This is a genomic window from Streptomyces sp. x-19 (assembly GCF_046549115.1).
GTDB classification, from domain to species: Bacteria; Actinomycetota; Actinomycetes; order Streptomycetales; family Streptomycetaceae; genus Streptomyces; species Streptomyces albulus_C.
Genome location: NZ_JAJPWK010000005.1, coordinates 1 through 56783, shown reverse-complemented (window position 1 = coordinate 56783; position 56783 = coordinate 1). Strand labels below are relative to the sequence as shown.

Genomic DNA, 56783 nt, shown 5'->3' with positions numbered 1-56783 from the left:
TCGACATCGGCGGCCTGCGCGAGCTCGACCACCTCACGACCGGTCCCGAAGGCGCCCTGCACATCGGTGCCCTGACGACCCATCACACCGTGGAGACCGCTCCCGACGCGCTGCTGGGGCCGGGGTTCGCGGTGCTGCGCCGGGCCATGGGCTGGATCGGCCACCTGCCGATCCGGACCCGCGGCACGGTCGGCGGCAGCCTGGCGCACGCCGACGCGACGGCCGAGTGGTGTCTGCTCGCGGTCACCCTCGGCGCCGAGATCGTCATCAGCGGGCCCGACGGGCAACGACGCGTACCGGCCGGGGAGTTCTTCCTGGGCCCGTACACCAGCGCCCTGGAACCCGACGAACTGCTGACCGAAGTCGTCTTCCCGCGGCCCGCGCCGCACGCCGCGCTCACCGAGTTCGCGGCGCGCAAGGGGGACTTCGCGCTGGTGTCGGCGGTGGTGGACCTCCACGTCGAGGGGGCCCGGGTGCGCGGCGGTCGGGTGGGGCTGGGCGGGGTGGCGCCGGTGCCGGTGCGGGTGCCGGAGGCCGAGGCGGTACTGGCCGACGGCGGGTCGTTCGCCGACTGCGCCGCCGCGGCCGCCGCGGCCGCCGATCCCCCGGACGACACCGGCGGCAGTGCGGCCTACCGCCGGCAGCTCGTCCGGGCCCTGGTCGAACGGGCCTGCGTCCAGGCGAGCGGAGCGACGGAGCCGAAGGGGGCGAGGACGCGATGAGGCGGGTCGAGGACGGTGCACACGAGAGCGAGGGAAGGCTGATCGGCCGGTCCGTGCCACGCCGGGAGGACCCCCGACTGCTGACCGGACGCGGTCGGTTCGTCGACGACGTCACCCTGCCGGGCACGCTGCACGCGCAGTTCGTGCGCAGCACGGTCGCGCACGGCGAGGTCACCGCGATCGACCTGGACGGGGTGCGCGCGGTGCCGGGCGTGGTCGCCGCGTACACCGCCGACGACCTCGGATTGGGCGACATCACCGCCCAACTGGCCCGCCCACCCGAGGAGTTCGTGCCGACGGCGATGCCGGTACTGGCCCGCGACCGGGTGCGCTACGTCGGCGAACCGGTGGCGATCGTGGTGGCACGGGACGCCTACGCCGCCGAGGACGGGGTCGAGGCGGCCCGGGTCGGCTACGCCGTCCGCCCGCCGGTGACGGACGAGGCGGCGGCGCTGGCCGACGACGCTCCGCTGCTGCACGCCGAGGCCGCCCGGAACACGCTGGTCGACGTCCAGTCGTTCGCCACCGAAGGCATCGACGAGATCTTCGCCGCCGCCCACCGCGTCGTCCGGGTCGAGGCCCGCACCGGCCGGCAGAACGCCCTGCCGCTGGAGACCCGGGGCGCCCTGGCGCACTGGGACGACCGGGAGGAGCAGCTCGTCCTGCACACCTGCAGCCAAGTCCCGCACCAGGTGCGGACGGTGGCCTCGCGGTGCCTGGGCCTGGCCGAGCGGGCGGTGCGGGTGGTGGTGCCCGACATGGGCGGCGGCTTCGGGCTGAAGTGCGTGGTGGGGCGGGAGGAGATCGCCGCGGCGGCGGCCGCGCTCCGGCTGCGCCGCCCGGTGAAGTGGATCGAGGACCGCAAGGACGCGCTCTCGGCGTCCTTCCTCGCCCGCGAGCAGCACTACGACGTGCGGGCCGCCTTCGACGCGGCCGGCCGGATCCTGGCGCTCGACGCGGACGTGGTGTGCGACATGGGCGCCTACTCCTGCTATCCGTTCACGGCCGGCATCGAACCGCTGATGGCCGCGGCGGAGATGCCGGGCGTCTACAAGGTGCCCGCCTACCGGGTGCGCGGCCGGGCGATCGCCACCAACAAGGCGCCGACCGCGCCGTACCGCGGGGTCAGCCGGCCGCAGTACGTGATGGTCGTGGAGCGGCTCTTCGAGCGCGCGGCCCGGGAGCTGGACCTCGACCCGGTGGAGATCCGGCGCCGCAACCTGATCACCGACTTCCCCTACACCGGCGTCAACGGCATCACCTACGACCCGGGCTCCTACCGGGAGTCGCTGGACCTCTGCGAGCGCACGCTGCGCGACGAGGGCTGGTACGAGCGGCAGCGCGCGGCCCGGGCCGAGGGCCGGCACCTGGGCATCGGCTACTCCTGCTTCAGCGAGCGCACCGGCTACGGCTCGGCCGCGTTCGCGCAGCGGAAGATGGCGGTCGTGCCCGGCTTCGACCTGTCCGAGGTGCGGATGGACCCCAGCGGGGCGGTGACCGTCACCACGGGGACGATGAGCCACGGACAGAGCCACGAGACGACCATGGCGCAGATCGTCGCCGAGCGGCTGGGCCTGGAGCTGGACCGGGTGCGGCTCCACCAGGGCGACACCGACCGGGTCGCCTACGGATGGGGCACCTTCGCCAGCCGGTCGATCGCGGTCGGCGGCAGTGCCGTCCGGCTGGCCGCCGGGCGGCTCGGCGAGAAGCTGCGGGCGATCGCGGCGGCCCGCTGGGAGGTCCCCGTGGAGGAGACCGTCCTCGGCCGCGGCGAGGTGGTGCGTCGGGGCGCGCCCGGCACCGCGCTCGGTTACCGCGAGCTGGCCGAGATCGCCTACCTACGGGTCGACCTGCTGCCCAAGGACATCGAGCCGGGGCTCTCCGCCACCGCCGCCTTCGACGTCTTCAACGACGGGACGTTCTCCAACGCCACCCACGGCGTCGTCGTCGAACTCCACGCGGACACCGGCCGGGTGGAGATCCTGCGGTACGTCTGCGTGGAGGACTGCGGGGTGGCGATCAACCCGCAGGTGGTGGAGGGCCAGTGCCGGGGCGGGATCGCCCAGGGCATCGCGGGGGCGCTGTTCGAGCAGGTGACGTACGACGCCCAGGGCGAGCCGTCGGCCACCAGCTTCATGGACTACCGGGTGCCCACCGCGCACGAGATCCCCGACGTGGCGATCCACCACCTCCAGACGCCGTGCGCGTTCACCGAGACCGGCGCCAAGGGCGCGGGCGAGGGCGGCACCATCGGCGCCCCCGCGGCCGTGCTCAACGCCGTCAACGACGCGCTGCGCCCCACCGGCGTGGAACTGGACGACATCCCGATCACCCCCGAGACGGTGCACCGCGCCCTGCACCGCCGGCACTACCAGGAGAGCGCCCGATGACGACCCGCCCCCAGCCGCCCGCCGCCACCCCGGACGCCGCCACTGCCGCGCAGGCCCCGCCGCCGGCGGAGCGGGAGGTGCAGTTGATGGTCCTGGACGTGAACGGCGAACGGCACGAGGTGATCACCGAACCGCGCCGCACGTTGGTGGACGTGCTCCGCCACGAACTGCGGCTGACCGGCGCCCACGTCGGCTGCGAGCACGGCATCTGCGGAGCCTGCACGGTGCTGCTCGACGACCGGCCGGTGCGGGCCTGCCTGATGTTCGCCGCGCAGGCGGAGGGCGCGCGGATCCGCACCGTCGAATCGCTGTCGGCGGGACCGCCGGACGCGGCGGACGGCGGACTGAGCGACCTGCAACGTGCGTTCCGCGCGCACCACGCCCTGCAATGCGGCTTCTGCACCCCCGGGTTCCTGATGCTCGCCGAGGGGTTCCTCGCCGAGCGGCCGGACGCCGACAAGGAGGAGATCCGCGAGGTGGTGGCCGCCAACCTGTGCCGGTGCACCGGCTACCAACCCATCGTCGAGGCCATCGAGGACTGCGCCGCGGCCCGGCGCGCCGAACGGGCCGCGGCGTCGGCCCCCCGGAAGGAGAAGTGATGCAGCTCAGCAACACGGTGCCGGTGCCGGCCCCGCCGGACGCGGTGTTCGCGCTGGTCAACGACGTGGAACGGGTGGCGTCCTGCATGCCGGGCGCGGTGCTCGACGGCCGCGACGGCGACGCCTGGCAGGGCCGGGTCCGGGTCAAGGTCGGCCCGATCACCGCCGCCTACGCGGGCACCGTGCGTTTCCTGGAGGCCGACGCCGACCGGCGGCGGCTGCGGGTGCAGGCCCGCGGGGCGGACGCGCACGGGAACGGCGACGCGGAGGCGGAGGTGACGCTGACCGTCACCGAGGCGCCGGAGGGGGCGCGGTTGGAGTTGGTCACGGACCTGGTGATCCGCGGCAAGCTGGCGCAGTTCGGCAAGGGCGCGATCGGGACCGTCTCGACGCGGATCCTGGAGCAGTTCGCCCGGAACCTGGGCGGACTGCTGGCGGCCGAACGCGACGGCACCACCGCAGCGGCGCCCTCACCCACGCCCTCACCCGCGCCGTCGACGACACCGGCGTCCGCTCCGGTCGCGTCGCCCCGGCCGCAGGGGGCCGCCGCGGCGCAGGACCTCGACGGGTTGTCGGTCCTCGTCGGGCCGGCGGTCGGGCCGGTGCTGGCCAAGTACGGTCCGTTGGCCGCCGCGTTCGCGGTCGGGGCGTGCCAGGGCTGGCTGTTGGGGCGGTTGGCCGGAATGCGGCGGGAGCTCAAGACGCTGCGGCGGGGGCGCGCATGAGCCACTACGGGGCGGCCACCGACCGCACCTACGAGCGGGCCGGGTTCGGCGCCGCGGTGCGCCGCGGGCGGCGGCCCGCACTCGTCGTCGTCGACCTGACCCGGGGGTTCACCGAGGACCGCTTCCCCACCGGCGCGGATCTGAGCGACGTCGTCGGGGCCACCGGGCGGCTGATCGAGGCGGCCCGGCCGGCGGGCGTCCCGGTGGTGTTCACCGCGATCGCCTACACCCCGGCCGAGGTGTCCGGCGGCCACGTCACCTGGCTGCGCAAGGCGCCGGGGTTGGGCGCGCTGCTGGAGGGCAGCGAGGCGGTCGCGGTCGATCCGCGGTTGCCCCGGCGGGAGTCCGATGCGCTGGTCCTCAAGAAGGGCGCGTCGGCCTTCTTCGGCACCTCGCTGGCCGCCACCCTGACCGGGTTGGGCTGCGACACCGCGGTGGTGTGCGGCGCGACCACCAGTGGCTGCGTGCGGGCCACGGCGGTCGACGCGGTGCAGTCCGGCTTCCCGGTGCTGGTCCCGCGGGAGTGCGTCGGGGACCGGGCGGCGGGCCCGCACGCCGCGGCCCTCTTCGACATCCAGGCCAAGTACGGCGACGTGGTCACGCTGGCCGACGCCGTCGGTTATCTGGCGGAATCGGTGCGCGATTGAGCCAATCCGGCCCCCGGCCGCCCGGGCCCACCGCTCCGGGCCCGCCCTCCGCTCCCCGTCCGGCCCTCGTGACCTCTTGCCCCTGTGCCCCGTGCCCCCGTGCCCCGTCAGGAAGGTGTCACCATGTCGCAGTCCTCCCCGTCCGCCGCGCCCGTCCGGTGCGTGCGGCAATCCGCCCTCGCGGACCTGGCCGACGTGCCGGCCACCAGTCGGTGGGTCCGCTCGGGGGCCACCCGGCTGCACGTGCTGGACTACGGCGGCGACGGACCCGCGCTGGTCGTCCTGCCCGGGATCACCAGTCCGGCCGTCACCATGGACTTCGTCGCCCGCGAACTCACCGATCTCGTGCGGCCGTTGGTGGTCGACGTGCGCGGGCGCGGGCTGTCGGACGGCTGCGGCAGGGAGCCGGCGGACGGCGGTGACGACGGCCGCGGCTACGGGTTGGAGTCGTACGCCGAGGACACCGAGGCGGTGATCGACGGGCTCGGGCTGACCCGGCCGTTGCTCTTCGGGCACTCCATGGGGGCGCGGATCGCGGCGGTGGTCGCGGCGCGCGGCACGGTGGCGCTCGGCGGCAGCGTACTGGCCGATCCGCCGATGAGCGGGCCGGGCCGCGGCCCGTACCCGACGACGCTGGCGGCGTTCCTGGGGCAGTTGGCGGAGGCCGAACGCGGCACCGACGCCGACGAGGTGGCCCGGTCGTGGCCGCGCTGGCCGCGCCGCGAGCAGGAGTTGCGGGCGCGCTGGCTGTCCAGTTGCGACCGGCGGGCGGTCGCCGCCACCCACCGCGGTTTCGAGTCCGAGGACTTCTTCGCCTGGTGGCCCGCGGTCACCGGTCCGACGGCGCTGCTGTACGGCGCGCAGAGTCCGGTGGTCACGGCGGCGGGGGCGGCCCAGGCGCGGGCGGTGCTGCCGTCGGCGACGGTGACCGCGGTCCCGGACGCCGGCCACATGCTCTTCTGGGACAACCCGCCGGCGGCACTGGACGCGCTGCGTGCGGCACTGCGCCCCATGCTGGCGTGAACATGCTGACCATCCACGGGACCGGCGCGGCGCACCGTGATTGAGTTGCCCCCATGGCTGACGAGACCACACCCACCGCGCCCGGCTCCCCCGCGGCTCCCCGCACCACCGAGTGCGGGGTGACGATTCCGCCCGCCCTGATGGCGGCCCCCGGCTATCAGGTGCGCCGGCTCTACCAGGCGTACCTGGCCGTGTGGGTGCGCGCGGTCGATCCGACGCTCACCGGGCCGCAGTTCGCGGTGCTGACCGCGGTGGACGCGACGCCGGGACGGGACCAGCGGTCGATGGCCTCGGCGGTGGCGCTGGACACCTCGACGATGGCGGACGTGGCCCGACGGCTGGAGAGCCGGGGCCTGATAGTGCGCCGCACCGACACCGCCGACGGCCGGCGCAAACTGCTGTACCTCACCGAGGAGGGCGAGCGGACGCTGCGCGGCGCCCACGACCGGGCCCGGCAGCTGGACGCCCGCCTGTTGACCCCGTACGACGACGGCCAACGTGCCGACGTGATGGACCTGCTGACGTCCCTGGCCGACCACTGGGAGGGCCTGGCCGGGGGTTCCTGACGCGCGCCGGCCCGGCGTGCGTCCAGATGCCGTCGCTCGCCGCGATCCAACCGGTCGAGTACCCGGCCGGGTAGCGGCTCGCGGGGCCGGGCGCCGCACCCCCGGCGCCGCGCCCCGCGCGCGTCGTCAGGCGGCCGGCTTGCGGGCCAGCAGGTACGCCTGCGGGCCGTTCTCCCGGCCCTCGGGCTCCCGCAGCACCCGCGTGCCCACCACGAACCCGGCCCCGACCGCCAGGTCGGCGACCCGCTCCGGGGTCAGCCAGTAGACGTCCAACGCGAGGTCATGGCCGTAGGCGTGGTCCAGGTGCCGGAGTGCGTCGCCGGCCTTGAAGGCGAGCAGGAGGTGGCCGCCCGGGGCGAGGACACGGTGGAACTCGTCGAAGACGGCCGGCAGCAGCTCCGGCGGCGTGTGGATGATCGAGTACCACGCGACGACGCCGGCGAGCCCTCCGTCGGCCAGCTCCAGGCCCGTCATCGACCCTTCCTCGAACCGGATTTCCGGGTGCGTCGCGCGGGCCACCGTCACCATCCCGGGCGACAGGTCGACCCCGAAGACGTCCAACCCGAGGGCGTGCAGGTGACCGGTGATCCGACCGGGACCGCACCCGAGGTCGGCGACCCGGCCGGCGCCGTCCGCCCGCACCAGGTCGGCGAAGGCGCCGAGCATGGCCCGGTCCATCGGCATCCCGGCGAGCGCCGTCCGCAACAGCCGTTCGTAGTCGACGGCGACGGTGTCGTAGGCGGCGCGGGTGCTGCGCAGGAAGTCCGGTTCGGTCGGGGCGTGCGGTTCGGGAGCGGTCATGGGGCAGGACGGTAGCGGACGGGACGGCAGCGGGAGACCCGGCGGGGAGTGCGGGAGCGAATGCGCCTGACCGTCACACAATGCCCACATGACACAATGTGTCAACCACCGCGTACGGTAGGCCCGTCCACCGGCCCTCGGCGCCGCCCGCCTCCACGGGGACGCCGCCACGCGTCCGGTGGACTGGTCCACGCTCCGCAACGCAGGTATGAGGTGACAGCAGCAGTGCGTCGACGGGTCTTTCTCTCGCGTACGGCCGGCATGACGGGCGCGGCGGCGCTCGGGCTCGCCGGGTGCGGGTCCGGTACGGCGTCCGGCGAGCCCGGCCGGATCAAGGTGATGGCGGCGAGCTACGGCACGACCGTGGGCTCCCCGATCGTGGACCGGTGGCACGAGTTCATCGGCACGTTCCAGAAGGAACACCCCGACATCCGGATCGATCTGGAACTCGTCCCCATCGACAAGATCGACCGGACGCTCGCCGCACGGGCCGCGGCGGGCCGGGAACCGGACATCGCGCAGTCCTACGTCTTCGCCGACTACGCCGAGGCCGGGCGGCTCTACAGCGCCGACGACCTGTTCGACCTCTCGGCGCAGGCGGACTTCCTCACGTCCTTCGCCCGGGCCGGCGAGATCAACTTCACCGAGTACGGCATTCCGTTCCTCGCCAGCACCCCGCGGCTCTTCTACCACACCGGCCACTTCGCCCGGGCGGGCCTGAGCGGACCGCCGACGTCCTGGGCCGAACTGCGCTCCGCCGCGCAGGCGCTCAAGGCGGTGGGCGTCACCGTCCCCTACGGCCTCCAGTTCGGCCCCGAGTCGGCGGAGGACGAGGCGCTGGCCTGGATGTTGGGGACCGGCGGCGGCTACGGCGGACAGGCCGGCTACGACTTCACCAAGGAGGCCAACGCCGAGGCGCTCCTCTGGGTCAAGGAGCAGTTGGTCGCCCCCGGGCTGGCCGGCGACGACCCGGCCACGTTCAGCCGCACCCCCGCCTACGCCGCCTTCCTGAAGGGCGAGGTCGGGATGATGCTGGCCCATCCGGTCCTCCTCGGCGCGGCCGACCGGGCCAAGGTGCCCTACGCCAACGCCGACTTCCCGATGAAGGACGGCGGTGCGGCACCACCGGTCGGGCTCAGCGACTGGTTGATGGCGTTCAAGCGGAACGGCCACCGCCGGGAGTGCGCGGCGTTCCTCGACTTCCTCTACAGCGAGCGGGCGACCACGCAGTTCGCGCGCGGGCAGGGAACGCTGCCGGTCACCGTCTCGGGCTCCGAGGCGCTGCGGGCGCAACCCTCCGAGCGGGCGCTGCGGCCGTTCATCGACCAGACGCCCCGGGCCGAGTTCCATCCCGTCGGGCGGAGCACCTGGCCGAAGGTCCGCGACACCCTCCGGCAGGGGATCGGAGCGGCGGTCAAACCGGGCGGCAACCCGCGGGCGTTGCTCAAGACGCTCCAGACGACCGCGGAAGCGGCGGAGGCCGCGCGGCCGCAGGACACCGCCCAGTAGGGGCGTCGATGCCCCGTCGTGCACCTCTTGCGCCCCTCCCGGTCCCGTTCCGGGGGCGAGGTGCGACGATGGGGCCTGTCATGGATGCGGGGCACGTTCTCAGGGGGCTGCGCGCCGCGGTGTTCGCGGTGGTCTGCGTGCTCCTGGCTGCGCTCGGGCACGCGGTGATGTCGGACGCCGTGGTGCCCGGCTGGATGCTGCTCGCCGCCGGTGCGGCGACGGCGGCCGGTGCCTGGTGCCTGGCCGGACGCGAACGCGGCCCCGTCGTGGTGGGTCTGCTGACCGTCGGCGCCCAAGCCGCCCTGCACAGCGCGTTCTCCCTGGGACAGGCGGTGGCCGGCCCCGACCGGGCGTCCCTGACCCGTGCGTGGGCGAACACCTGGCTGTGCGGTGCCCAGGGGCTGTCGCCCGCCGACCTCGACGCGGCGCGGGCGCTGTCGCCCATGGGTCCCCCCGGCACGTCCGGGTCCACCGGTTCGATGGACTCCATGACCGGTATGGGAGCCGGCGGTGCGATGGGGTCGATGGATCCCACGGCGTCGATGGACATGTCCCACGCCGGCATGGCGCACATGGGCATGCACGGCAGCGCCGGCGGCATGCTCGCCGCGCACCTGTTGGTGGCGCTGCTCAGCGCGTGGTGGCTGTGGGGCGGCGAACGGGCCGCGTTCCGGCTCGTGCGGAGCGTGTCCGCCCGGCTGTTCGCGCCGCTGCTGCTGGTGCTGCGGGCGGTGCTGCCCACCGGCCGCCCGGTCCCGCGTCCCGCCCGGCAGGAGCCGCGGTGCGCGGTGCGCCAGCTGCTGCTGGCCCATGCGATGTCCTTGCGGGGTCCCCCGCGTGAGCCGGCTGTCGTCTGACAGCACGGTCGAACTCCCCAGCCGGAAGGACGGCGGGCGGGCCACGGTCCCGTGCCCGGCGCCCCGGCTGTGACGTCACCGGTCGTCCGCGCCGTCGCGCGACGACCGGATCACGCGAAGGACTCCAGAGGACTCCAGATGACGAATCCTGTCCGGATGCCGGTGGCACCGCCGCCCGCGTCCGTTCCCAGTCAACGGGCGGGCCGCGGCGGGCGCCCGGCGCGCCCCGGCGGCTCAGCCCGCCCGTCGTCCCGGCCGCAGGCGGGCGAGCAGTGCCTCGACGGCCGCCGGGTCGCCGTCGGACGCGCCCCGCGCGGATGCGGTGGCGTCGCCCAGGACGGCGGTCAGCGCCCGCGCGCGGGCGTCCCATCGGCGGCAGTCCCGACAGCCCGCGAGGTGGTCGTCGAGCCGGCGGGCGGTGACCCCCGCGGGCAGCGCCTCCCCGTCGAGGCGGGCGGAGAGTGCCGTACGGATGCGCGAGCAGAGCATGCCCCCATCCTCCCCGAATTGGTCCGTACCGGCGAGGGGCGGTTCCGGCATGCGTGACGACGAGACGGTGACCGGCTGGGCGTTGGCCGCCCGGGACGGCGACGAACGGGCCGTCGAGCAGTTCGTACGGGCCACCCAGCTCGACGTCCGGCGGTACGTGACGCACCTCAGTGGCGACGCGCAGGCCGCCGACGACCTGGTGCAGGACACCTACGTGCGGGCGCTGCGCGGGCTGCCGCGGTTCGAGGGCCGGTCGTCGGCGCGGACCTGGCTGCTGACGATCGCCCGCCGGGTGGTGGCGGACCGGATCCGCACCCATGCGGTGCGGCCGCGGCTGTCGGCGACCGACGACTGGCAGTCCGCCGCCGAGCGGGTCCAGCCGCGCGGGGTGCCGGGCTTCGACGAGGGCATCGCGCTGGCCGAGTTGTTGGCGGCGTTGAGCGCGCAGCGGCGCGAGGCGTTCGTGCTGACGCAGTTGCTGGGGCTGCCGTACGCGGCGGCGGCCGGGGTGATGGGCTGTCCGGTGGGGACGGTGCGTTCGCGGGTGGCTCGTGCCCGGGAGACCCTGATCGCCCTGCTGGCCGAGGCGGAGGCCGGCGCCGGGTCCGGTGCGGCGGGTGCGGGCACGGGCGCGGGCGCGGTGCCCGCCGACAAGGTCGGTCGGCAGCGGGCGGCCGGCGCGGCTCCGTGCGACGCGGCGCAGCGCAGGCCGGGGCCGGTTGACCGGCCGCCGCGTCGGCTCGCCGCCGCCCTGGCCTGACCGGCCGGGCGCGACGGGCCGCCGGGGCCCCGGGCGGGTCGATGACCTGCCCGGGGCCCCGGCCGCGGAGCGGGGTGCGCCGGCCCCTACTGGCCGGGACGAACCGCGCGGGCCTCGACGGTCAACGGCGGGCTGTCGCGGAAGTGGAGGGTGAAGGTGAGGCGGTCGCCGGGGGCGAGCCGGGGCGGCGGCGCGACCATGACGTCGAGGGTGGTCGGCGACATGGTCAGCGTGGCACGGGCCGGGACGGTGGCGCCCTCGACCATGGCCATGGAGTGGGCGTTGCGGCCGACCTCGACGTCGCGGCTGAGCATCGTGCGGTGCCCTGGCGGTCCGGTGACGCCGGTGAGGACGTCGTCGGCCGTGCCGGTGTTGCGGAGGGTGAAGAAGGCGGCGGTGGCGTCGTGGCCGGCGGGGATCAGGATCCGTCCGTCGGTGGCGCTGATCCGGGCGGGGGTGCCCGCGTTGCCGGTGGCGGTCCAGGCCGTGAGCGTGCCGAGGGTCGCCAGGCAGGTGAGGAGCGGCACCGCAGCGGCGGCGAGACGTGCGCGCGTCATGCGGACTCCCAGGTTCCGTTGGTGCGGTGGCGGGATGCGGCGGTGGACCGGCGGGTGCCGCGGGTGGCGGACGGCGGCTGCCAGGCGCGCAGCCGCAGGCTGTTGCCGACGACGAGGAGGGAACTGGCGGACATGGCGGCCGCCGCCAGCATCGGATTGAGCAGGCCGACCGCGGCGAGCGGCACGGTGACGAGGTTGTAGCCGAAGGCCCAGAACAGGTTGGCGCGGATGGTGCCGAGCGTGCGACGGGCCAGCCGCACCGCGTCGGCGATGGCCTGGAGGTCCTCGCGGACGAGAGTGACGTCGGCGGCGCCGATCGCCGCGTCGGTGCCGCCGCCCATGGCGATACCGAGGTCGGCGAGGGCCAGTGCCGCGGCGTCGTTGACCCCGTCGCCGACCACCGCGACCCGGCCGCCCTGTTCCTGAAGGGTCGTGACCAGCGCGGCCTTGTCGTGCGGGCGGGCCTGCGCATGGACCTCGGTGATCGCGAGCTGTCGGGCGACGACCCGTGCGGTGGCCGCGCGGTCGCCGGTGGCCAGCACCGGTCGTACGCCCAGGCGGCGCAGGTGGTCGACGGCGCGGTAGCCGTCGGGGCGGAGCGCGTCGCCGAGGGCGAGGACGGCTTCCGGTGTGCCGTCGACGGTGACCAGCACCGCGGTGCGGCCGGCGGCCCCGGCGGCGCGGACCGCCTCCGGCAGCGGCGCCGGGAGTCCGGTGGGGTCGTCGGGCGGCCGGACCACGGTCACCGTGCGCCCGTCGAGCGCCCCGCGCACCCCGAAGCCGGGGGTGGCGGTGAAGTCCCGGACCGCGGCGGCCGGTTCGAGCCGGACGGCGGGCCGGTGGTCCCGGACGTGGCCGAGGACGGCGCGGGCCACCGGGTGCTCGGAGCACTGCTCCACGGTGGCGGCGAGCCGCAGCACCTCGTCCGGGTCGCGCCCGTCCGTCCGGTGCGTGACGTCGCGGACGGTCATCCGCCCGGTGGTGAGGGTGCCGGTCTTGTCGAGGACGACGGTGTCGATGCGGCGCAGGCGTTCCAGTGCCTGCGGGCCGCTGACCAGGATGCCGAGCTGGGCGCCGCGGCCGGTGGCGGCCAGCAGCGCGGTCGGGGTCGCCAGTCCCAGGGCGCACGGGCAGGCCACCACGAGCACGGCGACCGCGGCGGTGACCGCGGCCTGCGGATCCGCGCCGGCGCCGAGCCAGAACCCCAGGACGGTCACCGCGATGGTCAGCACCGCCGGCACGAAGACCGCGGCCACCGCGTCCGCGAGCCGCTGGGCCCGGGTCTTGCCGGTCTGGGCGTCCTCGACGAGCCGGGTGATCCTGGCGAGTTGGGTGTCGCCGCCCACCGCGTCGGCCCGGACCTCCAGCAGTCCGCCGGAGTTGACCGCGCCGCCGACCACCGTCGCGCCCGGTCCGACCTCGACGGGATGGCTCTCACCGGTGATCAGGGAGAGGTCCAGGGCCGAACTGCCGGTGCGGACGGTGCCGTCGGTGGCGACCCGTTCGCCGGGCCGGACCAGGAACCGGTCGCCGACCCCCAACCGGGCGATGGGGATGCGGCGTTCGGTGCCGTCCGGCCCGGGCACCGACACCTCCTTGGCGGCGAGCTCCGCGAGCGAGCGGAGCGCGGCGCCGGTGCCGCGCCGGGCCCGGGCCTCCATCCGGCGTCCGGCCAGGACGAACAGCGGGACCCCGACGGCGGCTTCGAGGTAGAGGTGGGCGGTGCCGTCGCCGGCCGCGGGCAGCAGGCTGAACGGCATCGTCATGCCGGGCGTGCCGGCGCCGCCCAGGAACAGCGCGTAGGTGGACCAGCCGAACGACGCGGCGACCCCGAGGGACACCAGGGTGTCCATGGTCGCGGCGCCGTGCCGCAGACCGCGCAGCGCACGGACGTGGAAGGGCGCCGCGCCCCATACGGCGACGGGGGCGGCCAGCACGAAGCAGAGCCACTGCCAGTTGCGGAACTGCCAGCCGGGCACCATCGACAGGGCCAGTACGGGCAGGGCGAGCGCGGCGGTCAGCAGCAGCCGGCGGCGCTCGGCACCGGCGCCGTCCCCGTCTTCCGGGCGGGCGTCGGGCCGGTCGTCGGCGGGCTCTTCGGCGGCGGCGGAGGGCCCGGCGGCGGGGGCCGCGGCGGGCGGGCCGGCCTCGTCCGGTTGGGGTGCGGCCGGGGCCGCTTCGGGGAGGTGCGCGGTGAAGCCGGCGGCCTCCACGGTGGCGACGAGGTCGGTCACGGAGACCGCCGCGGGGTGGTCGATCCGGGCCCGCGCGGTGGCCAGGTTCACCGAGGCGCTCACGCCGGTCAGCCGGCCGAGTGTGCGCTCGACCCGGCCCACGCAGGCACCGCAGGTCATGCCGCCGATGGCGAGCGTGGTGGTGCGGTCGGCGGGCGGCACGGCGGTGGGTGCGGCGGCTCGGGGCGCCGGCTCGGGCTGCGTCATCGCCGTGCCCCCCGCGTCGCCACGACGGTCTCCGGGCCAGCGGCGGCGGAGGTGACCGCGGTCGCCGGCACCGCCGGTGGCGCGCCCTGCGCGCTCATCCCCGCCATGCCGGGCATCCCGCCGGAACCACCGCCGGGCGCGTCGGGGGTCCCGCCGCGCGGGCGGTCGGCGGGATGCAGGCCGGGGGCGACCGGCCCGACGGCGCCGCCGACGGCGTACGACAGGGCGAAGAGCAGCGCCAGGAGCGCGACGAAGCCCAGGACCGAACGCGCCGGCAGCAGGCGCCGGATCGGATGGAGCCGGGCCGCCGCGGCCCCGGGGTGCCGGACGCGGTCGGGTGGCGGAGCGGAGATCACGGGGGTGGTCATCGCGTCATCGTGGCAGGTGGACGCGGGGGTGGACGGGCGATCAGGGGCCGTTCGGCGCGTGAGGTTTGTCCCGCCCGGACGTCGGAACTCGGTGGGCGTCCGGCCCGACTAACTGGGTTTGACCGGCGTCCACTTCGCCCCGCCGCGGCCTGGGTGCGCGGGTGCCGGACGCCACCCTCGACGCCTACGGGGACGCGCTGCGGACGCTGGTCCATGACGAGGGGCTCGCGGCCCGGCTGGGCGGCTTCGACCTGCGCGCGGCGTACGGGGACCTGTCGTACGACGAGAAGCGGGCCCGGGTCGAGGCCGAGCACGCGCCGACGCTCCAAGACGTTGTGGGCCGAGACGCGGGCCGACGAGGCGGCCCGGCGGCTGTACCGGGGGATCACCCGGTCGGGCGGGCACCGCATCCGGTTCCCGGGATGTCCGCAGGTCGTCCCGGGAACCGGCCGGACGCCGCTCAGGGCCCGGCGCCGCTGCCTTGGGGGCCGTAGAGGTCGAGCAGGCGGGTGCGGGTGCCGTGCAGGCGTTCGGCGACGGTTTCGGCGACGTACCGGTAGACGGCGCGGCCCAGGATGGGGTCGTGCTCGCACAGGGCGCGGACGAGGGTGGCGTCGAATTCGTGGGCCTCCACGGGGCCGACGGTCTCCGCGCCGAAGTGCCAGAGGTAGGGCGGGAACAGCCAGGACCAGCCGAGGACTTCGTCCCGGCCGAGGGTTTCGACGACCGCCGCCCGGCGGCCGGGGACCCGCTGGTCGAGCGTGACCCGGCCGGTGCGGATGATCCAGAACCGGTCGGCCCGGCGGCCCTCCTCGAACAGCCGGGTGGCGCGGGGCAGCGACACCTCGTGGGCGAGTTCGGTCAGTCGTCGGCGCCGGTCCGGAGGCATCGCATCGAACAGGTGCTTGACCGTGGGCATCTCGTCTCCATCCGCCGCTCTCCAGTGCCTCGCACGATATGCGGCGGATCGAGGGATTTCGACCATGGCCGGTCCGGCTGCCGGCGAGCGGGACCCGGTCAGGCCATCTGACGGCGGACCAGGTCGTGCAGCCGGCCGCCGGTGTCGGCGAGGAGGGCGGCCGGGGCGCCCTGTTCGACGATCCGGCCCTCGTCCATGACGAGGACCCGGTCGGCGTCCAGCACCGTGGTGAGGCGGTGCGCGATGACCACCCGGCTGGCGCTGAGCGCGCGGGTGCTGTCGATGACGATCCGCTGGGTCTCGTTGTCGAGGGCGCTGGTGGCCTCGTCGAAGAAGAGGATGCGGGGGCGCCGGACCAGCGCCTGGGCGATCATCAGCCGCTGCCGCTGGCCCCCGGAGATGGCACCACCGCCGGCGATCATGGTGTGCAGGCCCATCGGCATCCGCTTGACGTCCTCGGCCAACCCGGCCATCTCGGCCGCCGCCCACACCTCTTCCTGGGTGAACGCCTCGGCGCCGCAGATGCAGTCGAGGATCGAGCCGGTGAGCGGCTGGGCGTTCTGCAGGACCACGCCGCACTGCCGGCGGACGGCGGCCTGGTCGAGCGCGGCGAGGTCCTGACCGTCGTACAGGACGCTGCCGGCGGTCGGCCGGTCGAAGCCGATGAGCAGGCGCAGCAGGGTCGACTTGCCGCAGCCGCTCGGTCCCACGATCGCCACGAACTCGCCGGGCCGCACCTGGAGCGAGACGTCGTCGAGGACCAGCGGGCCGTCCTCGCCGTAGCGGAAGGAGAGCTTGCGGGCCTCGATGGCGCCGGCCAGCGCACCGGGTTGGGAACTGCCGCCGCGGACCTCGGGCGCCTCGTCCAGCACCGGCTTGATCTGCTCGAACATCGGCAGCGCCGCGGCGGCCGAGACGAACGCGCCGGTGAGCTGGGTGACCGAGGTGAGCAGCATGGTCACCGAGGTGTTGAAGGTCAGGAAGGCGCCGGCGGACAGGGTGCCGCGGGCCGGGCCGGCCAGCAGCACGAACAGCGCGAGGGAGCAGAGCGGGAGGTAGACGGCGTTGAGGACGGTGGTGAGGTTCTTGATCCGGCCGGCCTGCTGCTGAAGCTCCCGGGAGCGGGCGAACTCCCGGGCCCAGGCCGCGTACGCGAAGGACTCCGCCGCCGCGACCCTCAGCTTGGGCAGCCCGCGCAGGGTCTGGAACGCCTGGTTGTTGAGCTTGTTGCCGAGCGTGATCAGCCGGCGCTGCCAGCGCAGCTCCCACAGGCCCAGGACGAGGAAGACCGCGCCGATGACGAGCAGCACGGCGAACGCGGCGAGCGCCAGCGGGACGCTGTAGACGAGCAGCAGCGCGAGGTTGACCGCGCCGACCGTGCCGGCCTGCACGGCGACCGGCCCGACCCCGGCCAGCACCCGGCGGATGGCGCTGATGCCCATCGCGGCGCTGGCCAGTTCACCGGTGGAGCGGGCGGCGAAGAACGAGGTGGGCAGGCGCAACAGCCGGTCCCAGACGGCGGGCTGCAGCACGCTCTCGATGCGGCCTTCGATGCGCAGCACGGTGAGGTTCTGCAACAGGGTGAAGGCGGCCGCGACGATGCCGGCGATCATCACGGCGAGCGCGACCTGGACGATCGGGCCGCGGGCGGCGGCCGGCACGAAGACGCCGAGCACCTTGCCGGTGGCGATCGGGACGAGGGCGCCGAGGGCGACCGTCACCAGCCCGCTGAGGGCGAGGTTGCGCAGGTCCGTGCGGTTCCCGCGGAGGCTGAAGCGCATCAGCCGCCACAGCGTCAGCCGGCGGTCCGGCAGCGGCCGGTAGAACATCACCGCGCGCGGTTCGAACTCCTCGGCGTTGTCCTTGCCGATCCGGATCCGCAGCCCGGACGTCGGGTTGACCGCTTCGTACCGGCCGCGCCGCCACAGCAGGGCCACCGGCGCGCCGGACTTGGCGCGGTGCCCCACCAGGGGCCCGACGTCGGTGCGCCACCAGGGGCCGTCGAGGCGGACCGCTCGGGTGCGGATCCGGGAGGCCAGGGCGATGCGTTCGACCGGGCTGATCCGGTCGCCGGTCGCGGCGCCCTTGGGCGGCTCGGTGAGCGGGATGCCGGCGGCCTGGGCGACCTGCCGGCAGACCGCGAAGGTGAGGTCGTCGCCGGCCCGGTCGCGGCCCGCGCCGGCACGTCCGGAGCGGTCCTTGCCGATCGAGGCCAGCAGCGCCCGGTCGGCGCGTTCCCGGACGGCCTCGCCGGCCTTGATGCCGGCCGCCGCGCGGTCCTCGTGGGCGCGTTCGAGCTCTTCGATCCAGCGGTCGACGGCGGACAGCAGCCGGTACTGCTGGTTGACCATCCCCTGCCACAGGGCGCCGTCGACGAGCAGGTCGGCGGCGGCCTCGGCGCTGTAGGAGGCGCCGTACTGGACGCTGCCGGGCGGGACCGGCATCCACAGCACGTCGTCGTCGGCGACCGCCTCGTCGGTGGGCCGGCCCGCGAGCGGCGCCTCGAACAGCACGCCCAGTCCGCGGGCGGTGCCGAGCGCGAAGGCGTGCTCCAGGGGGCTGGCGGCCGGCGCCCCGTGGGCGTCGGCGTAGTCGTACGCCCCGGGATGCGCGCCGGGGTCGGCGTGGCCGCCGTGCTCCGGGCGGGGCAGTTCCCGCAGCGCGATCCGGCGCAGTCCGCAGTGCTGGGAGGGGCGGCCGACGAGGGTGTGCTGGGCGCCCTCGACGGGGCCGAGCAGCAGGGTGCCGGTTTCGAGCCGGCCGAGGAAGTGCCAGGGGCCCTCGTGGGTGGCGTCGACCGCGAAGAGGTCGAGGGTACCGCCGGTGACCAGCCACAGGACGTGCGGGCCTTCGAGGGGGACGTTGCGCAGGCCCGTGTGGTCCACGGGGGTGCCGAGGCCGCCCAGGGCGTGGGTGACCGCGTCGGCGGCCGGAGCCGTGGCGGGTGCCGCGTCCGGCGACGGGGGTACGGATGCCACGTCAGTGCTCCTTGACCAGCTCGGCGTAGGCGCCCCCGGCGGCGACCAGTTCCGCGTGCCGGCCGCGTTCGACGACCGCGCCGTGGTCGAGGACCACGATCTCGTCGCTGTCGCGGACGGTGCTCAGCCGGTGGGCGATGATGACGCAGGCACACCCCCGGCGCCGCAGGTTGTCCATGATGACCGCCTCGGTGCCGGCGTCCAGGGCGCTGGTGACCTCGTCGAGGACGAGGATGCTGGGGCGCCGGACCAGCGCCCGGGCGATCTCCAGGCGCTGCCGCTGACCGCCGGAGAAGTTGCGGCCGTCCTGCTCGACGCGGCTGTGGATGCCGTCGGGGCGGCGGGCTATGACGTCGTCGTAGAGGGCGGCGTCCTGGAGGGCGGCGATCACCGCGTCGTCCGGGATGGAGGGGTCCCACAGCGCGACGTTGTCCCGGACGGTGCCTTCGAAGAGGAAGACGTCCTGGTCGACGAAGGAGACCGAGGCGGCCAGCGCGCTGCGCGGGATGTCGGCGAGGCGCTGTCCGTCGATCCGGATGGTGCCTTCCCAAGGGGCGTAGAGGCCGGAGATCAGTCGGGAGACGGTGGACTTGCCGCTGCCCGAGCCGCCGACCAGGGCGACCTGCTGGCCGGGGCCGACGGCCAGCGAGAAGCCGGTCAGCAGCGGGGCGTCGAGCGGGCTGTAGCCGAAGGTGACGTCCTCCAGGGTGACGTGCCCCTTGAGGCGGCGGGTGCCGGCGTCCGCGTCCGGGCGGGAGTAGTGGGCGTCGGCGGGGAAGCTCTCGACGTCCTTGAGGCGGGCGACGTCGGCGGCGAAGTCCTGGATCCGGCCGGCGACGCCGTTGAGCCGGGTGATCGGGGCGGTGAAGCGGGTCACCAGGGCCTGGAAGGCGACCAACAGGCCGATCGAGATGTGGCCTTCGACGGCGCGCAGGCCGCCGATCCACAGGATCAGCGCGCTGTTGAGGGTGGCGAGGGTGGGGGCGACGACCGCCAGCCAGGCGCTGGGGACGCCGAGCCGCTGCTGTTCCTCCAGGGTGGCGGCGTGCTGCCCGGCCCAGCGGCGGAAGTAGCCGTTCTCGCCGCCGGTGGCCTTCATCGTCTCGATGAGCTGGAGGCCGGTGTAGGAGGTGTTGGTCAGGCGGGCGGTGTCGGCGCGCAGCTTCTGGGTGTGGGTGGCGCGCAGCCGGATCACGATCCGCATGGCGACGACGTTGAGCAGCGCGATGAGCACGCCGATGACGGTGAGTTGGGGGTCGTAGGTCCACAGCAGCACGGCGTAGAGGACGACGACCACGCCGTCGACGGCCGCCGCGGCCAGGTCGCGGGCGAGGGTCTCGGCGACCGCGTCGTTGGACTGCAGGCGCTGGACGAGGTCGGCGGGCGAGCGCTGGGCGAAGAAGGTGACCGGCAGGCGCAGCAGGTGGCGCAGGAAGCGGGCGCTGCTGAGGGTGGAGGAGATGATCCGGCCGCGGAGCAGGTTGGCCTGTTGGAGGCCGGTCAGGACGGCGGTGAGCACCACCATCGCGGTCATCGCGGCGAACAGCGGCCCCAGCAGCGAGGTCTGGTTGCCGATCAGGAACATGTCGATGTACGTGCGGCTGAGCGCGGGCAGCGCGGCGCCGACGCCGACCAGCAGCAGGCTGGCGAGCAGCGCCGCCAGCAGGGTCCCGGTGGTGCCGCGCAGTCGGGCCGGCAGGGCGCTGAGCACGTTGGGCCGACGACCGCCCTTGCGGAACGCCTCGGTGGGTTCGAAGACCAGCACCACGCCGGTGAAGCTGGTGTCGAAGTCCTCCACCGGCACGAAGCGGCGGCCCTTGTCGGGGTCGTTGATGTGGACGCCGCGGCGGCCGAGGCGGCGGCCCGGGCCGTCGTAGACGACGTAGTGGTTGAACTCCCAGAAGAGGATGGCCGGTGCCGCGACGTCGGCGAGGGCGGCCGGTTCCATCTGCATGCCCTTGGCCGACAGGCCGTAACTGCGGGCGGCCTTGAGGAGGTTGCTGGCACGGGAGCCGTCGCGGGAGACGCCACAGGCGATCCGCAGTTCCTCCAGCGGGATGTGCCGTCCGTAGTGGGCCAGGACCATCGCCAGGGAGGCGGCGCCGCACTCCACCGCTTCCATCTGGAGCACCGTGGGGGTGCGCACGGCCTTCTTCGCCTTGGGGGCGGCGGCCGGTGGTCTGCGGCGGCGGGCGGGCGGGGCGCCCTCGGGCCGGTGCCGGCCGCGGCCGGCGGGCGGGAGGTGCTGCGGGGGCGCGGCGGAGGCGTCGGGGGCGGTCACGAGAGCAGCCAATCGATCGGGTGCTGCGCGGCCAGGTGGACGGCGGCGGTGGCCTGGGTCATCGAGTCGAGGGCGAACGGCGGCCCGTCGGAGGTGGACCAGGCGTAGCCGGAGGCGGTGCGCGCGGGGTCGAGCCGGACCAGCACCGCGATCGGCTGGCCGGCGCGGGAGAACTGCTCGCCGAGTTGGGTGCTGCCGAGGAACGCGGAGATCCGCTGGCGGCTCTGGGCGGCCCGGCCGACGGCCGCGACGTGGCCGCGCAGCACCCCGAACCGCTGGGTGGGGGCGGCGGCGACGGTGAGATCGACGGGGGCGCCGACCGGAAGGGTGGCGGCGTTCTCGACCGGGACGTAGAGGGTGGCGGTGAGCGGGTCGCGGGTGCCGGTGGTGCGTTCCACCGAGGCGAGGTCGGCGCCGGTGGTGACGACCGCGCCGATGGTGGCGACGAGATTGGTCAACCGGCCGGCGGCGAGCGCCCGGACGACGGTGGTGGTGCCTTGAGCGGTGCGTATTCGCACCAGCGGCGCGCCGGCGGTGACCTGTTTGCCCTCCTCGACGAGGACCTCGGTGACCTGTCCGGCGACCGGGCTCTGGAGCACGTAACTGCCGTGGCCGTGGGTGAGGATGCCAGGGGCGCTGACGGTGGCGGAGACGGTGCCGGTGACCGCCCAGACGGCGGCGGCGATCATGACGAGGACGGTGACGGTCAGCACCAGCCAGCCCTGCGGGCGGGCGAAGCGCACCGGCAGGTCCAGTTCCTCCGGCGATTGCAGCTTGGAAAGGGCCTGTTGACGGAACTGCACGACACTCTTCCCTCAACTGCAGCGGCTGGTACGGGGGTACAGACGCGCGCCGGGGGCGCGCGGTTCCAACTCCGGCGGCTTCCGGTCGCGGACAGCCGGGTGCCCCGGAACCCGGTCGGAACCGGGTTGTCCGGGGCACTCGACACGGCGGATCGGCAGGGAGGGGGCGCCGATTGCCGTCGCGACCGTTGGATGCCGGCTGTGCCGCGCGGCGGCACAGGGTCGGCTCCGGGTCAGAGACCGGCGGTCAGGTTACCCGCAACGCCCTGGACGTCCAGGCCGGTGGTCTGCTGGACCAGGCCGGTGGCGGTGTTGAGGACACCGGTGACCGGGGCGACGGAGCCGACGGTGGTGGTGACGGTGTTCACGACACCGCCGACGAGGCCACCGGACACGTTGTCCAGGTCGGCGTCGGAAATTTCCTGGGTCTGCACCTGGGCGTTGTTCATGATGTTTCCCTTCGGATCAATATCAAGAAAACCGCGTACGGGTCTCCGGTGGGTGGCCCGGCCGCGGCCACGGTAGTCCGGGCCCCGATATCGGGAAACCCCGGCGACTCCCGCGGTGCGATGGATCAAAGCATGCAGGCGGGTTGCGCTGCTAATCGGATGAGCGGCGATCCGGACGTATCCACCCCGCGAAATTGCCGGTCGTGTGCGCGCATCCATGGCATGGTCGAAGCATCTTCACATCTTCTCCGGTTTCCTTTCCGCCGAACCCTCGTTGCCATTCCCGCGGAATGGGACATTCCGGATGCAAGTCGCCGAGCGGGCCGGCGCCGCACACACGCGAAACCGCGGCCCGTGTGCCGGCTGCACATTCGGTGTGCAGATTTCCTGAAGGCGGCCCGACTTAACGCCCGACTAGCGCCCCGCGACGCCGCGAAGTCCACTTCGCGTTTCCGCCGCACGACCTGGATGTTGCACAGGTTTTAACCGAACATGATTGCCCTCGACTTCCACGTCACTAATGACCGGAATCATCACGGCTATCGCCCCGTCATTCCGACGGAAACGGATCGAGCATCCAGAGAACGGACATATTCGCATAACTGCGGTGCCCGCCGTTCGCCGGACCGGCCGCGGTGGCAGGCGCCCCCCGCCCGGTGCACGGTGGGTACGTGGATCCCGTGGCGGCGCTGGAGCGGATCGCGTTCCTGTTGGAGCGACAGGGGGCGGTGACGTACCGGGTGCAGGCGTTCCGCACCGCGGCGTCGGTGCTGACCGCACTACCCGCCGACGCCCTGCGCGAGCGGGCCGGCAACGGCACGCTGGGGCGGCTGAAGGGACTGGGCCCCAAGACGACCCGGGTCGTCGAGGAGGCGCTCGCCGGGGAGCGGCCCGCCTATCTGACGCACCTGGAGGAGGAGGCCGGCGGCCCGTTGGTCGAGGGGGAGGCGGGTCGGGCCCTGCGCCGGGCCCTGCGCGGCGACTGCCACCTGCACTCGGACTGGTCCGACGGTGGCAGCCCCGTCGAGGAGATGGCCCGCACCGCCCGCGACCTCGGCCACGCCTGGTGCGCGCTGACCGACCACTCCCCCCGGCTCACCGTGGCCCGCGGACTGACCGCCGAGCGGCTGCGGCAGCAGTTGGCCGTGGTGGCCGAGGTCAATGCCCGGCTGGCGCCGTTCCGACTGCTGACCGGGATCGAGTGCGACATCCTCGACGACGGCTCCCTCGACCAGGAACCGGAGCTCCTGGACGAGCTCGACGTCGTGGTCGCCTCGGTGCACTCGAAACTGCGGATGGACGCCGGGCCGATGACCCGGCGGCTGCTGGCCGCGGTCCGCAACCCGTTGGTGGACGTGCTCGGCCACTGCACCGGGCGGCAGCTCACCGGCAAGCTGCGCCCGGAGTCGGAGTTCGACGCCACGGCGGTCTTCGCGGCGTGCGCCGAGCACCGCACCGCGGTGGAGATCAACTGCCGCCCGGACCGCCTCGACCCGCCGCGCCGCCTGCTCCGTCAGGCCCTGGACGCCGGCGCCTTCTTCGCCGTCGACAGCGACGCGCACGCCCCCGGCCAGTTGGACTGGCAGATCTACGGCTGCGCCCGCGCCGAGGAGTGCGGCGTCCCCGCCGACCGGATCATCAACACCTGGACGGCCCGTCAACTAACGGCCTGGACCCGGACCGGCCGCCCGCCGCCCGGCGCCGGCACCTGACGGCCGCCCCACCGCCCCGGCGGCTCACCCCAGGTCGGCAGCCGTCGCGCGCAGGGCCGTCAGCACCGGGCGGAACAGCGGGTGGTCCTCCGCGCCCCGCCGGACCGCGGCGAAGACCCGGCGGGTGGGCGCCACCCCGTCGACCGGCCGCACCACGACACCCCCGAGGTCCATCCCGCGCAGCGCCGAGCGGGGCACCAGGGCCACCCCCACCCCCGCCGAGGCCAGCGCCACCACCGCCCGGAAGTCGTCCGAGGAGTGCGTCAGGCGCGGCCGGAAGCCGGCGTACTCGCAGGCCAGCACGACCACGTCATGACACGGATTGCCGGAATAGGGGCCGATCCAGGGGTCCTTGGCGAGCCCGGCCAACGGCACCGCCGCCACCCCGGCCAACGGGTGCCCCGGCGGCAGCACCGCGTCGAACGGCTCGGCGTAGAGCGGGACGCGGGTCAGTCGGGGGTCGTCCGCGTCCGGCGCGCCCCGGTACTCGACGGCCACCGCCACGTCGACCTGCCGGTCCAGCACCATCAGCAGGCTGGCGTCGCCCTCCGCGTCCTGGACCCGGACGCGGATGCCGGGCGCGGAACCGGCCAGTTCGGCGAGGGCCGGGGCGAGCACCAGCGCGATGCCGGTCGCGAACGCGGCCACCGTCACGGTGCCCGCCTCGCCCTCGTCGTACGCGGCCAGCTCCGCCTCGGCCCGCTCCAGCTGGGCCAGGACGGCGTTGGCGTGGCCGAGCAGGATGTCGCCCGCGGCGGTCAGCCGGACGCCGCGGGCGCCGCGCTCCACGAGGCGGTGGCCGGTCTCCTGTTCCAGCGCGGCGAGCTGCTGGGAGACCGCCGAGGGCGTGAGGTACAGCGCGGCGGCCGCGGCGGTCACCGTGCGGTGGTCGGCCAGCGCACGGAGGATGTGCAGCCGACGTGCTTCGATCATGGATCCAGTTTCGCAGGGTTCGGCCGGATCGTGCCCGGCCGCCTCCGGTCGGGCCGGTCAGCTCCCCAGCGCCGCGCGGGCCGCCACGAAGGCGTCCACCGCGCGGTGCACGTCCTCGGTGGAGTGGGCGGCCGACAGCTGGACGCGGATCCGGGCCTCGCCCTGGGGCACCACCGGGTACGAGAAGCCGATGACGTACACCCCGCGCTCCAGGAGCAGTTCGGCCATCCGGGCCGCCTCGGCCGCGTCCCCGATCATCACGGGGGCGATCGGGTGCGCGCCGGGCAGGATCGCGAAGCCCTCCTCGGTCATCCGCGAACGGAACAGCGCGGTGTTGGCGTGCAGGCGTTCGCGCAGGTCGTCGGCGGATTCCAGGAGGTCCAGGACCTTGAGCGAGGCGGCCGCGATCACCGGCGCGAGCGAGTTGGAGAAGAGGTAGGGGCGGGAGCGCTGGCGGAGCAGCGCGACGATCTCGGCGCGCGCCGCGACGTAACCGCCGGAGGCACCGCCCAGCGCCTTGCCGAGCGTGCCGGTGATGATGTCGACCCGGTCCATCACCCCGCACAGCTCCGGGGTGCCGCGGCCACCGGCCCCGACGAACCCGACCGCGTGCGAGTCGTCGACCATGACCATCGCGCCGTAGCGGTCGGCCAGGTCGCAGATCTCCCGCAGCGGCGCCACGTAGCCGTCCATGGAGAACACGCCGTCGGTGACGACCAGGGTGCGCCGGGCGCCCTGCGCCTCCTTCAACTGCCGCTCCAGGTCGGCCAGGTCGCGGTTGGCGTAGCGCAGGCGGCGGGCCTTGGAGAGCCGGATGCCGTCGATGATGGAGGCGTGGTTGAGGGCGTCGGAGATCACCGCGTCCTCCGGGCCGAGCAGGGTCTCGAAGACACCGCCGTTGGCGTCGAAGCAGGAGGAGTACAGGATCGTGTCCTCCTGGCCGAGGAAGTGGGAGATCCGCTGCTCCAGTTCCTTGTGCACCTCCTGCGTGCCGCAGATGAAGCGGACCGACGCCAGCCCGTAGCCCCAGCGGTCGAGGGCCCCGTGGGCGGCGGCGATGACCTCGGGGTGGTCGGCCAGGCCCAGGTAGTTGTTGGCGCAGAAGTTGAGGACCTCGCCGGGGCGGCCGCCGGCGGTGACCGCGACGGTGGCGGACTGCGGGGTGCCGATCACCCGCTCCGGCTTGTGCAGGCCGGCGGCCCGGATCTCGTCGAGTGCGGTGCGCAGGTCGTCGCGTACGGCGTCGAACATGAGGGGTGTCTCCTTGGGGTGCGCGGGTCGGGCCGGCGGGCGGCGGCGTCTTGGGAGGGGCGGGCGGGGTCAGGCGCTCCAGTCGAGGATGACCTTGCCGCCCTGGCCGCTCGCCGCGTCGGCGAAGGCGGCGTCGAAGTCCTGGTACGGGTAGCGGCCGGTGATCACGGGCGCGAGGTCGAGGCCGCCCTCCAGCAGCACGGACATCGCGTACCAGGTCTCGAACATCTCCCGGCCGTAGATGCCCTTGATCGTGATCATGGAGGTGACGATCCGGGACCAGTCGACCGGGAACTCCTCGGACGGCAGCCCCAGGATGGCGATCCGACCGCCGTGCGTCATGTTCCCGATCATGTCGCGCAGCGCCTCGGGGCGGCCGGACATCTCCAGGCCGACGTCGAAGCCCTCGCGCAGGCCCAGTTCGCGCTGGCCGGCCTCGATCGAGGTGGCGGCGACGTTGAGGGCGAGGCTGACGCCGACCTTGCGGGCCAGGTCCAGGCGCTGCTCGCTGACGTCGGTGATCACCACGTTGCGGGCGCCGGCGTGTCGGGCGACCGCCGCCGCCATGATGCCGATCGGCCCGGCGCCGGTGATCAGCACGTCCTCGCCGACCAGCGGGAAGGACAGCGCGGTGTGCACGGCGTTGCCGAACGGGTCGAAGACCGCGGCGATGTCGAGGTCGACGGGGACCCGGTGCACCCACACGTTGGCGGCGGGCAGCGCGACGTACTCGGCGAACGCGCCGTCCCGTCCGACGCCCAGGCCCACCGTGGCGCGGCACAGGTGGCGGCGGCCGGCCAGGCAGTTGCGGCAGCTGCCGCACACCAGGTGGCCCTCGCCGCTGACCAGGTCACCGGCCTTGATGCCGGCCACGTCCCGGCCGGTCCCGACGACCTCCCCGACGAACTCGTGGCCGACCGTCAGCGGGGCGCTGACGGCCTGCTGCGCCCAGCCGTCCCAGGCGCGGATGTGCAGATCGGTGCCGCAGATGCCGGTGCGCAACACCTTGATCAGGACGTCGCCCGGGCCGACCTCCGGCTCCGGCACGTCCATCAGCCAGAGTCCCGGCTCCGCCTTCTGCTTGACCAGTGCCTTCACCGCAACGGCTCCCGTAGAAAAAGATGACTGGACGGCACCGGGGGCCCGGTACGGCCCGCCGATCTCCGGCCAGAAATCTTCCCTACGGCGGCCGCCCGGTCCATCGAGGATTTCTTAACCGCGCCCACAGCTCCCCTTTACGCCCCTTCCGCACCGCGCCCCACAGCGGTCGCGCCACCGCCCGGGCGCTCGGCGTGCGGTCAGCGCCACGGCGCCCGGGGGTGGGGTGGCCGGATTCCGCGCTCCGTCGGGCGCCCGTGACGTCGCGGCGGTCGGGGTCGGGCCGTCCTGCGGGACGGGAGGGACGGGCGGGACGGGTGCCCGCGGGCCGCGGCGGCCGGGCGGTGCGCGGCCGGAGCGCCCGGCCGGGGCGCCGTCGGGGCCGGTCGTCGGGGCGATCGGCTGCGGGACGCGGGGGCCGTACCCGACGCACCGGGACGTTCCGCCGCAGCGGAGCAGAACCGTAGCTTCCGGCCGCGCGGCGGTGGCACAATGCCGGCCCTATTCGGAACCAGCCTCAGGGGCACCATGGCGCCGAGCGAACGCGATGCCCAGATACCCGTCTTCCACGGAGCCGGACACCTGTTGCGGTTGATCGCCGACCTCGTCCGCCGGCCGCGCCGCAGGGAGTGTCCGGAGCCCGTGCGGCACCGCGGCGTGGCCCAGGGGCGCGAGGGCCTGCCGGTCCTGTGCCTGGTCGCCGGCGACGACCACGCCCAACTCGCCCGCGGCATCGGCTACTTCCTCTCGCACGCCGACCCCCGTCGGGTACCGCACTGCCTGCACGACCTGGCGGCCGATCCGGCGTCCACCGACCCGGGATCGGTGGAGGCGGTGCGCCGGACGTTGGAGCGCCTGGCGCAGGGGTTCGCACGCAGCGTCAACGGCACCGACGGACGGGTCAGGTTCCGCCGGTTCGGCCTGGTCAACTGGCTGTTGCAGGCCGGCTCCGGCAGTGGCGCGGACGGCACGGGCGACGTCGAGGGCACCGACCACAGCCTCCTCCGGGGCCTGCGGGAGCGGGAGTTCCGGCGCCGTCGACTGTTCGGCCTGTTGCGGGCGCCGGAGACCGAACTCGCGGTGGACGGCAACGTGCCGTGGTGGGTCTGGCTGTTCGCGGTGCACGTCTTCCCCCTGGCGTGGTTCCGGGTCCGCCGGGGCCTGGGCCGCGAGTACCGCTGGCTGCTCAACCAGCCCTACCTGGCCCCGCGCGACCCGGGCACCTTCATCGGCTTCGCGGAGCGGCTGACCGTCCCGCACAACCAGGTCGAAGACCCGGAACAACTGCGGAAGTTGATGGTCAACGCCTTCCTGGAGGACCTGCGGATCGCGTTCCGGCGCCGTCCGTGGCGGCCACGCTCCGCCCGCCGGACCGCGTACTGCGTCGCCGTGCTGTCCGGCACGGCCGCCGACAACTGCGGCCACCCCCTGCTGCGCACCGTCATCGACGTCCGCAACGAGACCGGCGCCTTCGATCCGCTGCTGCTGATCAGCTGCGGCGCGCAGCCGCCCGCGGAGGGCACCGAACTCCGCACCGACTGGGGCCACAACTCACTGTGGGAGCTCTCCGACCGGCTCTACGGCGGCTGGCGGGACACCTTCCTGCACACCGGCCGGGCCCGCAACCGCGCCCCCTGGTACCTCCCGGTCACCGTGCCCGCGCTGCTGCCGCCCTCCGACGACCCGGCGGCCAAGGCCCAATACGAGCTGACGCGACGTCAAGAAGTGGCACAGGACGCACGGTTGCGGCTACCCGAGCCCCCGCTGTGGGCCCGGCGCGTGGTGTCCGTCGCCGTCGCCTGCTGCGTGCTCGCGACCCTCCTGGGCACGGCCGGGCTGCTCTGGGACCGGGAAGGCGCCTACCGCACGGCGCACTGCGGACTCGGGCGCTTCCAGGACGACGCCGACACCCTGCACACCGTGGAGACCGGCGAGTGCATCGGCGTCTCCCGACACGGCTTCACCTTCCACTCCCCCGACGCCGAACTGAACAAGACCCTGCGCACCATCGCCGACCAGAACGCCCGCGCCGACCAGATCCACCAGACGTCCCCGGAACGCCCCCTGGTCACGCTCGTCCACCTCTCCGCGCTGCTCAGCACCACCGGCAAGTCCACCGCCCAGCTCGCCTACGGACGCGAGGCCCTCCAGGGCGCGGCCAGCGCCCAGTCCCGGCAGCTGCGCACCACCGGCAGCACCGAACCGATCCTGCGGATCTTCCCCGCCAACGCCGGCTCCGGCATGCGCTACGGCACCCGAGTCGTGCAGATCCTCCAGGGGTTGAAGGCCCAGGACCCGTCCATCGTCGGCGTCACCGGCCTCGACCAGAGCCGCGAGGCCACCAACCAGACCATCCGCAAACTGACCGAGGCCGGAGTGCCCATGGTCGCCACCACCCTCTCCGCGGACTCCCTGGTGCGCCAGTCACCCCTGTACTTCCAGGTGTCCCCGCAGAACAGCCGGGAGGCCGAGGTCGCCGCGGCCTACGCCGACCACCTCGTCGACGGCCGGACCAAACCCACCCGGCAGGTCCGGGTCATCGGCTCCGCCGACCCCACCGACACCTACAGCCAGACGCTCGGCGACGACGTCGCCCGGCAGTTCCGGGCCCGGGGCTTCGCGGTCGAGCGGACCGCCTTCAGTCCGCCGCCGCCCCCGGGCGGCGAGCCGTCCTCGACGGCACCGGGCGCCGGCTCGGTCGGCCAGCGCAGCTGCTCCTACCCGGGGCTGGTGTTCTACGCCGGGCGCGCGGAGGACTTCGAGACCTTCCTCGGCGGGATCAACGAGTCCTGCAACTCCGCCCCGCCCACCGTCATCGGCGGCGACGACGTCGCCCGGCTGGCGGCCGACCCGGTCCGCCGCGCCCAGTACCCCGGGATCCCCTACGCCTTCTTGGACTTCACCCTCGGCTCGGCGCACTGCGCCGACTCCAGCGAGCTGTACTCCGAGATGTCCCGGCTCTTCCCCGAGGAGTGCGCCAAGGTCCCCAATTCGTCCCTCGACGGCCACGCCGCACTCGGCTTCGACGCGGTGAAGCTGTACGTCAACGCGGTCAAGCAGCTGCGCGAGGACGCCCCGGGGATGCCGCTGACGCCCTCCGCGGTGTGGCACGCGATCAGTGGGGTGCACGGAGAGGGAGCGCTCGACGGGGAGAGCGGGATCATCGGCTTCGGCGGCGAGGTGGACCGTCAGGTCCCGCTGGACAAGCTGCTGTCGGTGCAGCACATCGACGGCGACGGCAAGCCCACCCAGGCCGGCTACTGCGGACGGGTCGGCGGCAGCGTCCAGTCCGCGTGGTGCCCGCCGCTCCAACCGGAGAGGGGCGCCTGAGGCCCGCCGCGGCGAGCCTCAGGCCGGCGCCGCGGGCCCCGTGACGGTGAACAACCCGCCGTCCGGATCGCGCACCATCGCCCGGCTCCCGTGGCCGTCCCGGGTCTCGGTCAGCGGGGTGGCGGTCCCGCCACCGGCCACCGCCGCCTCGATGGCCGCGGCGACGTCCGGGACCCGGAAGTGCACGTGCCACTGGGGCCGCACCCGCGGGTCCGGGGCGGCCTCCACCGCGCCGCCGCGCAGCGCCGCCACCACGTGTGTGCGGTCGCGCACGATGACCTGGTCGTGCTCGTACGTCACCTGGCAGCCGCCCGGTTCCTCCGACGCCCAGTCGAAGACCTCGGCGTAGAAGATGGCTGCGGCGAACGCGTCCCTGGTGCGCAGTTCCAGGATCGCCGGGGCGTGGCCGGTCCCCACCGACCAGGACAGCGTCTGCCCCTCCCAGAAGCCGAAGATGGCGCCGTCCCGGTCGGCGGCGAGGGCGGCCCGTCCGGGGCCGAGCTTGAGCGGTCCGACGGCCACCGTGGCGCCGCGCTCGCGGATCCGGCCGGCGGTGTCGTCGGCGTCCGCCACCGCGAAGTACGCGGTCCAGGCCACCGGCACCTGGAAATTCGGGGCCAACGCCCCCATTCCGGCGACCGGCTCCCCGTCGTGCAGGGCGACCGAGAACTCCTCGCCCAGACTGGCCGGCCGGAAGTGCCAGCCCAGCACGGCCCCGTAGAAGCGCTGCGCGGACCGCAGGTCGCTGGTCATCAGGCTCACCCAACAGGGCGCGCCGCGGACCGGCGTGGTCGGGCGGGGGGACGGCATGGACATCTGCCTCCTGTCGCTGGGTCCCGTCGTCGAGAACTCCCGGCGTCCGGCCGGGAGCGCGGGAGTTCGACGACGGCGCCCGGCCCGGCCGACGGGCGAGCGCGGCTGGGCGTGACGCGCGGCCGGGTCCCCGGCGCCCCTCCCACTGTGCCAGCGACCGCCCCGCACCGCACCAAGAAAGGCCCGCCGGCCGCTCGCCCACTCGGGGCAGGGCCGGTTGTGCGGGTGGGTGGCGGGCTCGATGCTGGAGTTACTGAACCGGGCTGGGTTGATGCCATGAACGCATGGAACGCGGCGGCGACGAGCGCCGACTTCCGTGGTCCCCTCGACGTCACCAGGGCGGCCACCGCGGTGCTGGACGCCCGGGGACGGGTCATCGGCTGGAGCGCGGCGGCCTGGAGGCTGCTGGGGTACGCGCCGGAGGAGATCATCGGCCGTCCGGTCGGCACGTTCCTGCCGGAGCCGGAGCCGGCCCCCGCCCCGGACGGCCCGGCGCCGGGTGCCGGGGCACTGACCGACATCGGGACCCGCTCCGCCCGGCACGCGGACGGCCACCGGCTGCCGGTGGCCGTGACCATCTGCCCGTTGGCCGACGCGCTGCCCGCCACCGGCGCCGGTCCGGCCCGGGTGCTGGTGGCGACGGGGCTCGACGACCTGCGCCAGTGGGAGGCGCGCCAGGCGATGCTGCACGGGCTGGCCACCCAGTCACCGGTGGGCCTGGCCATCTACGACAACGACCTGCGGCTGACGTGGTTCAACACCTCGTACGGCCGGGAGATCGGGCTGCCGCTGGGGGAGTTGAGCGGCAAGCGGGCGGACGAGCTGTACCCGGGTGAGTTCGTGACCAAGGGGTACCCCCGCGGCCTGGACGCGGTGATGCACCACGTGCTGGCGACCGGTGAGCCCTTCCTCGACCTGCACTTCGTCGGCGAGCAGCCCACCGACCCGGGGACCGAACACGTCTGGTCCTGCTCCTACTACCGGCTCCAGGACCCGGACGGGCGGGTGCTGGGGGTGTGCGAGGACTCCTTCGACATCACCGACCGCTACCAGGCGCAGCGCCGGCTGAACCTCCTGGTGGAGGCCGGCCGCCGGATCGGCACCACGTTGGACATGGTCGGCACCGCCCGGGAGGTGACCGAGGTCGCGGTGCCGGCCTTCGCGGCCACGGTCACCGTCGACCTGCTGCGCTCGGTGCTGGCCGGCGGGGACCCGGATCCGGGCGAGGGCGGGGTGCCGGAGCTGGTCCGGGTGGCCTCGCGCTCCCGCGACGACCCGCCGGACCGGCCGCCGCACCCCCCGTACCCGGTCGCGTACCGGCGGGGCACGCTGCCGTACCGGAGCCTGTCGTCGGGCGGGATGATCCGCACGGAGCGGACCGTCGTGGTGCCGCTGCGGGCCGGTGGCACCCCGATGGGGCTGGTGACCTTCGACCGCGGGGCCACTTCGGCGGTCTTCGACGGCGGCGAGGTCGACCTGGCCGACGAACTGGTCGTCCGGGCCGCGGTCTCGATCGACAACGCCCGCCGGTTCGCCCGCGAGCACGCCGCGGCGCTCACCCTGCAACGCAATCTGCTCCCGCAGCGCCTGTCCCCGCAGTCCGCGGTGGACACCGCCTACCGGTACCTGCCCAGCGACGACCGGGCCGGCGTGGGCGGCGACTGGTTCGACGTCATCGGGCTGTCCGGCACCCGCGTCGGGCTGGTGGTCGGGGACGTCGTCGGGCACGGTCTCCAGGCGGCGGCCACCATGGGCCGACTGCGGACGACGGTACGGGCGCTCGCCAGGCTGGACCTGGCGCCCGAGGAGCTGCTGGGCCGCCTCGACGACCTGGTCGGGCAGGCCCCGGAGGACCGCGCCGCGGGCCTCGTCGAGGAACCCGGCCCGGACGACGCGGCCACCGGGGTGACCTGCCTGTACGCGGTCTACGACCCGGTGTCTCGGCACTGCACGATGGCCCGGGCCGGGCATCCGCCGCCGGCGGTCGTGCACCCCGGGGGCGAGGTGACGTTCCCGGACCTGCCGGCCGGCCCGCCACTGGGCCTGGGCGGCCTGCCGTTCGAGTCGTGGGAGACCGAGCTGCCCGCGGGCAGCATGCTGGCCCTGTTCACCGACGGGCTGCTGCGCTGCGGCGACCGGGACGTCGACGCCGGGCTGGCCCTCCTGGGCGACGTCCTCCGGGACGACCGGCGGCCCCTGGAGGAACTGTGCGACCGGGCGGTGGCGGCGCTGCTGCCCGGCGGGGCGGCACCGGACGACGCGGCGCTGCTGCTGGTGCGCACCCGGGAGCTGGACGCGCGGCAGGTCGCCGCCTGGGAGCTGCCCGCGGAGCCGGCCGCGGTGGCCGCCGCCCGCGAGCTGGCCACCCGGCAGCTGGCGTCGTGGGACCTGGCGGAGCTGTCGTACGCCACCGAGCTGGTGGTCAGCGAACTGGTCACCAACGCCGTGCGGCACGCCTCGGGCCCGGTGCACCTGCGGCTGCTGCGGGACCTGGCGCTGGTCACCGAGGTCTCCGACACCGGTCACACCTCGCCGCACCTGCGGTACGCCGCGAGCGACGACGAGGGCGGGCGGGGGCTGTTCATCGTCGCGCAGCTGGTGCAGCGCTGGGGGACGCGGTACGTGCCCTCCGGCAAGACGATCTGGGCGGAACAGGCGTTCCCGCCGGACTACCCGGGGGCCCCGCGCCCCGTGGGCTGACCGGGTGGGCCGGGCACGCCGTGCGGGTCTCCGGCACCGGTCCCATGATGGAACCAGCGAGGTCCCGGCACTCGGCGGGCGCGGACGAAGGAGGACCTGTGACGACCAAGGGCAGTAGTACCCCGGGCGAGCGGCGACCGGCGGAGCTGTACACGGGTAGCGAGCGGCCCTTCGACGCGGAGGACCTGGTCAGGGCTTCCGGGCGGGAGCCCACTCCGGCGAGCCTGCAGTGGGCACAGCGGCTGATCGACGAGAAGGGGCGGGCGGCCCTGGAGCGGTACCTTCCCTAGCCACGACACTTCCACGGCACCTGCCGGTTCGGCCCGGGGCACCCCGACCCCGGGCCGCGACCTGCGCCAGGACGATCGCCGGCCCCCGCCTCCATCGCACCGGTAGCCTCTCGGTACATGACAACCGAACGCCTCGATCCGCCCCGTCGCGCCGGTGAGCGGGAGACGCTCCGCGCCTACCTGGACTTCCACCGCGCCACGCTCGCGATGAAGATCGAGGGGCTGACCGACGAGCAACTGCGGCGGCGCGCCGTGCCGTCGTCCACGCTCTCCCTGTTGGGCCTGGTCCGGCACATGGCCGAGGTGGAACGCACGTGGTTCCGCCGGGTGGTCGGCGGGGAGGACATCCCCCTGGTCTGGTCCGACGAGGGCGACTTCCAGGCCGCGTTCGACGACGCCGAGGCGACCGGCGCCTCGGCCATCGCCGCCTGGCAGGCCGAGGTGGCACACGCCCGCCGCATCGAGGAGGCGGCCGAGTCCCTCGACCTCACCGCGTACCAACCCCGGTGGGGCGAGGACGTGTCGCTCCGCCTGATCATGCTGCACCTGATCCACGAGTACGCCCGGCACAACGGCCACGCGGACCTCCTCCGCGAGGGCGTCGACGGCGCCGTCGGCCCCTGACCCCATTGGCCCCCGACCCACTGGCCCCGACCCACTGCCCCCGGGCCACTTGGCGCATCGGCCCACTCGCTCATGAGCCCCCGGCGCCAACGGAAAGAGGTCCCTCCCCAACACGGGGAGGGACCTCTTCTCGTGGAGCGCCCGGCCGGCCTTGCACCTGCATTTCCCACCGGATGGTGGACGTCTTTCCTTGGACCACGGACGCCGGACTCCCGCCCGCAGGGCCGGAGTTCGCTCATGATCATACAGGACCCGCGGCGTGCCTCCCGCACCGCTCGCCGGGCAGCCCGGACGGGCGAAGCGCACGACCGCGGCGGGAAAGCACCGGTCCCCGACGGCCCGTGCCCGACGGACCGCAACGGAGTGCGAAGGTGTCTGTCGAACCACGACGGGCCACGAGTCCCGTCCTGACGAGGAGGCACCGGCATGGCTGCGCCACACGAAGAGTCCGACGGACCCGGAGGTCTCCGCAGCCATCCGCCGGACGACACCCTGCCGTTGCGCCTGCACGACGTGCCGGCATCCGCCTCCCCCACCACGGCCACGCCCGAAGCGAAGGGCGGCACCGCCCGACTGGCCAAGTCCAGCGCCCTGATGGCGGCCGGCACCATCGTGTCCCGCGTCACCGGCTTCCTGCGCACGCTGGTCATGGCGGCCGCGATCGGCGTCGGCACCCTCAACGACTCGTACCAAGTCGCCAACGTCCTGCCCACGATGATCTACACGCTGGTCGGCGGCGGCGCCTTGAACGCGGTGTTCGTGCCCCAGCTCGTGCGCGCCGTCAAGAACGACAAGGACGGCGGCGAGGCATACGCCAACCGACTGCTGACCCTCGTCGTCGTGCTGCTCGCGGGCGCCACGACGCTCTGCGTGGTGGCGGCGCCGCTGCTCGTGCGCATGATGTCGCCGGACATCGCGGCAGATCCCCAACGGATGGCCCTGACGGTGGCCTTCGCCCGCTACTGCCTGCCCACCTTGTTCTTCATGGGCATCCACGTCGTGCTCGGTCAGATCCTCAACGCCCGTGAGCGCTTCGGCGCGATGATGTGGACTCCGGTCCTCAACAACATCGTCACCATCGCCGGCTTCGGCACGTTCATCTGGGCCTTCGGCGGCTTCGCCCGCTCCGGCGTCAGCCCGGCGACCATCACCCCCGAAGGGGTCCGGCTCATCGGCCTGGCCACCCTGCTCGGGCTGGCCGTCCAGGCCCTGGCGATGTTCCCCTACCTGCGCAAGGCCGGCGTCCGGCTCCGCCCCCGCTTCGACTTCCGCGGACACGGGCTGGGGAAGGCCGTCGGCCTGGCCAAGTGGACGCTGCTGTTCGTGCTCGCCAACCAGCTCGGGCTGACCGTCGTCACCCAACTCGCCACCAAGGCAGGCGCCGCCGCGGAGCGCGCCGGCCACAGCGGTGCCGGCATCACCGCCTACAACTTCGCCCTGCAGATCTGGCAGATGCCGCAGGCGATCATCACCGTCTCCGTCATGACCGCCGTCCTCCCCCGCATCTCCCGCGCCGCCCACACCGGGGACGCCGGCGCCGTCCGCGACGACATCTCCTACGGCCTGCGCACCTCCGCCGTCGCCATCGTCCCCTGCGCCTTCGCGTTCCTCGCCCTGGGACTGCCGATGGCCACCCTGCTCTACGGCAGTTCGGACGCCCAGGGCGCCGAGGGCATCGGTCACGCCCTGATGGCCTTCGGCCTGGGCCTCATCCCCTACTCCGCCCAATACGTCGTGCTGCGCGGCTTCTACGCCTACGAGGACACCCGCACCCCCTTCTACAACACCCTCGTCGTCGCCCTCGTCAACGCCGCCGCCTCCGCCCTGTGCTTCGCCCTCCTGCCCGCCCAATGGGCCGTCACCGGCATCGCCGCCTCCTACGGTCTGGCCTTCGCCGTCGGTATCGCCGTCGCCTGGCGCCGGCTGCGCCACCGTCTCGGCGGCGACCTGGACGGCGCCCGCGTCCTGCGCACCTACGCCCGCCTGTGCACCGCCGCCGCCCCGGCCGCGCTCGCCGCCGGCGCCGCGTCCACCGCGCTGCTGCACGCCCTGGGCACGGACGTCCTGGGCTCCCTGACCGCCCTCGTGGTCGGCGCGGCAGTCCTCTTCGCCCTCTTCCTCGCCCTCGCCCGCCTCCTCAAACTCCCCGAACTCAACGCCCTGTTCACCATGGTCCGCAGTCGACTGGGCCGCTGAGCCCTCACCCAGCGGGACCGGCCTGGGGTGCCCCGGCCGCTCCCGCCACCAACGGCAGCCGGTCTCCGCCTCCCTTTGCTCGCTCCTCCACCCGCGGCCCGGCCCTGCCCCCTCCCGGAGTCCGTCCCCACCCGCCACGCCTTCGCCGACGTCCCCCACCTGCGCGACGCCCGCGGCATCCGTCGCGCCCAACCACCCGAGTCGCCCCAACTCCCCCGCCACCGAGCCCGCATCCGGGCCGGACGCACTCGGCGGCGATCCCGAGCGACGCGCACGCAGCGCTCACGACTGCTCCTCCGCCCAGCGCATCTCCTTCAAGGCGATCCGGGCGGCCGGTGCCTGGTCGGGGATGTCGGCCCAGTAGGGGTGCGTGGCGATCTGCACCGACAGCCGTTGCAGTCGACGGCGCAGTACCGTCGCGCGCACCGGGCTGTCCTCTGTGGCGAGTTGTTGATAGGCGGCGTACCAGGCGGACTGGGCCTGGACGAGGTCGTCGGGGAATGCATAGTGCGTCATGCCTCAAATTGCATCACGTGTTCGATTTCCGGTGCAGCACTCACACGAGTGAATGTGGGCCGGGCCGGTGCGACCGAGCCTGCGCGCAGGCCGGTTGGGGGCGGGGCCCGGTGGGGTGCCCGGTCTCCGGCGGGGTGAGGGCCGCATCCGGAGAACCGCGCCCGGTCCGCCCCGCGTCTCCACCGGGAACGGCCCCGGAACGCACAGAGGGCTCGTCCCATGACGCGCACCACGCAACACGACCGCACCACGCCGCCGACGGACGTGCGCCCGCAACGCGGCGTCGCCGCCACGGCGTTCGCCGCCCTCCGGCGGCATCGGTGCACCCTGACGGCTGCGACGGTGCGCGTCGTCGGCCGGTCCGGACTGGCCGGGCTGCTGCTGACGGCCGCGACGTTCGCACTCGCCTGGCCCGTCTTCACCCACATGCGGAACGAGCAGATCCGATACCACCAACTTGAGGACCCCTACCTGCACGACCCCACCGGCCTGGTACGGGTCGCCCTCTGCACGCTCCCCCTCTTCCTGCTCCTCCTCGGCACCGGCAGCGCGGCCCTGCAGGGCGTGTGTTCCCGGGCCGTCGCAACGGGGGCCGACGCGCCTGCGGAGGAGGTCCGGCCGCGCACCGGCGGATTCGCGCGGATTCGCGGGGTGCTCGCCGTCTACGCGCTGCGCGGCCTGATCGTGTGGCCCCTGCCGCTGCTCGTCGGCGCCGTGTCGCACGCCCTCACCGGCTACCAGCTCGACACCCCGGAGCCCCTGGAGCGCGGCTCGTTGCCCTACACGCTCGTCGCGGCCTCCCCGGCGGCGGCCGTGCTCGTCGCCGTGCTGTTGCGCCTCGCGCTCGCCCGCACCCCTCCCCGACGTCCCGGCGACACGGCGACCGCCACCGCCACCGCCTGACGCTCCCGCCCGCACCGGGGCCGCGGCGAGCGCACAGCGCCGTGCGGAAACCGATCGGCATGACCCGGGTCCCGGAGTACGACTTCGACGATCCCGCCGCCCCGGAGGGGCCGCTGCGACCGAACGTGGTGTACCGCACGGGCCGGAGCGCGCCGCGCTGACTGCTCCGCCAGGGTTCTCTGCCGGGGCGCTCGGCCGGCCGGCAACACGGCCACTTTTGCCGCCGCGGCCGGGGCCCGGCCGGCACTACGCTCCGGCCGGTGACCACTCACCCGACGAACGACGCGGCGATCCGACAGTGGAACGACATCCCCCGTACGGCGTTGGAGGCGATGGAGCCCGACGGCGACTTCGCCAAGCACCACCTGATCAACCCGGTGCTCCTGCGCATGCTCGGTGACGTGCGCGGACTCCGCGTCCTGGACGCGGGGTGCGGGCACGGCTACTTCAGCCGCATGCTCGCCGCCCGAGGGGCGCACGTGACCGGCGTCGAGCCCACGGACACGATGTTCGGCTACGCCCAGGAGAAGGAACGCGCCCTCGCGCAGGGCATCGCCTTCGTCCAGGCCGACCTCACCCGACTGCCGGATCTCGGCGGCCCGTTCGACGCCGTCGTCTGCAGCATGGTGCTGGCGGCCGTCCCGGACTGGAAGCCGGCGATGCGGGCCTGCGTGCAGGCGCTGCGGCCCGGCGGACGGTTCGTCTTCTCCGTCAACCACCCGGCCTTCGAACAGCTCCTGACCACGTGGCGCGAGCACGGCGCCTACCGCGTGGACCGCTATCTGGAGGAGTACGCCATCCCCCAGACCTACGCCCACGACTTCCACCGCCCGCTCTCGGCCTACCTCAACGAACTCGCCGCCCTCGGCTGCCGCCTCCGCGAACTCGCCGAACCGGGCCTCGACCCCCGCACGGCGCGCGCGGCGCAGGACACCACCCCGGGCATCGAGAGCTACGTCCACCTGCCCAACTTCTTGATCGCTGCCGCCGAACGCCCGTGACCGCGGACGTCCGCGCTCCGGGCGAGCGGACGGCAGGGGCGCGGGCCGCGCGACGGCTGGAGGTTGGCGCCGGAGGGACGACGGAACCGCCGGGGCCGTCGCTCGGCTTGACCCTCCGGTAACAGGAGGCCCTACGGTCCCGGGACATGGAGATCGTTGTGCATGACACCGCGTCCGCGATGCTCGACCTGCTGCAGCGTCCGGTCGCCCAGCGGCCGGACGCCCTGCGAGAGATGCTCAGCCCTCTCCGGGGCCCGATGGCCGTACTGGGCGACGTGGATCAGGCCCAGGTCCACCAACAGGGTGCCGGCTTCCGCCTGGACCGCGACGACCCGCGGTACGTGGCCGCCCTGCACCGGATGCGGCAGGCGCAGGTCTGGGAACGGGTCGAGGAGTCGCTGACCGCCGCCTGGGAGCGGATCAGTGGTGCGGTGCCCGGGATCAGGCACGCCGAGACGGTGCACGTCGTGGTGGTGCTCGGCGATCCCGACGACCACCACCTGACGGTCCGTAGCGCCGGCTACTTCGGGCTGGGGGGCTTCCCCGGCGCGATCCACCTGCTGATGTGGCCCACCGAGACGAGTCTGGCCAAGATCGACCACGCCGCCGCGCACGAGCTGCACCACAACGTGCGCTACGCCAACGTGGTCTGGAATCCGATGACCGTCACGGTGGGGGAACAGGTCGTCGCCGAGGGGTTGGCCGAGGCGTTCGTACGGGAGTTGGCCGGCGAGCAGGCCATGGGGCCGTGGGCGACGGGGTTGACCGGCGTCGCACTGGACCGTGCGTACGAGAAGGTCACCGCCGCCGTCGACGTGGCCGGCATGCCGAACCTGCCGCCGTACGTCTTCGGCGACGCCACCGCCCGGCTCATGGGGTGCGAGCCGGTGGGACTGCCGGACTTCGCCGGGTACGCGACCGGGCTGCGGATCGTCGACGCCCATCTGGCGGCCTCCGGCCTGACCGCCGCGCAGAGCGTGGCCCTGTCGCCGGGCGAGATCCTCACCAACGCCGGTGTGCCGCACGGTGCGTGACCGCGCGGGCGGTGCGGCGCCCCGGGCGGTCCCGGGGCCGTCGTCGGCGGGTGCACGGCACCGGCGCGGTACTGCCGCGCGCCTCGGGAGGGCTCGGCCCTTCCGAGGTGCGCGGCAGCGTGCGTCGGCGCCGCGGGGCGTCCGGTCAGCCCAGTTCGAGGCTGGTGACGCCGAAGGTGCGGGACGGGTCCGTGGACGGGACCGGGCCGGTGTACATGCGGACGGTGTGCGAGCGGGGCGTCAGGCCGCGGGCGGTCGCCAACGTCCTTGCTGCTGCGTGGGGTTCGGGGATGTCGAGGGTGACCTCGTCGGCCGGGTCGAGGTGGGCGGTGAGGGCGTCGAAGAGGGCTTCGGCGGCCTGCGGGGTGTCGGCGAAGAGCGGGCCGATGCGGTGGCCCGTGTGCGCGGGGCGGAGCACGCCGTACCCGGTGACCTCGCCGTCCCGGAGGTGGACGACGGCGGTGCGGCCCGGTGCGGTCAGCCAACGGGTGACAAAGCCGCGCCGGTCGGCGGGGAAGCAGCGGCGGTCGTAGGCGGCGATCGCGTCGAGGTGGGCGGCGGTGACCGGGTGGGTGTCCGGGGAGGTCGGGGCGCCGGGGGTGGGGCGGCCGGTGTAGCGGAGGGTGTCGTGGGCCGGGGTGAAGCCGGCCCGCTGGTAGGTCTCCTGCTGGGCGGGGACCGCGTCCAGGCCGATGGTCCGGCTCCCGGCGTGCGGGAGGGCGGTGCGCCAGGTGGCGAGCCCGAGGCCCTGGCCGCGCAGGCCGGGTGCGACGAGGTAGAAGCCCAGGAAGGCGTATGCGGACGAGTAGTTGACGAGCGAGACGGCGGAGACCGTGCGGTCGCCGAGGCGGCCGAGGTGGAAGCCGTCGGGGTCCGTGCGGTGGAAGGCGTCGATGTCGCCGTCGCCGGGGTTCCAGCCCTCGTCGGCGGTCCAGTCGACGATCTCGTGCCAGTGGTCCAACGGGGCTGCGGCGACGCTGAGTTCACCGGCGCCCGTCGGGGCGGTGCGGGGGGTCGGTCGCATCGGGGGTGCGTCCCTTTCTGCTGGTGGTTCTTCGGTCAGATCAGGTCCATCGCGGCGACCTCGTCGGGGCTGCCGTAGCTGACCGGACCCTGGAAGCGGCGGCGGGCGGTGGCGAACCACCAGACCGTGGCGATCACGAGGACCACCGCCAGGGCGATCGGGGCGTAGTTGAAGGACTCCGGGGTGACCGGGTACTGCTGCGGCAGCATGAAGAGGAGGTTGCTCACGACGATCCAGAGGACGGCGATCGCGGCGATCGGCTTGCCCCAGCGGCCGAGGTTCCACGGGCCGGACGGGAAGTCGTCGAGGCGCAGCCGCAGGAAGATCGGCACGCCGTAGGAGAGGAAGAGGCCCACGACGTTGACGCTGACGACCGCGGTGAAGGCGGTGTGCGACCACCAGCCGGGGACGACCAGGACCAGCGAGGAGACGGCGGCGAGCCAGACGGCCTTGACGGGGGTGCGGGTGCGGTCGGAGACCGAGTGCCACCAGCGGGAGCCGGGCATCGCGCCGTCGCGGGAGAAGGCGAAGATCTGGCGGGTGTTGCTGGTCATGTTGGCGAGCCCGCAGAAGAGCATGGCGCCGATGACGATCAGCAGGAGGAACTTCGCGGTCTGCACGCCGAGCGCGTCGACGAGAATCTGCACCGGCGGGGCATCGGCCTTCGCGGCGTGGTCGTAGTCGCGAATGGCATAGACCAGCGCGAGCATGAGGATCAGTCCGGTGATCGCGGAGCAGCTGATCGCCCGCATGATCCCGCGCGGGGCATTGACGGTGGCCTTCACCGTTTCCTCGGACATGTGGAAACTGCCGTCGAAGCCGGTGAACGTCCAGCTGGTGACGAGCAGGCCGAGCATTCCACCGTAAATGGCGTTGGTGAAGCCGGTGTTGTTGGCGAAGTGGGTGACGAAGGACGGTTCTTGGTGGTGTGTCGGAATCAGCGCGAGGGTGACGACGATCACCACCATGCCGACCAGCAGCCACCACACGGAAATTCGGTTGAGCAGTGCAACCAGCCGCACGGTGTAGGTGTTTGCGAGGGCTTGCACCAGCAAAATGGCCGCAGTGATGCCGACGGTCTGCGGTGCGGTGGGCACGTACGAGGGCCATTGCATGGCGATGAACGCCTGGATGAAGGTGGCGGCCGCGAAGTTGGTGGCGGCGGTGCCCCCGACCTGGCCGACGAAGTTGAGCCAGCCGGTGTACCAGGACCAGGCGCCCTGGTGACGCTTGGCGAGCTTGCCGGCGGAGAAGTAGAGGGCGCCGCTGGTCGGGAACGCGGAGGCGATCTCGCCCATGGCGGCGCCGACGAACAGCACCATGAGGGAGACCGCGATCCAGCCGAATATCAGGATGCGCGGGCCACCGGCGTTCAGGCCGAAGCCGAACGAGGAGAAGATGCCGGAGATGATGTTGATGATGGTGAAGGAGATGGCGAAATTATCGAAAGCGCGGAATCTCCGGGTGAGTTTCCGCGGATACCCCATGGCATGCAGGGTCGCGTCATCATCGAGGGCGGCGGGGTCCGGGCCGTTCTGGATATTCGAGCGGGATGCGGCGCGAGCTGGGGTGGACGTACGATCGGGCACTACCGAAACCTTTCTGTTGGTGGGGACAACGGTCCGGTGGGGGGTGCGTTCAGTGCGTCACGGATCGTGCGGAATGGGGAGCCCGCACGCCCTTCTGGCTTTGGTCAATTGTTCTTCCGGATCACCGAAAACACTCCAGGGCATCCGTGACGCATAAGGCCCCATGACCGTGAGGACTTCCCTGGCCTCGAATTCACACTTCGCCATGAACAACGCATGGGCGAGGTAGGCCAGGTCCACGACCGGGGTGAAGCGGTAGCCGGCCACGGTGGGGAACCAGTTGCGGTAGACGCCGGTCGCGGCGGTGATCCACTGCGGTTGTTCCCAGGTGCGGTCGGCCAACAGCGCGGCGGGGTTGTAGTCCTCGACGAGTGCCACCAGGGGCAGCAGTCGGAGCGGTGAGGAGGCCGCGGCGCGCTGGCTCAGGAAGGCGGCGACGTCCCAGCTCGCGCTGGAGGAACCGCCGTATCGGGTGAAGAAGAAGGACAGGAAGCGGTGGTGCGCCTCGCGGTGCCAGGGGTCGATCCGGAGGATGTGCGCGAAGAGGTACCAGGGCCCGGTGGGCGCGGTCAACAGCCCCTGGGGCGCGGGGTCGTGGGGGCGGTCGAGACGGGCCAGGGCGAGCTGTGCCACCCACGGGGTGGGGTCCTCGGGCGCCAGTTTCGCGGCCCGCTCGCAGGCCGTGCGCGCGATCCGGTCCAGTGCGCCGGCCCGTCGGTCGCCGGCGTCGGCCATGCGCAGCGCCCGGAGCATGGCCACCCGGGCCCATAACAGGGCGGCGTCCGGTCCCGGTTCTTCGGCGAGCCAGCGTTCCGCCAGGTCGGTGCCGGCCGCCTCGGAGGCCAGCACCAACGACCGGTGAGCCCGCAGCTCGAAATCCTGCCGGGTCTCCCGCAGCACCTCGTGAGCGCTCAAGTAGCGTCCGGCACGGACATCCATACACGCTCGCGCCAGCGCCCGGTCATCGGCTGCTGGACTCCATACGTAGTGCCCCTCGAATGAGCCACCCGGCATGTTCCCCTCCCGGTGCACGTGGGTACCTTGCGGCACCTACGCATTCCGTCCATGCCGAATTCGGCTGGACCGCCGCCGCTGGTCAGTCGGCAGCGGGGCACACCCTACTCATTTCCTCCTCATTTCGAAAACAGTCGTCTGGAATATCTGGTTCCGCACCTTTTCGCCGTGGGGAGTTTGAAACGCAAACCAGCCCGCCGGGCGCTTATGACTGGCATATTCACTCCCGCCTGACGGCCAGTCACGCGAACGGGGCGCGGGCACGGAACGGCTCGAACGGCGCCCGCCGACCGGTCCGCACGGCGCTCCACGAGGGCGAAGGGGAACAGCGCTACCACACCGCCGACGGGTCCCGGCGCGGTCGAGCCATCGCGCCAGTCACCTCCGGCCACGCTCCGGCCGGCAGGGCCGCGGTCCACCATGTGAGCGCCCTCACCCACTCCCCGCCGACCGACACCGGACGCGGATCCGGCCGGGGTGCCGTCGCGCGGGCCGCCGGGGCGGGGCGGCCCGCACCGGCCGGGCCGGCCCGCGCGGACCGGGCCGCCGGACACCCGGCGAATACGGCAATGCCTTCGGGGAGTTCGGCCGCCCGGCGCGGTGACGACGGCACCGCGCCGGGCGGGAGACGGAGAACGATTCATAAGGAAGTGGTAAAGAAATCGATGCACAATGCATCGCCTCCTGACCGCCTTCGACGCGACGCGCCTGGTCACACGGGCCGCGAACGTCGGCAAACACAAAATCGGCTCAAGAGCAACCGTGATTAGCGGAAGCTACTATCCGGAAGCGCGCGATCACATGTAGCGTTCGGTCAGACCGGTGACGTGACGGTTGTTCACGTCACGACCGCGCACGGGCACGGGCGCGAACGCCCCTCCTAACAGGGACGGAAGGGCGATCGGCCCGCTGGACGCACCCGCATCACGAGTGCCGGTGCGCCTGCCCGGCTCCACACCGGCCTGCGCAGCGAGTGCGGCGTGGCCGAACCGCACGCCGCACGTCGAGCACCGCCATGTCTGTCCGAACACGCCTGCTTTGCAAGAGGAATGGGCCCAGATCATGTTTATGAACGCGTCGACGACCCCCCTTGCGTTGCGACCGGATGCCGATTTCGGTCGGCCGGCAAAGGTCGGCTCCGGCGGAGGGCCACCCTTGGCGGTCGACCGGCTCCCCGACGGCAAGTGGCAACTCACCTTGCACGATTTGGAGCCCGTGTCGGTGCATCGATTGACCTCCGACAAACTCCACATCATCCTCGCCCCGCCGTGCGCGCAGCCGCCCGCGGCGGACACCGGTGCGCAACCGGCCGGGCCGGCCTCTGCGGACCCGATCCAGATCGACACCGCGGCCCGCACCGTCGTCATCGACGGGCGGCAGATCGACGTCCCGCGGCTGGAGTTCGACCTGCTCGCCCACCTGGTGCTGAACCCGCGGCGGGCGTTCACCCGGCAGCAGCTGATGGCCGCGGTGTGGCCGGACTGCCGGTCCAGCGACCGCACGGTTGACGTGCACGTCGCCCGGCTGCGACGGCGACTGGGACCGGGCCGACGGAAGTTGATCAGCACCGTCTTCGGCATCGGGTACAAGTACCTGCCCACGCCGTGACGCCGGCCGGGTAGGCGGTGCGGGCCGGTGACCGGCACGCGTACGGTCACCGGCCCGTTCCGCGGGCGGTGCGCACGGTCAGTCGACGCGGCGCGCGGTGCTCCCGCCATACCCGGCAGCGGCGTTCAGGTGCTCCGGGGTGCCGGTCGCGGGCTCCTTGCGGACGAAGGCGCGACGCAGCGCGTGGTACGGGGCGCCGGGATCCTCGAAGGTGCGCCGCATGCGGGCGAGTTCGTCGGCCCGGTAGGCGGCGAGCGGCCGTCGGGCCTCGTCACCGTCCCGAGCGGCCTTCTTGGCGGCGATGCGGGCGTGGACGCCGGGGGACGCCGCGAGCCGACGGGCGAGCCGTCCGGTGTGGTCGGGGAACTCCTGCGCGGCGCAGTCGACGATCCGGTCGACGAGGCCGAGCCGTTGCCCGTGCGCCGCGGTGACCGGTAGGGCCCGGGCCATCAGGGCCGCGGCCGTCTCGGCGCCGACCCGGCGCGGCAGGGTGTACGTCCAGTACTCCGAGCCGTGGAGTCCCATCAGCCGGTAGTGCGGGTTGAGGACGGCGGCGGAGCGGCACCAGACGTCGTCGGCGGCGAGCGCCAGCATGGCCCCGCCGGCCGCCGCGTTGCCGCCGAGGGCGGCGATCACCACCCGGTCGGTGGTGGTCAGCACGGCCTGCACGAGGTCGTCGATCGCGTTGATGTTGGCCCAGGACTCGGCCGCGGGGTCGGCGGACGCCTCGATGACGTTGAGGTGGATGCCGTTGGAGAAGAAGTCCCGCTGGCCGCCGAGGACCAGGACGGTGGTGGGGCGGGTGCAGGCGTAGCGGTAGGCGGCGAGCAGCCGTCGGCAGTGGTCGGTGCTCATCGCGCCGCCGGGGAAGGAGAAGCGCAGGAATCCGGCCGGTCCGTCCTCGTGGTACCGGATGTCGGTCCAGGTAGGCGGGCCGTCACCGGTCTCCAGCGGTACCGGCACCTCGGGCAGCGGCGGGAGCCGGTCGCCCAGGGCGAGCGTGGCGGGCAGTTTGACGGGGGTGGGCTCCCCCGGGGCCCGGGCCGGGCGGAGTTCGGGGATCCAGACGGCGCCGTCGACGGTGGCCCGGCAGAGCGCGCCGTGCCGGGTGGCGAGCAGGTCCCCGGGGCGGCCGGTGAGGGTGCCCTCGGGGTGGCCGCCGTGCAGGAACCAGGTGCCGCCGAGGAGTTCGTCCCGTACACCGGGGCGGGAGTCGGCGGCCCGGAGGGTACGCAGGACGGTCTCGGTCGGGTCGGTCGACCAGTCGATGCGGCGGTCGGCCTGGCGGAGCGGGGGCCGGGGGCGACCGGGCAGCCGGCCGGCGGGCAGGGCGTGCTGCGGTTGCGGGCGGTGGGTGCCGGAGGCGAAGCGGGCGACGGCGGTCAGCAGCGCCTCGATGGCGGCGTCGGCGATCTCGTTGCGGTAGAGGTCGCTCTTGCCGACCTCCGGGACCGGGCACTCGACGGTCGCCCAGACGTCGCCGGCGTCCATCTCGTCGTTGGCCTGGAGGACGGTGACGCCCCACCGCTCGGCGCCCAGGTGGACGGCCCAGTCGACCGACGACGGTCCGCGGTCGCCGAGCGGGCCGGGGTGGACGATCAGGCACGGCCAGGCGGACCAGACCTCGCGGGGGACGGCCGTGGTGAGCATCGGCGCGACGATCAGGTCGGGGGCGTGCCGGGGCACCAGCGCGGCGAGTGGCGTCCCGCGGGTGACCAGTTCGACGCCGAGGTGGTGTCCGCGGTCGGCGAGTTCGGCGTAGGCGCGCTGGGTCAGACTGTTGAACGCGCCGGCGAGGAGCAGGATGCGCACAGCGGGCTCCCTGGGGTGGTGGGCGGTGGACGGTCGTGATCGTTCCCCGTCCGTGGCGGGCGGGCGGCGGACCCGCTGGGGAGGTCACCCGAACGCATCCGGTCCGGTACCGCCGGGCGGCGGGCCGCGGTACCGGGTCCGCGGAGCGCCGAATTGAGCGGGCGTCAGATAGTTCCGCGGTCGCTCGCCGTGACGGCATCCCGCCAAAGTTGGCGCACCGACCCGCATCCCCAGCGCTCGACATTGCCTTTCATTGACATTCACTTGAGGAGCCTTTTACCTTCGAGGAGTCGGCGTCGGCGCAGGTCATCACCGCACCGCCGAGCGCCGCTCCCCCATCCCCACACCTATGGAGGTCCCCATGGAGCAGCTCATCAAGAAGATGGCCCAGGACGACGTCTGGCAGAGCTGGGTGGCCGCCAACTCCGCCGGACCGGACCCGCGCACGGCGAAGAACGGCTGCATCAGCGCCGCCCCCAAGGCCGGCTGCATCAGCGCCGCGCCCAAGAGCGGCTGTATCTCCTGACACCCGGGTGACGGACCCGGCGGGCCGGCGACCGTCCGGCCGCCGGCCCGCCGACCGGTCCAGCACACCCGACGTCCCGGGCGGGTCCCCGCCCGCGCACACCTCCGAGGGATCCCATGGAAGGCCAGCCGACCGCCGAGTTCATCGAGCAGATCCGCGACATCCCGATCTACCGCGCAGCACTGGCGAAGGGCCACTTCCCGGTACTCGACAAACCGGAGATCGCCCGCGGCTTCCCCGACAACTGGATGACACCCCGGCTGGCCGCCGCGCTGGAGTCCGGCGAGGCCGAGTTCGTGCTCTCCACGGGCACCAACCACGCCCGGATGCAGCTCATCCGGCCCCCGTACTTCCTGCTGCGCTCCTACTACCAACTGTGGAGCGAACACGCCGACCTGGCCGCCACCTGGGAGGCCGGTTGCCGGCGCGTCTCGCTGACCACCGTCCTGGCGACCGAGCACGTGGCACGGGTCAACGCCGCCAAGCGCGGCGCCGCGCCCGACCCCGTGCCGAGCCTCGACGACCGCCGGCTCGACGACCGCACCAGCTACCTCAACCTGCGGCTCGATCCGGCGCTGTGGAGCCGCGACGACGTGGTCCGCATGCTCCACGAGATCCGCACCGCCGCCGAGGCCCACCCACAGGGCTGGTACCACCTGGACTGCTCCGGATACCACCTGGCGCACCTGGTGCGGAAGGTCGGCGAGTGGGGGTTGTGGGACGACTTCCCGCCACCCGCCAGCATCATCCACGCCTACGAATACACGCCGGTGAACGTCCGGCGCTTCCTGCACCAGCACTTCGCCTGCCCGATCATCGACCTGTTCGGCAGCACCGAACTCGGCTACCTCTACTCCAGCGACCGACGCGGCAACTACCGCCCGCACCTGGACAAGATGAGCGTCGAACTCCACCCGGTCACGCCCGGCAGCACCCTGTACCACCTGATCGTCTCCAGCGTGCGCAACCCCTACATGCCGCTGATCCGGTACCGGTCGGGGGACTGCGTACGGACCACGGACGACACCCCCGACCCGGACCGGATCGCCCAGTTCGCCGGCCGCCACAAGGAACTCCTGGACACCCGGCACGGTCCGGTGGCCCAGGGCGACCTCGACCGGTGCGTGGGCGAGACGACCGCGCAGATCTTCGTCCACCAGCTCCGGCTGGTGGACGCCACCGAGGCACGCCTGGCGTACACCACCCTCAACGGCGCGCCCCTGGCACCGGCGGATTCCGCCGCGTTGGAACGGGGCGTCGCCGAACTCACCGGCCGGCACTGCCGGCTCGACCACCGACCGCACATCCCCATCGGCCGGTCCGGGAAGTACTCCTGGCTGGCGAGAGGAGAGGCATGACCCACCGGACCGCGCCGGCGGCCGCGGCCACCGCACCCGCCACGGCGGCCCCGCACCGGGCGCTCACCGCCGAGGACCTCCGGGACCTCCTCGGTGCCGCGCTGCACGCCGAAGTCCTCGCCCACTTCGAGGAGACGACCGACGCGCCGCCGGACCTCGTGGCGCGCCGCGTCACCGAATGCCTGCGCTACCTCTACCTCGTCTCCCGCTACCGCGAGCGGCTCGGCGGGCTGTTCCTCCCCGTCGAGCAGGACGTCGACGAGGTCTGGCACTACCTCATCCTGCAGACCCGGGAGTACCGCGCACTGTGCGAGGAACGGCTCCCCGGCGGGTTCTTCATCGAGCACCGCAGCATCGGCTACGAGGAGTACCAGCAGGAGCCCGGCCGCGCGCAGGCGCTCGACGAGGCGCTGCGCTGGATCCCGCTGTACTGCCGGGAGTTCGGCCCGTTCGACGAGGACGCGCTGCCGCACTGGACCATCGTCCGCTTCCTGCACCAGCGGATGGGCATGTCCCTCGCGGACATCGCGGCGCTGGAGCCGCTGCCCGCATGACCGGTGCCGCACCCCGGCGGCCGTTGGCCGTCCTGGTGTTCTCGCAGGTGCTCAGCGGGGCGGGCCTGGCGGCCGGGATCACGGTGGGGGCGCTGCTCGCCGAGGACATGCTCGGATCGACCGGGCTGGCCGGGGTACCCAGCGCGCTGTTCACCGCCGGCGCGGCGGTCGGCGCCGCGGGCATCGGCCGGCTCTCCCAACGCCGGGGCCGGCGCGCCGGGCTCGTCCTCGGATACGGGGCCGGAGTGCTCGGCAGCCTGGGCGTGGTGGCCGCCGCCGCGCTCGGCAGCGTCCTGCTGCTCTTCCCGTCACTGCTGGTCTACGGGGCGGGCACCGCCACGAACCTGATGGCCCGTTACGCGGGCGCCGAGTTGGCTCCGCCCGAGCGGCGCGGACGTGCGGTCAGCACGGTGCTGTGCGCCACCACGCTCGGCGCGGTGGCCGGCCCCAACCTGGTCACCGCGACCGGAGACCTGGCCCTGGCCTGGGGCGTGCCCCGGCTGGCCGGTCCGTTCCTGCTGGCCGCCGCGGCGTTCGGCGCCGCGGCCGTGGTCCTGGCCGGTCTGCTGCGGCCCGAACCGCTGCCGCAGCCCGCGGCGCCGGCAGCGTCCGCCGTCGGCCCGGACGCCCCACCGGACGACCGGGCGGCGGCTCCCTCGGCCCTCGGGCCGACGGGCGGACCGCGGCGCGGCCTGCTGGCCGGCACCGCGGTGATGCTGCTGACCCAACTGGTGATGATCGCGCTGATGACCATGACCCCGGTGCATCTGCGGGCGCACGGCCACGACGCCCAGGCGGCCGGGCTGGTGATCGCGCTGCACGTCGGGGCGATGTTCCTGCCGTCCCCGCTGACCGGGCGGTGGGTCGACCGGGTCGGGCCGCGGCGGGTGGCCGCGGCGTCGGGAGTGACGCTGCTGGCCGCCGGGTTGCTCGCGATGCTCGCCCCGCCGCACTCGGTGGCGGGGCTCGCCGTGGCGCTCGTACTGCTCGGCCTGGGCTGGAACTTCGGGCTGATCAGCGGCACCGCATGGGTCACCGAAGCGCTGCCGCCGGCCCGCCGGGCCACCTCCCAGGGACTGGTGGACGTCGGGATCGCGCTGGCCGGCGCGACCGGGGGGATGGCCTCCGGGCCGGTGCTGGCCGCGGGGGGCTTCCCGGTGCTGGCGCTGGTCTGCGGGGTGCTCGCGGCGGTGGTGGTCCCTGTGGCCGCACTGGGCGCCCGGGGATCCGGCGGCGCCCGTTAACCCCTGAGAAAGCACGCAACATGGCGTCATTTCTCGTTTTCATACTGGAAACCTGGATGCTGCACTATGGGGAGCGCGGTTCCCGCAACCACGGTCGACGCCGAGCGCACCGGACCGGAATCGCGCCCCGACGACCAGGACCGTGCACAGCCGCGGCCCCCGCCGCCACGCGCGCGGCCGGCCCCCTGCCGAACGACCCAACGGCCCCCCACGACACGGGGCGAAGCGGAGGACGACGATGCGGAAGGACACCGGCATACCGGGGGCACGCCCCCCGATGGCGGCCTGGTGCCGCCTGCCGCTGACTGCGCTCCTCGTCGTCCTGGCCTTCCTGCTCGGCGCGGCGGCGCCGGCGTGCGCGGCCGCGGCGGCGCGCCCGGCCACCTCCGCTTCCGGCGCCACCGGCAAGTCGGCTGCCGCGAACTCCAGTTCCGAGGAGGAGAAGCACTCCAAGCGGGAGTCCGAGCGCAGCCGCCCCCGGCGCATGGCGCCGGCCGCGGAGGGCGTGCCGCCGGACCGACGTCCCCTGCCGCCGCACCTGAGCGGTGCGGCCGGTGACGACCGGGCAACCGGCCGGGCACCGACCGCCGACCACGACGCGGCGGCCTCCAGACCGTCCGAACTCCCCCTGCTCCACTGCGTCTTCCGCTGCTGAGCGGCTCCGCGGCGGGCCACGGCCGCGCGCCGTGCACCGCCACGCGAGTACCGCACGTCCTCGCCATCCCCACGGTGGCATCACACTTCAGCAGGAGACCTCCTCGTGGAGACCTTCATCCAGCACGCCCGGGGCCTGACCGCCCGTATCGCCGCACAGCGGGAAGAACAGGAGACGTACGGTCGGCTCGCCGCCGGCCAGTCCCCCCTCGCCCTGTTCATCACCTGCTCCGACTCCCGCGTCATCCCGTCCCTGATCACCGGGGCCCGGCCTGGGGAACTCTTCGAACTCCGCACGGCCGGCAACGCCGTGCCCGCCTACCAGGACGGCATGGCGGCCAGTTCGGAGGCCGCCACCATCGAGTACGCGATGCGGGTGCTCAAGGTCGCCGACGTCGTGGTCTGCGGGCACTCGCACTGCGGTGCGGTGGGCGCCCGGGCCCGCCGCGAGGACCTGACCGGGGCACCCGCCGTCCGCGACTGGCTGGCGCTCCAACTCTCCGACGAACTACCGGGCGACGACGGGCCGGCCGTCACCGCGGCCGTGCAGCGCCACGTGCGCCAGCAACTGGACCGGCTGGGTGACTACCCGTGCGTCCGGGAGCGGCTGGACGCCGACGAGGTCCGGCTGCACGGCTGGTTCTACGAGGTCCACACCGGGTCGGTCTCCGTGCACCGGCCGGCCGCCGACGCATTCCTCCCTCTGTGAAGGCGGGCTGTACGTGATGAAGCGATTCCCTTTCCTCCGGGCGGACTTCACCGCCTCCCTCGTGGTCTTCCTCGTCGCCGTCCCGCTGTGCGTGGGGGTGGCGGTCGCCTCCGGCGTCCCGGCCGAACTGGGGCTGGTCACCGGCATCGTCGGCGGGCTGGTCACCGGGCTGCTGCCCGGTAGCAGCCTCCAGGTCAGCGGCCCGGCCGCCGGCCTGACGGTGCTGGTCTTCGAAGCCGTCAAGGCGTACGGCCTGGGCGCGCTCGGCGCCCTGGTACTGGCCGCGGGACTGCTGCAACTGGCCATGGGTGCACTCAAATTGGGGCGCTGGTTCCGGGCGATCTCGGTCGCGGTGGTGCAGGGCATGCTGGCGGGCATCGGGTTGGTCCTGATCGCCGGGCAGCTCTACGCCCTGGCGGACGCCAAGGCACCGGGCAGCGGACTGGCCAACATCGGGTCGTTGCCGCAGCTGGCGTGGGACACCGCACGGTCCGGCCCGGCGCTCGCCGCGCTCGCCGTGGGGGCCGGCACCGTCGCCGTCCTCGTGCTGTGGCCCCGCTGGCGGCGCGCGGCACGCGTCCTGCCGGCGCCGCTGGCGGCCGTCGCCCTGGCCACCACCGCGGTCTGGGCGCTGGACCTGCCGATCGCCCGGGTGCAGGTCAGCGGGTTGTTGGACGCGATCCAGCCCCCCGGGTTCGCCAACATCGGCCGACTGACCGAACTCGGCGTGCTGGGCACGGTGTTGGCGTTCACCCTGATCGCCTCCGCGGAGTCGCTGTTCAGCGCGGCGGCGGTGGACCGGCTGCACGACGGGCCGCGGACCGACTACGACAAGGAGCTGATGGCCCAGGGCGCCGGCAACACGCTGTGCGGGGTGCTCGGCGCGCTGCCGATGACGGCGGTGATCGTGCGCAGTGCCGCCAACGTCCAGGCGGGTGCCCGGACCAAGGCGTCCCGGGTGCTGCACGGGGTGTGGTTGCTGCTGTTCGCGGCGGCGTTCCCGGCGGCGCTGGGCGTGGTGCCGGTCGCGGCTCTGGCCGGTGTGCTGGTGCACGCGGGGTGGAAGCTGATCCCGCTGCGGGAGCTGCGGCCGCTGTGGCGGGCACACCGCGGTGAGGCGGTGGTGCTGTGCGTCACCGCGCTCGCCATCGTGACGGTGAACATGTTCGAGGGGGTGCTGATCGGCCTGCTGCTGGCCGTGGCCAAGACCGCCTGGGAGACCTCCCAGGCGCACCTGGAGGTGCACGTCCCCAGCGTGCCCGGCCCGGTGCGGGTCAGGGCCGTCGGCAACGCCACCTTCCTGCGGCTGCCCAAGCTCCTCGACCAGTTGGAGGCGCTGCCCGCCGACCGGGACGTCGAACTGGATCTGAGCGGGCTGCGGCACGTCGACCACGCCTGCGAGGCGGCACTGGCGAACTGGGCCGAGCAGCACCGCCGCAACCGGAGCCGGGCGGTCGAGCTGGTCTCCTGAACCGGGCGCCCGATGCGGCGCCGCGGGGCGCGCCCGGCCGGGAACAACGGCGTTCCCGGCCGGGCGCGCCGGCCCCGGACGCCGCGGCGGACGATCGCCGCGGCGCCGGCGGAATGATCCGCCCCCGCTCCGTCGTTCCCCCCACACCGGAAGACGTCGACGACAAGGTGGACGACATGCCCCTGCAGGGAGAGTACGAGCCGAGCCCGACCGCGTGGGTCCGCGATCAGGTCGAGTTGTACGAGGGATCCGGCGGCACCCGCGGCACGACGCTGCGCGGGCTGCCGGTGATCGTGCTGACCACCCGCGGCGCCCAGTCCGGCAAGCTGCGCAAGAGCCCGCTGATGCGGGTGGAGCACGACGGGGCGTACGCCGCGGTCGCCTCCCAGGGTGGCGCGCCGAAGAACCCGGTGTGGTACCACAACCTGCTCGCCGACCCCCGGGTGGAGCTCCAGGACGGCCCGGTCCGCCGGGACATGACGGCCCGCGAGGTCACCGGCGAGGAGAAGGCCGCGTGGTGGGCCCGGGCGGTCGAGGCGTTCCCCGACTACGCGGACTACCAGCAGAAGACGGACCGTCGCATTCCGGTCTTCGTGTTGGAGCCGGCGGCGACCCCGCACTGACGCCCGCGCGCCGCGCGCCGACGTCCGTCAGAGCGTCACCAGGGTCACCTCGGTGGCCTTGACGCTGGTCCAGACGGCGGCGCCGTCGGTGAGCCCGAGTTCCAGAGCCGCCGCCGGCGTGATCTCGGCGACGAGATCGGGCGCCGCGGACGAACTGATGACGACCCGCAGCCGACTGCCCGCGGCGGTGATCTCCCGTACGGTGCCGGGCCAGACGTTGCGCGGACTGCCCACGGGCTTCTCGATGTGCACCGCGACCGCCTCGGGAGCGATCACCGCGAGCGCGCGGGTGCCGTCGGGGAGCAGGTCGGCGGCGACCAGGTGACCGCCTTCGGCGAGGGTCAGCCCGTCGCCGGCGGCGGTGCCGGGCCAGGCGTTGCGGCCGAGCATCCGGGCCACCCACGGGGAGCGCGGCTGCCGGGTGACCTCGGCGGGCGGGGCGTCCTGCAGGGCCCGGCCGCCGTCCAGGACGAGGACCCGGTCGGCGAGCGAGACCGCCTCGACGGGGTCGTGGGTGACGATCAGGCAGACCCCGCCGAAGCCCGCGAGGTGGCCGCGCAGGGTATGCCGGACGTGCGCCCGGGTGGTCTGGTCGAGGGCGGCCAGCGGCTCGTCGAGCAGCAGCAGCCGCGGCCGGGCGGCCAACGCCCGGGCCAGGGCGACGCGCTGGGCCTGGCCGCCGGACAGCTGGGCGGGCCGACGGTGGGAGAGCGGGCCGACGCCGAGCCGGTCGAGCCACCGCTGCGCGGTGCGTCGGGCCTCGCCGCGGGACACCCCCTGGGCGCGCAGCCCGTAGGCGGTGTTGGCCAGTGCGCTCAGGTGCGGGAAGAGCGCCCCGTCCTGGGGGACCCAGGCGACGCCCCGCCGGTGCGGGGGCAGTGCGGTGACGTCGGTCTCCCCCAGTTGGAGGGCGGCTCGGGCCCGCGGCGTCAGTCCGAGCAGGGCGCGCAGCAGGGTCGTCTTGCCGGCACCGTTGGGGCCGACGACGGCGATGGTGGTGCCCGGGTCGGCCCGGAGGGAGAGTTCGGTGAAGCCGGTGACGTCGGCGTGCAGCGGCCAGCGTTCCGCGGGGGACGGCACCGGCACGGACGGCTCCCGGCCGCCGTCGTCCGCGGAGCCGTCCGTCGGCTGCGGGCCGGTCCCGTCCGGCCCGGCAGGGACGCCGTCGGCCGAGGCGGCGCGCCGCCCGGCGCGGGCGGAGCGGTCCGCGGGCCCGCCGGTCCACCGTCCGCGCAGGCACACCAGCACGGCCATGGCGATGACGAGCAGCAGCAGGGAGACGGAGGTGGCGGCCTCCGGGGAGTCCTGCAGCAGGAGGTAGACCTGGAGCGGAAGGGTCTGGGTGGTGCCGGGCAGGTTGCCCGCGAAGGTGATCGTCGCACCGAATTCGCCGAGCGCACGGGCCCAGGTCAGCGCGGCGCCGGCGGCCAGGCCGGGGGCGACCATCGGCAGCGTGACGGTGCAGAAGACCCGCACCGGCGAGGCGCCGAGGGAGGCCGCGGTCTCCTCGTAGCTGGGGCGGAGACCGGCGAGGGTGCCCTCCAGGCTGATGACCAGGAAGGGCATCGCGACGAAGGTGGCCGCGATCACCGCCCCCGACGTGTGGAACGGCAGGACGATGCCGAAGGTGTTCTCCAGCCAGGGGCCGAGGAGCCCGCGGCGGCCGAAGCCGAGCAGGAGGGCGACACCGCCGACGGTCGGCGGCAGCACCATGGGCAGCAGCACCAGCGAACGGACCAGCACCTTGCCCGGGAAGTCGACCCTGGCCAGCAACCAGGCCAGCGGGACACCGAGCAGCAGCGACAGACCCAGCGCCCAGCACGACACCAGCAGCGACAGCCGGAGCGCTTCGAGCACGCCGGGGCTGGTGAGGTGGGTGCCCAGGTCGCCCCAACTGGTGCGGGCGAGGATGCCCAGCAGCGGCATCAGCAGGAAGGCGACGGCGAGCAGCGCGGGGACGGCCAGCGCGGCGGGGGTACGGGCACCGGGCACGCGGCGGCGGCCGACCGGCGCGGCGGCGGGGGTGCTGAGGCGGCTCATCGGGAGTCCAGGGATCGGGGCGGGGGTCGGGTCCGGGCGGCCCGGCGGACGCCGGCGGATACGGCAGCGGGGGGGGGGGGGGGCCCCCCCCCCCCCCCCCGCCGGCCCCCCCCCCCCCGGGGGGGGGGGGGGGGGGGGGGGGGGGGGGGGGGCGGCTCGCCGGTGTCCTGTGGGCGGGCCAGCCATCGGGAGATGGCGAGCCGGGCGGCGGGGGTGCGCGCGTGGTCGAGCCACTGCGGCGAGGGGCCGGCGGAGTCCTGGGCCATCAGCAG

Annotated in this window: 49 protein-coding genes (1 of these 49 running past the window's edge); 29 read left to right on the top strand and 20 right to left on the bottom strand. The window is 74.0% G+C overall.

From position 1 onward, the window contains the following. The 7 genes from ACLJT4_RS15275 to ACLJT4_RS15245 form a co-directional block, all read left to right on the top strand. Positions 1-722, top strand: the 3' portion of a protein-coding gene (locus ACLJT4_RS15275) for an FAD binding domain-containing protein (protein ID WP_411122866.1). Its footprint begins 154 nt before the window's first position; 722 of the gene's 876 nt are visible here — the last part of the coding sequence; its start codon lies beyond the left edge, outside the window; its stop codon occupies positions 720-722. Next, positions 719-3112, top strand: coding sequence for a xanthine dehydrogenase family protein molybdopterin-binding subunit (locus tag ACLJT4_RS15270; protein WP_411122865.1), 2394 nt, complete (start codon positions 719-721; stop codon positions 3110-3112). The genes ACLJT4_RS15275 and ACLJT4_RS15270 overlap by 4 nt, the downstream gene beginning before the upstream one ends. 86 nt (positions 3113-3198) lie before the next feature. Beyond that, entirely contained in the window at positions 3199-3711 is a 513-nt protein-coding gene (locus ACLJT4_RS15265; RefSeq protein WP_411123176.1) for a (2Fe-2S)-binding protein, read from the top strand. Further along, the gene (locus ACLJT4_RS15260) at positions 3711-4436 is read left to right on the top strand and encodes an SRPBCC family protein (protein WP_411122864.1); all 726 of its coding nucleotides are present in this window, start codon (positions 3711-3713) and stop codon (positions 4434-4436) included. Before ACLJT4_RS15265 ends, ACLJT4_RS15260 begins: the two co-directional genes overlap by 1 nt. Beyond that, positions 4433-5083, top strand: a complete 651-nt coding sequence (locus ACLJT4_RS15255; RefSeq protein ID WP_411122863.1) for an isochorismatase family protein — start codon at positions 4433-4435, stop codon at positions 5081-5083. Before ACLJT4_RS15260 ends, ACLJT4_RS15255 begins: the two co-directional genes overlap by 4 nt. Before the next feature lie 123 nt (positions 5084-5206). Beyond that, positions 5207-6106: an alpha/beta fold hydrolase gene (locus tag ACLJT4_RS15250; protein WP_411122862.1), complete on the top strand. Its 900-nt coding sequence runs from the start codon at positions 5207-5209 to the stop codon at positions 6104-6106. A gap of 53 nt (positions 6107-6159) precedes the next feature. Next, positions 6160-6672, top strand: a complete 513-nt coding sequence (locus ACLJT4_RS15245; RefSeq protein ID WP_411122861.1) for a MarR family winged helix-turn-helix transcriptional regulator — start codon at positions 6160-6162, stop codon at positions 6670-6672. A 126-nt stretch (positions 6673-6798) separates the two neighbouring features. On the opposite strand, the gene ACLJT4_RS15240 is transcribed toward ACLJT4_RS15245, so the two are convergent. Further along, positions 6799-7473, bottom strand: coding sequence for a class I SAM-dependent DNA methyltransferase (locus ACLJT4_RS15240; RefSeq protein WP_411122860.1), 675 nt, complete (start codon positions 7471-7473; stop codon positions 6799-6801). A 213-nt stretch (positions 7474-7686) separates the two neighbouring features. Here ACLJT4_RS15240 and ACLJT4_RS15235 point away from each other — a divergent pair, with 213 nt between their 5' ends. Together ACLJT4_RS15235 and ACLJT4_RS15230 are read left to right on the top strand one after the other, a co-directional pair. Then, complete coding sequence (locus tag ACLJT4_RS15235; RefSeq protein WP_411122859.1) at positions 7687-8982, top strand: extracellular solute-binding protein; 1296 nt, start codon at positions 7687-7689, stop codon at positions 8980-8982. A gap of 80 nt (positions 8983-9062) precedes the next feature. After that, the gene (locus ACLJT4_RS15230) at positions 9063-9839 is read left to right on the top strand and encodes a PE-PGRS family protein (RefSeq protein WP_411122858.1); all 777 of its coding nucleotides are present in this window, start codon (positions 9063-9065) and stop codon (positions 9837-9839) included. A 234-nt stretch (positions 9840-10073) separates the two neighbouring features. Here the strand turns inward: ACLJT4_RS15230 and ACLJT4_RS15225 are convergent, their stop codons facing one another. Continuing rightward, positions 10074-10328, bottom strand: a complete 255-nt coding sequence (locus ACLJT4_RS15225) for a zf-HC2 domain-containing protein (protein ID WP_411122857.1) — start codon at positions 10326-10328, stop codon at positions 10074-10076. Between the two features lie 49 nt (positions 10329-10377). Here ACLJT4_RS15225 and ACLJT4_RS15220 point away from each other — a divergent pair, with 49 nt between their 5' ends. Further along, on the top strand, positions 10378-11088 hold the full coding sequence (locus ACLJT4_RS15220) for a sigma-70 family RNA polymerase sigma factor (protein ID WP_411122856.1): 711 nt from the start codon (positions 10378-10380) through the stop codon (positions 11086-11088). 86 nt (positions 11089-11174) lie between these two features. Here the strand turns inward: ACLJT4_RS15220 and ACLJT4_RS15215 are convergent, their stop codons facing one another. Genes ACLJT4_RS15215 through ACLJT4_RS15205 form a run of 3 tightly spaced genes read right to left on the bottom strand, consistent with a single transcriptional unit; the run spans position 11175 to position 14454 of the window. Further along, a complete protein-coding gene (locus ACLJT4_RS15215) occupies positions 11175-11645 on the bottom strand; it encodes a copper chaperone PCu(A)C (RefSeq protein WP_411122855.1) in 471 nt (156 codons plus the stop codon). After that, the gene (locus tag ACLJT4_RS15210; RefSeq protein WP_411122854.1) at positions 11642-14086 is read right to left on the bottom strand and encodes a heavy metal translocating P-type ATPase; all 2445 of its coding nucleotides are present in this window, start codon (positions 14084-14086) and stop codon (positions 11642-11644) included. The genes ACLJT4_RS15215 and ACLJT4_RS15210 overlap by 4 nt, the downstream gene beginning before the upstream one ends. Next, entirely contained in the window at positions 14083-14454 is a 372-nt protein-coding gene (locus tag ACLJT4_RS15205) for a hypothetical protein (RefSeq protein WP_411122853.1), read from the bottom strand. The genes ACLJT4_RS15210 and ACLJT4_RS15205 overlap by 4 nt, the downstream gene beginning before the upstream one ends. A 161-nt stretch (positions 14455-14615) precedes the next feature. Here ACLJT4_RS15205 and ACLJT4_RS15200 point away from each other — a divergent pair, with 161 nt between their 5' ends. Then, positions 14616-14948, top strand: a complete 333-nt coding sequence (locus ACLJT4_RS15200) for a hypothetical protein (RefSeq protein ID WP_411122852.1) — start codon at positions 14616-14618, stop codon at positions 14946-14948. Here the strand turns inward: ACLJT4_RS15200 and ACLJT4_RS15195 are convergent. The 5 genes from ACLJT4_RS15195 to ACLJT4_RS15175 form a co-directional block, all read right to left on the bottom strand. Next, positions 14915-15373 carry a cyclic nucleotide-binding domain-containing protein gene (locus ACLJT4_RS15195; protein ID WP_411122851.1) on the bottom strand — a complete coding sequence of 153 codons (459 nt, stop codon included), beginning with the start codon at positions 15371-15373 and terminating at the stop codon, positions 14915-14917. The genes ACLJT4_RS15200 and ACLJT4_RS15195 overlap by 34 nt on opposite strands. A 98-nt stretch (positions 15374-15471) precedes the next feature. Continuing rightward, positions 15472-18351 carry an NHLP bacteriocin export ABC transporter permease/ATPase subunit gene (locus ACLJT4_RS15190; protein ID WP_411122850.1) on the bottom strand — a complete coding sequence of 960 codons (2880 nt, stop codon included), beginning with the start codon at positions 18349-18351 and terminating at the stop codon, positions 15472-15474. Between the two features lies 1 nt (position 18352). After that, positions 18353-20632 carry an NHLP family bacteriocin export ABC transporter peptidase/permease/ATPase subunit gene (locus tag ACLJT4_RS15185; RefSeq protein ID WP_411122849.1) on the bottom strand — a complete coding sequence of 760 codons (2280 nt, stop codon included), beginning with the start codon at positions 20630-20632 and terminating at the stop codon, positions 18353-18355. Continuing rightward, positions 20629-21435 (bottom strand): HlyD family efflux transporter periplasmic adaptor subunit, encoded by an 807-nt coding sequence (locus ACLJT4_RS15180; RefSeq protein WP_411122848.1) that lies wholly within the window; start codon positions 21433-21435, stop codon positions 20629-20631. The genes ACLJT4_RS15185 and ACLJT4_RS15180 overlap by 4 nt, the downstream gene beginning before the upstream one ends. A gap of 233 nt (positions 21436-21668) precedes the next feature. Beyond that, positions 21669-21884 carry a type A2 lanthipeptide gene (locus tag ACLJT4_RS15175; RefSeq protein WP_016576071.1) on the bottom strand — a complete coding sequence of 72 codons (216 nt, stop codon included), beginning with the start codon at positions 21882-21884 and terminating at the stop codon, positions 21669-21671. Positions 21885-22555: 671 nt separating this feature from the next. Between ACLJT4_RS15175 and ACLJT4_RS15170 the strand changes: the two genes are divergently transcribed. After that, positions 22556-23596: a PHP domain-containing protein gene (locus ACLJT4_RS15170; RefSeq protein ID WP_411122847.1), complete on the top strand. Its 1041-nt coding sequence runs from the start codon at positions 22556-22558 to the stop codon at positions 23594-23596. Between the two features lie 24 nt (positions 23597-23620). Here the strand turns inward: ACLJT4_RS15170 and ACLJT4_RS15165 are convergent, their stop codons facing one another. The 3 genes from ACLJT4_RS15165 to tdh all read right to left on the bottom strand — a co-directional run bounded on the left by ACLJT4_RS15165 (position 23621) and on the right by tdh (position 26878). Next, positions 23621-24529, bottom strand: coding sequence for a LysR family transcriptional regulator (locus ACLJT4_RS15165; RefSeq protein ID WP_020930629.1), 909 nt, complete (start codon positions 24527-24529; stop codon positions 23621-23623). A 57-nt stretch (positions 24530-24586) separates the two neighbouring features. Beyond that, on the bottom strand, positions 24587-25780 hold the full coding sequence (locus tag ACLJT4_RS15160; protein ID WP_038517723.1) for a glycine C-acetyltransferase: 1194 nt from the start codon (positions 25778-25780) through the stop codon (positions 24587-24589). 69 nt (positions 25781-25849) lie between these two features. Further along, positions 25850-26878, bottom strand: a complete 1029-nt coding sequence (tdh, locus tag ACLJT4_RS15155; RefSeq protein WP_411122846.1) for an L-threonine 3-dehydrogenase — start codon at positions 26876-26878, stop codon at positions 25850-25852. A gap of 528 nt (positions 26879-27406) precedes the next feature. On the opposite strand from tdh, the gene ACLJT4_RS15150 reads away from it, so the two are divergent. After that, complete coding sequence (locus ACLJT4_RS15150; protein ID WP_411122845.1) at positions 27407-30208, top strand: ABC transporter substrate-binding protein; 2802 nt, start codon at positions 27407-27409, stop codon at positions 30206-30208. 18 nt (positions 30209-30226) lie between these two features. Here the strand turns inward: ACLJT4_RS15150 and ACLJT4_RS15145 are convergent, their stop codons facing one another. Then, entirely contained in the window at positions 30227-31018 is a 792-nt protein-coding gene (locus tag ACLJT4_RS15145; RefSeq protein ID WP_411122844.1) for a VOC family protein, read from the bottom strand. Between the two features lie 279 nt (positions 31019-31297). Between ACLJT4_RS15145 and ACLJT4_RS15140 the strand changes: the two genes are divergently transcribed. From ACLJT4_RS15140 to murJ, 4 genes are all read left to right on the top strand, one after another. Continuing rightward, the gene (locus ACLJT4_RS15140; RefSeq protein ID WP_411122843.1) at positions 31298-33721 is read left to right on the top strand and encodes a SpoIIE family protein phosphatase; all 2424 of its coding nucleotides are present in this window, start codon (positions 31298-31300) and stop codon (positions 33719-33721) included. Positions 33722-33819: 98 nt separating this feature from the next. Then, positions 33820-34011, top strand: coding sequence for a hypothetical protein (locus ACLJT4_RS15135; protein ID WP_411122842.1), 192 nt, complete (start codon positions 33820-33822; stop codon positions 34009-34011). A 117-nt stretch (positions 34012-34128) separates the two neighbouring features. Further along, positions 34129-34635 (top strand): DinB family protein, encoded by a 507-nt coding sequence (locus tag ACLJT4_RS15130; RefSeq protein WP_411122841.1) that lies wholly within the window; start codon positions 34129-34131, stop codon positions 34633-34635. Positions 34636-35061: 426 nt separating this feature from the next. Further along, positions 35062-36831 (top strand): murein biosynthesis integral membrane protein MurJ, encoded by a 1770-nt coding sequence (gene murJ, locus ACLJT4_RS15125; protein WP_411122840.1) that lies wholly within the window; start codon positions 35062-35064, stop codon positions 36829-36831. Between the two features lie 282 nt (positions 36832-37113). On the opposite strand, the gene ACLJT4_RS15120 is transcribed toward murJ, so the two are convergent. Further along, positions 37114-37347 (bottom strand): hypothetical protein, encoded by a 234-nt coding sequence (locus tag ACLJT4_RS15120; protein WP_411122839.1) that lies wholly within the window; start codon positions 37345-37347, stop codon positions 37114-37116. Positions 37348-37566: 219 nt separating this feature from the next. Between ACLJT4_RS15120 and ACLJT4_RS15115 the strand changes: the two genes are divergently transcribed. From ACLJT4_RS15115 to ACLJT4_RS15105, 3 genes are all read left to right on the top strand, one after another. After that, a complete protein-coding gene (locus ACLJT4_RS15115; RefSeq protein ID WP_411122838.1) occupies positions 37567-38250 on the top strand; it encodes a hypothetical protein in 684 nt (227 codons plus the stop codon). A gap of 260 nt (positions 38251-38510) precedes the next feature. Continuing rightward, positions 38511-39251, top strand: coding sequence for a class I SAM-dependent methyltransferase (locus ACLJT4_RS15110; RefSeq protein WP_411122837.1), 741 nt, complete (start codon positions 38511-38513; stop codon positions 39249-39251). Between the two features lie 146 nt (positions 39252-39397). Further along, positions 39398-40285, top strand: a complete 888-nt coding sequence (locus ACLJT4_RS15105; protein WP_411122836.1) for a DUF2268 domain-containing protein — start codon at positions 39398-39400, stop codon at positions 40283-40285. A gap of 145 nt (positions 40286-40430) precedes the next feature. Here the strand turns inward: ACLJT4_RS15105 and ACLJT4_RS15100 are convergent, their stop codons facing one another. The 3 genes from ACLJT4_RS15100 to ACLJT4_RS15090 form a co-directional block, all read right to left on the bottom strand. Continuing rightward, positions 40431-41309 (bottom strand): GNAT family N-acetyltransferase, encoded by an 879-nt coding sequence (locus tag ACLJT4_RS15100; RefSeq protein ID WP_411122835.1) that lies wholly within the window; start codon positions 41307-41309, stop codon positions 40431-40433. A gap of 35 nt (positions 41310-41344) precedes the next feature. Beyond that, positions 41345-42796 carry an amino acid permease gene (locus ACLJT4_RS15095; RefSeq protein ID WP_411122834.1) on the bottom strand — a complete coding sequence of 484 codons (1452 nt, stop codon included), beginning with the start codon at positions 42794-42796 and terminating at the stop codon, positions 41345-41347. Positions 42797-42955: 159 nt separating this feature from the next. Continuing rightward, positions 42956-43912 (bottom strand): hypothetical protein, encoded by a 957-nt coding sequence (locus tag ACLJT4_RS15090; RefSeq protein WP_411122833.1) that lies wholly within the window; start codon positions 43910-43912, stop codon positions 42956-42958. 1221 nt (positions 43913-45133) lie between these two features. Here ACLJT4_RS15090 and ACLJT4_RS15085 point away from each other — a divergent pair. After that, positions 45134-45520 (top strand): winged helix-turn-helix domain-containing protein, encoded by a 387-nt coding sequence (locus tag ACLJT4_RS15085; protein WP_411122832.1) that lies wholly within the window; start codon positions 45134-45136, stop codon positions 45518-45520. A 78-nt stretch (positions 45521-45598) separates the two neighbouring features. Here ACLJT4_RS15085 and ACLJT4_RS15080 read toward each other — a convergent pair whose 3' ends face one another. Further along, on the bottom strand, positions 45599-47332 hold the full coding sequence (locus tag ACLJT4_RS15080) for a hydrogenase maturation protein (protein WP_411122831.1): 1734 nt from the start codon (positions 47330-47332) through the stop codon (positions 45599-45601). Between the two features lie 361 nt (positions 47333-47693). On the opposite strand from ACLJT4_RS15080, the gene ACLJT4_RS15075 reads away from it, so the two are divergent. The 8 genes from ACLJT4_RS15075 to ACLJT4_RS15040 all read left to right on the top strand — a co-directional run bounded on the left by ACLJT4_RS15075 (position 47694) and on the right by ACLJT4_RS15040 (position 54471). Beyond that, entirely contained in the window at positions 47694-47858 is a 165-nt protein-coding gene (locus ACLJT4_RS15075; protein WP_411122830.1) for a hypothetical protein, read from the top strand. Positions 47859-47974: 116 nt separating this feature from the next. Continuing rightward, a complete protein-coding gene (locus ACLJT4_RS15070; protein ID WP_411122829.1) occupies positions 47975-49216 on the top strand; it encodes a hypothetical protein in 1242 nt (413 codons plus the stop codon). Continuing rightward, positions 49213-49770 carry a hypothetical protein gene (locus ACLJT4_RS15065; protein ID WP_411122828.1) on the top strand — a complete coding sequence of 186 codons (558 nt, stop codon included), beginning with the start codon at positions 49213-49215 and terminating at the stop codon, positions 49768-49770. Before ACLJT4_RS15070 ends, ACLJT4_RS15065 begins: the two co-directional genes overlap by 4 nt. Continuing rightward, positions 49767-51014, top strand: coding sequence for an MFS transporter (locus tag ACLJT4_RS15060; RefSeq protein ID WP_411122827.1), 1248 nt, complete (start codon positions 49767-49769; stop codon positions 51012-51014). The genes ACLJT4_RS15065 and ACLJT4_RS15060 overlap by 4 nt, the downstream gene beginning before the upstream one ends. A 238-nt stretch (positions 51015-51252) precedes the next feature. Further along, on the top strand, positions 51253-51669 hold the full coding sequence (locus tag ACLJT4_RS15055; RefSeq protein ID WP_411122826.1) for a hypothetical protein: 417 nt from the start codon (positions 51253-51255) through the stop codon (positions 51667-51669). 105 nt (positions 51670-51774) lie between these two features. Further along, on the top strand, positions 51775-52377 hold the full coding sequence (locus ACLJT4_RS15050; RefSeq protein WP_411122825.1) for a carbonic anhydrase: 603 nt from the start codon (positions 51775-51777) through the stop codon (positions 52375-52377). Between the two features lie 16 nt (positions 52378-52393). Further along, positions 52394-53848: a SulP family inorganic anion transporter gene (locus ACLJT4_RS15045; protein WP_411122824.1), complete on the top strand. Its 1455-nt coding sequence runs from the start codon at positions 52394-52396 to the stop codon at positions 53846-53848. A 176-nt stretch (positions 53849-54024) separates the two neighbouring features. After that, positions 54025-54471 (top strand): nitroreductase family deazaflavin-dependent oxidoreductase, encoded by a 447-nt coding sequence (locus ACLJT4_RS15040; RefSeq protein WP_411122823.1) that lies wholly within the window; start codon positions 54025-54027, stop codon positions 54469-54471. Between the two features lie 27 nt (positions 54472-54498). Here the strand turns inward: ACLJT4_RS15040 and ACLJT4_RS15035 are convergent, their stop codons facing one another. After that, on the bottom strand, positions 54499-56511 hold the full coding sequence (locus ACLJT4_RS15035; protein WP_411122822.1) for an ABC transporter permease: 2013 nt from the start codon (positions 56509-56511) through the stop codon (positions 54499-54501). Positions 56512-56783 lie beyond the last annotated feature (272 nt).

Coding starts and splice junctions, on each gene's coding strand:
- ACLJT4_RS15270 (WP_411122865.1), top strand. CDS start 719: ATGAGGCGGGTCGAGGACGGTGCACACGAGAGCGAGGGAAGGCTGATC.
- ACLJT4_RS15265 (WP_411123176.1), top strand. CDS start 3,199: ATGGTCCTGGACGTGAACGGCGAACGGCACGAGGTGATCACCGAACCG.
- ACLJT4_RS15260 (WP_411122864.1), top strand. CDS start 3,711: ATGCAGCTCAGCAACACGGTGCCGGTGCCGGCCCCGCCGGACGCGGTG.
- ACLJT4_RS15255 (WP_411122863.1), top strand. CDS start 4,433: ATGAGCCACTACGGGGCGGCCACCGACCGCACCTACGAGCGGGCCGGG.
- ACLJT4_RS15250 (WP_411122862.1), top strand. CDS start 5,207: ATGTCGCAGTCCTCCCCGTCCGCCGCGCCCGTCCGGTGCGTGCGGCAA.
- ACLJT4_RS15245 (WP_411122861.1), top strand. CDS start 6,160: ATGGCTGACGAGACCACACCCACCGCGCCCGGCTCCCCCGCGGCTCCC.
- ACLJT4_RS15240 (WP_411122860.1), bottom strand. CDS start 7,473: ATGACCGCTCCCGAACCGCACGCCCCGACCGAACCGGACTTCCTGCGC.
- ACLJT4_RS15230 (WP_411122858.1), top strand. CDS start 9,063: ATGGATGCGGGGCACGTTCTCAGGGGGCTGCGCGCCGCGGTGTTCGCG.
- ACLJT4_RS15225 (WP_411122857.1), bottom strand. CDS start 10,328: ATGCTCTGCTCGCGCATCCGTACGGCACTCTCCGCCCGCCTCGACGGG.
- ACLJT4_RS15220 (WP_411122856.1), top strand. CDS start 10,378: ATGCGTGACGACGAGACGGTGACCGGCTGGGCGTTGGCCGCCCGGGAC.
- ACLJT4_RS15215 (WP_411122855.1), bottom strand. CDS start 11,645: ATGACGCGCGCACGTCTCGCCGCCGCTGCGGTGCCGCTCCTCACCTGC.
- ACLJT4_RS15210 (WP_411122854.1), bottom strand. CDS start 14,086: ATGACGCAGCCCGAGCCGGCGCCCCGAGCCGCCGCACCCACCGCCGTG.
- ACLJT4_RS15205 (WP_411122853.1), bottom strand. CDS start 14,454: ATGACCACCCCCGTGATCTCCGCTCCGCCACCCGACCGCGTCCGGCAC.
- ACLJT4_RS15195 (WP_411122851.1), bottom strand. CDS start 15,373: ATGCCCACGGTCAAGCACCTGTTCGATGCGATGCCTCCGGACCGGCGC.
- ACLJT4_RS15175 (WP_016576071.1), bottom strand. CDS start 21,884: ATGAACAACGCCCAGGTGCAGACCCAGGAAATTTCCGACGCCGACCTG.
- ACLJT4_RS15165 (WP_020930629.1), bottom strand. CDS start 24,529: ATGATCGAAGCACGTCGGCTGCACATCCTCCGTGCGCTGGCCGACCAC.
- ACLJT4_RS15160 (WP_038517723.1), bottom strand. CDS start 25,780: ATGTTCGACGCCGTACGCGACGACCTGCGCACCGCACTCGACGAGATC.
- ACLJT4_RS15150 (WP_411122845.1), top strand. CDS start 27,407: ATGGCGCCGAGCGAACGCGATGCCCAGATACCCGTCTTCCACGGAGCC.
- ACLJT4_RS15145 (WP_411122844.1), bottom strand. CDS start 31,018: ATGCCGTCCCCCCGCCCGACCACGCCGGTCCGCGGCGCGCCCTGTTGG.
- ACLJT4_RS15140 (WP_411122843.1), top strand. CDS start 31,298: ATGAACGCATGGAACGCGGCGGCGACGAGCGCCGACTTCCGTGGTCCC.
- ACLJT4_RS15130 (WP_411122841.1), top strand. CDS start 34,129: ATGACAACCGAACGCCTCGATCCGCCCCGTCGCGCCGGTGAGCGGGAG.
- murJ (WP_411122840.1), top strand. CDS start 35,062: ATGGCTGCGCCACACGAAGAGTCCGACGGACCCGGAGGTCTCCGCAGC.
- ACLJT4_RS15120 (WP_411122839.1), bottom strand. CDS start 37,347: ATGACGCACTATGCATTCCCCGACGACCTCGTCCAGGCCCAGTCCGCC.
- ACLJT4_RS15115 (WP_411122838.1), top strand. CDS start 37,567: ATGACGCGCACCACGCAACACGACCGCACCACGCCGCCGACGGACGTG.
- ACLJT4_RS15105 (WP_411122836.1), top strand. CDS start 39,398: ATGGAGATCGTTGTGCATGACACCGCGTCCGCGATGCTCGACCTGCTG.
- ACLJT4_RS15100 (WP_411122835.1), bottom strand. CDS start 41,309: ATGCGACCGACCCCCCGCACCGCCCCGACGGGCGCCGGTGAACTCAGC.
- ACLJT4_RS15095 (WP_411122834.1), bottom strand. CDS start 42,796: ATGGGGTATCCGCGGAAACTCACCCGGAGATTCCGCGCTTTCGATAAT.
- ACLJT4_RS15090 (WP_411122833.1), bottom strand. CDS start 43,912: ATGCCGGGTGGCTCATTCGAGGGGCACTACGTATGGAGTCCAGCAGCC.
- ACLJT4_RS15075 (WP_411122830.1), top strand. CDS start 47,694: ATGGAGCAGCTCATCAAGAAGATGGCCCAGGACGACGTCTGGCAGAGC.
- ACLJT4_RS15070 (WP_411122829.1), top strand. CDS start 47,975: ATGGAAGGCCAGCCGACCGCCGAGTTCATCGAGCAGATCCGCGACATC.
- ACLJT4_RS15065 (WP_411122828.1), top strand. CDS start 49,213: ATGACCCACCGGACCGCGCCGGCGGCCGCGGCCACCGCACCCGCCACG.
- ACLJT4_RS15060 (WP_411122827.1), top strand. CDS start 49,767: ATGACCGGTGCCGCACCCCGGCGGCCGTTGGCCGTCCTGGTGTTCTCG.
- ACLJT4_RS15055 (WP_411122826.1), top strand. CDS start 51,253: ATGCGGAAGGACACCGGCATACCGGGGGCACGCCCCCCGATGGCGGCC.
- ACLJT4_RS15045 (WP_411122824.1), top strand. CDS start 52,394: ATGAAGCGATTCCCTTTCCTCCGGGCGGACTTCACCGCCTCCCTCGTG.
- ACLJT4_RS15040 (WP_411122823.1), top strand. CDS start 54,025: ATGCCCCTGCAGGGAGAGTACGAGCCGAGCCCGACCGCGTGGGTCCGC.
- ACLJT4_RS15035 (WP_411122822.1), bottom strand. CDS start 56,511: ATGAGCCGCCTCAGCACCCCCGCCGCCGCGCCGGTCGGCCGCCGCCGC.